51 protein-coding genes (1 of these 51 running past the window's edge) are annotated in these 57,387 nt (G+C 62.7%); 31 read left to right on the top strand and 20 right to left on the bottom strand.

Annotated elements, in window-relative coordinates:
- The first annotated feature begins 34 nt into the window (after nt 1-34).
- The 15 genes from J2X76_RS15960 (at nt 35) to J2X76_RS15890 (ending at nt 15,244) form a co-directional block, all read left to right on the top strand.
- Nucleotides 35-1,123 carry an ABC transporter substrate-binding protein gene (locus tag J2X76_RS15960; RefSeq protein ID WP_310217911.1) on the top strand — a complete coding sequence of 363 codons (1,089 nt, stop codon included), beginning with the start codon at nt 35-37 and terminating at the stop codon, nt 1,121-1,123.
- A 190-nt stretch (nt 1,124-1,313) separates the two neighbouring features.
- Complete coding sequence (locus tag J2X76_RS15955) at nt 1,314-2,351, top strand: ABC transporter ATP-binding protein (protein ID WP_310217909.1); 1,038 nt, start codon at nt 1,314-1,316, stop codon at nt 2,349-2,351.
- Nucleotides 2,348-3,202, top strand: coding sequence for an ABC transporter permease (locus J2X76_RS15950; RefSeq protein ID WP_113283209.1), 855 nt, complete (start codon nt 2,348-2,350; stop codon nt 3,200-3,202). The genes J2X76_RS15955 and J2X76_RS15950 overlap by 4 nt, the downstream gene beginning before the upstream one ends.
- Entirely contained in the window at nt 3,199-3,993 is a 795-nt protein-coding gene (locus J2X76_RS15945) for an ABC transporter permease (RefSeq protein ID WP_310217906.1), read from the top strand. Before J2X76_RS15950 ends, J2X76_RS15945 begins: the two co-directional genes overlap by 4 nt.
- A gap of 12 nt (nt 3,994-4,005) precedes the next feature.
- The gene (locus tag J2X76_RS15940; protein ID WP_310217904.1) at nt 4,006-4,776 is read left to right on the top strand and encodes a carbon-nitrogen hydrolase family protein; all 771 of its coding nucleotides are present in this window, start codon (nt 4,006-4,008) and stop codon (nt 4,774-4,776) included.
- Between the two features lie 108 nt (nt 4,777-4,884).
- A complete protein-coding gene (locus J2X76_RS15935) occupies nt 4,885-5,964 on the top strand; it encodes an iron-containing alcohol dehydrogenase (protein WP_310217902.1) in 1,080 nt (359 codons plus the stop codon).
- A 59-nt stretch (nt 5,965-6,023) separates the two neighbouring features.
- Nucleotides 6,024-6,926 (top strand): IclR family transcriptional regulator, encoded by a 903-nt coding sequence (locus tag J2X76_RS15930; RefSeq protein WP_310217900.1) that lies wholly within the window; start codon nt 6,024-6,026, stop codon nt 6,924-6,926.
- Between the two features lie 245 nt (nt 6,927-7,171).
- Complete coding sequence (gene gtdA / locus J2X76_RS15925; protein WP_310217896.1) at nt 7,172-8,221, top strand: gentisate 1,2-dioxygenase; 1,050 nt, start codon at nt 7,172-7,174, stop codon at nt 8,219-8,221.
- 28 nt (nt 8,222-8,249) lie between these two features.
- Nucleotides 8,250-9,119, top strand: a complete 870-nt coding sequence (locus J2X76_RS15920; RefSeq protein WP_310217893.1) for a fumarylacetoacetate hydrolase family protein — start codon at nt 8,250-8,252, stop codon at nt 9,117-9,119.
- Nucleotides 9,116-9,616 (top strand): MarR family winged helix-turn-helix transcriptional regulator, encoded by a 501-nt coding sequence (locus J2X76_RS15915; RefSeq protein WP_310217892.1) that lies wholly within the window; start codon nt 9,116-9,118, stop codon nt 9,614-9,616. Before J2X76_RS15920 ends, J2X76_RS15915 begins: the two co-directional genes overlap by 4 nt.
- Nucleotides 9,617-9,839: 223 nt before the next feature.
- Complete coding sequence (locus J2X76_RS15910; protein ID WP_310217890.1) at nt 9,840-10,994, top strand: IS4 family transposase; 1,155 nt, start codon at nt 9,840-9,842, stop codon at nt 10,992-10,994.
- A 246-nt stretch (nt 10,995-11,240) separates the two neighbouring features.
- Nucleotides 11,241-12,299 carry an alcohol dehydrogenase gene (locus tag J2X76_RS15905; protein ID WP_310217888.1) on the top strand — a complete coding sequence of 353 codons (1,059 nt, stop codon included), beginning with the start codon at nt 11,241-11,243 and terminating at the stop codon, nt 12,297-12,299.
- Nucleotides 12,296-13,258, top strand: coding sequence for an acyl-ACP thioesterase (locus J2X76_RS15900; RefSeq protein ID WP_310217886.1), 963 nt, complete (start codon nt 12,296-12,298; stop codon nt 13,256-13,258). The genes J2X76_RS15905 and J2X76_RS15900 overlap by 4 nt, the downstream gene beginning before the upstream one ends.
- A gap of 104 nt (nt 13,259-13,362) precedes the next feature.
- Nucleotides 13,363-14,178 (top strand): SDR family oxidoreductase, encoded by an 816-nt coding sequence (locus J2X76_RS15895; RefSeq protein WP_310217883.1) that lies wholly within the window; start codon nt 13,363-13,365, stop codon nt 14,176-14,178.
- 76 nt (nt 14,179-14,254) lie between these two features.
- Entirely contained in the window at nt 14,255-15,244 is a 990-nt protein-coding gene (locus J2X76_RS15890; RefSeq protein WP_310217880.1) for an AraC family transcriptional regulator ligand-binding domain-containing protein, read from the top strand.
- Nucleotides 15,245-15,294: 50 nt separating this feature from the next.
- Here the strand turns inward: J2X76_RS15890 and J2X76_RS15885 are convergent, their stop codons facing one another.
- The 5 genes from J2X76_RS15885 to J2X76_RS15865 form a co-directional block, all read right to left on the bottom strand.
- On the bottom strand, nt 15,295-16,017 hold the full coding sequence (locus J2X76_RS15885) for an enoyl-CoA hydratase/isomerase family protein (protein WP_310217877.1): 723 nt from the start codon (nt 16,015-16,017) through the stop codon (nt 15,295-15,297).
- Between the two features lie 10 nt (nt 16,018-16,027).
- Nucleotides 16,028-18,379 (bottom strand): xanthine dehydrogenase family protein molybdopterin-binding subunit, encoded by a 2,352-nt coding sequence (locus tag J2X76_RS15880; RefSeq protein WP_310217874.1) that lies wholly within the window; start codon nt 18,377-18,379, stop codon nt 16,028-16,030.
- A 275-nt stretch (nt 18,380-18,654) separates the two neighbouring features.
- Entirely contained in the window at nt 18,655-19,434 is a 780-nt protein-coding gene (locus J2X76_RS15875) for an alpha/beta hydrolase (RefSeq protein WP_310217873.1), read from the bottom strand.
- Between the two features lie 14 nt (nt 19,435-19,448).
- Nucleotides 19,449-20,573 carry an LLM class flavin-dependent oxidoreductase gene (locus tag J2X76_RS15870; protein WP_310217871.1) on the bottom strand — a complete coding sequence of 375 codons (1,125 nt, stop codon included), beginning with the start codon at nt 20,571-20,573 and terminating at the stop codon, nt 19,449-19,451.
- A gap of 69 nt (nt 20,574-20,642) precedes the next feature.
- The gene (locus J2X76_RS15865) at nt 20,643-21,254 is read right to left on the bottom strand and encodes an NAD(P)H-dependent oxidoreductase (RefSeq protein WP_310217869.1); all 612 of its coding nucleotides are present in this window, start codon (nt 21,252-21,254) and stop codon (nt 20,643-20,645) included.
- A gap of 203 nt (nt 21,255-21,457) precedes the next feature.
- Here J2X76_RS15865 and J2X76_RS15860 point away from each other — a divergent pair, with 203 nt between their 5' ends.
- On the top strand, nt 21,458-22,162 hold the full coding sequence (locus tag J2X76_RS15860) for a GntR family transcriptional regulator (RefSeq protein ID WP_310217867.1): 705 nt from the start codon (nt 21,458-21,460) through the stop codon (nt 22,160-22,162).
- 5 nt (nt 22,163-22,167) lie between these two features.
- On the opposite strand, the gene J2X76_RS15855 is transcribed toward J2X76_RS15860, so the two are convergent.
- The 4 genes from J2X76_RS15855 to J2X76_RS15840 all read right to left on the bottom strand — a co-directional run bounded on the left by J2X76_RS15855 (nt 22,168) and on the right by J2X76_RS15840 (nt 25,389).
- On the bottom strand, nt 22,168-22,839 hold the full coding sequence (locus tag J2X76_RS15855; RefSeq protein WP_310217865.1) for a hypothetical protein: 672 nt from the start codon (nt 22,837-22,839) through the stop codon (nt 22,168-22,170).
- A 9-nt stretch (nt 22,840-22,848) separates the two neighbouring features.
- Nucleotides 22,849-23,091 carry a hypothetical protein gene (locus tag J2X76_RS15850; protein WP_310217863.1) on the bottom strand — a complete coding sequence of 81 codons (243 nt, stop codon included), beginning with the start codon at nt 23,089-23,091 and terminating at the stop codon, nt 22,849-22,851.
- 406 nt (nt 23,092-23,497) lie between these two features.
- Complete coding sequence (locus tag J2X76_RS15845) at nt 23,498-24,658, bottom strand: LLM class flavin-dependent oxidoreductase (RefSeq protein WP_310217860.1); 1,161 nt, start codon at nt 24,656-24,658, stop codon at nt 23,498-23,500.
- Nucleotides 24,655-25,389: an alpha/beta hydrolase gene (locus J2X76_RS15840; protein ID WP_310218074.1), complete on the bottom strand. Its 735-nt coding sequence runs from the start codon at nt 25,387-25,389 to the stop codon at nt 24,655-24,657. The genes J2X76_RS15845 and J2X76_RS15840 overlap by 4 nt, the downstream gene beginning before the upstream one ends.
- A 288-nt stretch (nt 25,390-25,677) precedes the next feature.
- Here J2X76_RS15840 and J2X76_RS15835 point away from each other — a divergent pair, with 288 nt between their 5' ends.
- The 6 genes from J2X76_RS15835 to J2X76_RS15810 all read left to right on the top strand — a co-directional run bounded on the left by J2X76_RS15835 (nt 25,678) and on the right by J2X76_RS15810 (nt 34,142).
- A complete protein-coding gene (locus J2X76_RS15835; RefSeq protein WP_310217857.1) occupies nt 25,678-26,469 on the top strand; it encodes an SDR family NAD(P)-dependent oxidoreductase in 792 nt (263 codons plus the stop codon).
- 140 nt (nt 26,470-26,609) lie between these two features.
- Nucleotides 26,610-28,073, top strand: a complete 1,464-nt coding sequence (locus J2X76_RS15830) for an NAD-dependent succinate-semialdehyde dehydrogenase (RefSeq protein ID WP_310217854.1) — start codon at nt 26,610-26,612, stop codon at nt 28,071-28,073.
- Between the two features lie 68 nt (nt 28,074-28,141).
- On the top strand, nt 28,142-29,842 hold the full coding sequence (locus tag J2X76_RS15825) for a thiamine pyrophosphate-requiring protein (protein ID WP_310217852.1): 1,701 nt from the start codon (nt 28,142-28,144) through the stop codon (nt 29,840-29,842).
- A 78-nt stretch (nt 29,843-29,920) separates the two neighbouring features.
- Entirely contained in the window at nt 29,921-31,084 is a 1,164-nt protein-coding gene (locus J2X76_RS15820; protein ID WP_310217849.1) for an alpha-hydroxy acid oxidase, read from the top strand.
- Nucleotides 31,051-32,769: a thiamine pyrophosphate-requiring protein gene (locus J2X76_RS15815; protein WP_310218073.1), complete on the top strand. Its 1,719-nt coding sequence runs from the start codon at nt 31,051-31,053 to the stop codon at nt 32,767-32,769. Before J2X76_RS15820 ends, J2X76_RS15815 begins: the two co-directional genes overlap by 34 nt.
- Entirely contained in the window at nt 32,766-34,142 is a 1,377-nt protein-coding gene (locus J2X76_RS15810) for an FAD-linked oxidase C-terminal domain-containing protein (RefSeq protein ID WP_310217846.1), read from the top strand. The genes J2X76_RS15815 and J2X76_RS15810 overlap by 4 nt, the downstream gene beginning before the upstream one ends.
- 25 nt (nt 34,143-34,167) lie before the next feature.
- Here the strand turns inward: J2X76_RS15810 and J2X76_RS15805 are convergent, their stop codons facing one another.
- On the bottom strand, nt 34,168-34,671 hold the full coding sequence (locus J2X76_RS15805; RefSeq protein WP_310217843.1) for a hypothetical protein: 504 nt from the start codon (nt 34,669-34,671) through the stop codon (nt 34,168-34,170).
- 157 nt (nt 34,672-34,828) lie between these two features.
- Here J2X76_RS15805 and J2X76_RS15800 point away from each other — a divergent pair, with 157 nt between their 5' ends.
- From J2X76_RS15800 to J2X76_RS15780, 5 genes are all read left to right on the top strand, one after another.
- Nucleotides 34,829-35,203, top strand: a complete 375-nt coding sequence (locus tag J2X76_RS15800) for a GFA family protein (protein WP_310217840.1) — start codon at nt 34,829-34,831, stop codon at nt 35,201-35,203.
- A 59-nt stretch (nt 35,204-35,262) separates the two neighbouring features.
- Complete coding sequence (locus J2X76_RS15795) at nt 35,263-35,682, top strand: metal-dependent phosphohydrolase (RefSeq protein WP_310217837.1); 420 nt, start codon at nt 35,263-35,265, stop codon at nt 35,680-35,682.
- A 96-nt stretch (nt 35,683-35,778) separates the two neighbouring features.
- Nucleotides 35,779-36,561, top strand: coding sequence for an SDR family NAD(P)-dependent oxidoreductase (locus J2X76_RS15790; RefSeq protein WP_310217835.1), 783 nt, complete (start codon nt 35,779-35,781; stop codon nt 36,559-36,561).
- Between the two features lie 156 nt (nt 36,562-36,717).
- Nucleotides 36,718-36,948 (top strand): hypothetical protein, encoded by a 231-nt coding sequence (locus J2X76_RS15785; protein WP_113127757.1) that lies wholly within the window; start codon nt 36,718-36,720, stop codon nt 36,946-36,948.
- Between the two features lie 208 nt (nt 36,949-37,156).
- A complete protein-coding gene (locus J2X76_RS15780; RefSeq protein ID WP_310217833.1) occupies nt 37,157-37,795 on the top strand; it encodes an isochorismatase family protein in 639 nt (212 codons plus the stop codon).
- A gap of 6 nt (nt 37,796-37,801) precedes the next feature.
- Here J2X76_RS15780 and J2X76_RS15775 read toward each other — a convergent pair whose 3' ends face one another.
- Together J2X76_RS15775 and J2X76_RS15770 are read right to left on the bottom strand one after the other, a co-directional pair.
- Nucleotides 37,802-39,385, bottom strand: a complete 1,584-nt coding sequence (locus J2X76_RS15775) for an ABC-F family ATP-binding cassette domain-containing protein (protein WP_310217831.1) — start codon at nt 39,383-39,385, stop codon at nt 37,802-37,804.
- Between the two features lie 354 nt (nt 39,386-39,739).
- Nucleotides 39,740-40,222, bottom strand: coding sequence for an Lrp/AsnC family transcriptional regulator (locus tag J2X76_RS15770; RefSeq protein WP_113127754.1), 483 nt, complete (start codon nt 40,220-40,222; stop codon nt 39,740-39,742).
- 102 nt (nt 40,223-40,324) lie between these two features.
- Between J2X76_RS15770 and J2X76_RS15765 the strand changes: the two genes are divergently transcribed.
- Both J2X76_RS15765 and J2X76_RS15760 read left to right on the top strand, forming a co-directional pair.
- Nucleotides 40,325-41,830: an aminotransferase class V-fold PLP-dependent enzyme gene (locus J2X76_RS15765; RefSeq protein WP_310217829.1), complete on the top strand. Its 1,506-nt coding sequence runs from the start codon at nt 40,325-40,327 to the stop codon at nt 41,828-41,830.
- Nucleotides 41,817-42,692, top strand: coding sequence for an MBL fold metallo-hydrolase (locus J2X76_RS15760; protein ID WP_310217826.1), 876 nt, complete (start codon nt 41,817-41,819; stop codon nt 42,690-42,692). The genes J2X76_RS15765 and J2X76_RS15760 overlap by 14 nt, the downstream gene beginning before the upstream one ends.
- Before the next feature lie 100 nt (nt 42,693-42,792).
- Here J2X76_RS15760 and J2X76_RS15755 read toward each other — a convergent pair whose 3' ends face one another.
- The 3 genes from J2X76_RS15755 to J2X76_RS15745 form a co-directional block, all read right to left on the bottom strand.
- Nucleotides 42,793-44,913, bottom strand: a complete 2,121-nt coding sequence (locus J2X76_RS15755; protein WP_310217823.1) for a carboxy terminal-processing peptidase — start codon at nt 44,911-44,913, stop codon at nt 42,793-42,795.
- A gap of 263 nt (nt 44,914-45,176) precedes the next feature.
- Nucleotides 45,177-46,544 carry a sigma-54 dependent transcriptional regulator gene (locus J2X76_RS15750; protein WP_310217820.1) on the bottom strand — a complete coding sequence of 456 codons (1,368 nt, stop codon included), beginning with the start codon at nt 46,542-46,544 and terminating at the stop codon, nt 45,177-45,179.
- A complete protein-coding gene (locus J2X76_RS15745; RefSeq protein WP_405030045.1) occupies nt 46,541-48,409 on the bottom strand; it encodes an ATP-binding protein in 1,869 nt (622 codons plus the stop codon). The genes J2X76_RS15750 and J2X76_RS15745 overlap by 4 nt, the downstream gene beginning before the upstream one ends.
- A gap of 204 nt (nt 48,410-48,613) precedes the next feature.
- Here J2X76_RS15745 and J2X76_RS15740 point away from each other — a divergent pair, with 204 nt between their 5' ends.
- Nucleotides 48,614-49,960: a dicarboxylate/amino acid:cation symporter gene (locus J2X76_RS15740; protein WP_405030044.1), complete on the top strand. Its 1,347-nt coding sequence runs from the start codon at nt 48,614-48,616 to the stop codon at nt 49,958-49,960.
- 123 nt (nt 49,961-50,083) lie between these two features.
- Here the strand turns inward: J2X76_RS15740 and pepT are convergent, their stop codons facing one another.
- From pepT to J2X76_RS15715, 5 genes are all read right to left on the bottom strand, one after another.
- Nucleotides 50,084-51,319 (bottom strand): peptidase T, encoded by a 1,236-nt coding sequence (pepT, locus tag J2X76_RS15735; RefSeq protein WP_310217815.1) that lies wholly within the window; start codon nt 51,317-51,319, stop codon nt 50,084-50,086.
- Between the two features lie 247 nt (nt 51,320-51,566).
- The gene (locus J2X76_RS15730; protein WP_310217812.1) at nt 51,567-52,778 is read right to left on the bottom strand and encodes a c-type cytochrome; all 1,212 of its coding nucleotides are present in this window, start codon (nt 52,776-52,778) and stop codon (nt 51,567-51,569) included.
- On the bottom strand, nt 52,775-54,541 hold the full coding sequence (locus J2X76_RS15725; protein ID WP_310217809.1) for a GMC family oxidoreductase: 1,767 nt from the start codon (nt 54,539-54,541) through the stop codon (nt 52,775-52,777). The genes J2X76_RS15730 and J2X76_RS15725 overlap by 4 nt, the downstream gene beginning before the upstream one ends.
- 12 nt (nt 54,542-54,553) lie before the next feature.
- A complete protein-coding gene (locus J2X76_RS15720; protein WP_310217807.1) occupies nt 54,554-55,216 on the bottom strand; it encodes a gluconate 2-dehydrogenase subunit 3 family protein in 663 nt (220 codons plus the stop codon).
- Nucleotides 55,217-55,453: 237 nt separating this feature from the next.
- On the bottom strand, nt 55,454-56,245 hold the full coding sequence (locus J2X76_RS15715; RefSeq protein ID WP_310217805.1) for an IclR family transcriptional regulator: 792 nt from the start codon (nt 56,243-56,245) through the stop codon (nt 55,454-55,456).
- A 238-nt stretch (nt 56,246-56,483) separates the two neighbouring features.
- Here J2X76_RS15715 and J2X76_RS15710 point away from each other — a divergent pair, with 238 nt between their 5' ends.
- A protein-coding gene (locus J2X76_RS15710; RefSeq protein WP_310217803.1) for a DHA2 family efflux MFS transporter permease subunit crosses the window boundary here: on the top strand, nt 56,484-57,387 show its 5' portion. It continues 518 nt past the right edge of the window; only the first 904 of its 1,422 coding nucleotides appear in the window; the start codon lies at nt 56,484-56,486; the stop codon falls past the right edge of the window.

Here is a 57,387-nt window from a genome sequence, read left to right as displayed (position 1 = left end):
CACCGGCGGGCCCAAAAAAACAAAGGAGAAAATCATGCGTGACATTCTGAACGCCAAACTCGGCCGCCGGAGCGTGCTCGGCGCCGGCCTGGCGGGCGCTTCCATGCTGGCCATGCCCTCGGTGCTGCGCGCCCAGGACAAGTCGCTCAAGGTCGGCGTCTATGGCGGCTTCTTCAAGGATTCGTTCGATAAGAACATCTTCCCGGACTTCACCAAGGCGACGGGCATCGCCATCGAATCCGTCGCCGAGCCGACCGGCGAAGCCTGGCTGGTGCAGCTCGAACAGGCCGCCAAGGCGGGTGCCGCTCCGGCCGACATCTCGATGATGTCGCAGGTCGCGATGCTGAAGGGCCAGTCGACCAACCTCTGGGCGCCGCTCGATCTCGGCAAGATCCCGAACTCCAAGAACCTCATCGAGCGTTTCGTCAACAAGTATCCAGACGGCAAGGTCGCCGGCATCGGCGCCGTTTCCTGGTACATCACGCTGGTGACCAATACGCAGGTCTACAAGGAGGCCCCGACCTCCTGGGCCGCTCTTTGGGACAAGGCGAATGCCGACAAGCTCGGTCTTTTGGCGCTGGTCTCCAACTCCTTCCTGCTCGAAGTGACGGCGAAGACCTTCATGGGCGGCACCAAGGCGCTCGACACCGAGGAAGGCATCATCAAGGCGCTCGAAAAGCTCTCCGAAGTAAAGCCGAACGTCCGCCTCTGGTACCGTGACGAAGCACAGTTCGAACAGGCGCTGAAGTCCGGCGAAATCCCGATGGGCCAGTATTATCACGACGTCACCGGCCTTGCTGCCTCGCAGGGCAGCCCGGTGCGCTCGACCTTCCCGAAGGAAGGCGGCATCCAAGACTCCGGCTGCTGGGCGCTGTCGCGCGCTTCGAAGAAGACCGAGGAAGCGCATACGTTCATCAACTACATGTGCCAGCCGGCGATCCAGGCGACCCTGTCGCGCAAGGTCGGCACCTCGCCGACCGTCAAGCGTGACCTGCTCGACCTCACAGCGGAAGAATTCGCTTCGGTCTCCTCGGACATCGATCCGATCATTCCGCGCTACGATCTCTACCAGACCAAGTCCGACTTCCTGAACCAGAAGTGGACGGAGATGATCGCGGGTTGATCGTAGATTGGCGTTCAAAGGCTGCCCCTCACCCTAACCCTCTCCCCGCTCGCGGGGAAAGGGGACGTGCCCAACGCCAAGTTTGCGATAACCGAGACAGTGCGGCATATTCCTTCTCCCCGCGAGCGGGGAGAAGGTGGGGGCAGCCGGATGAGGGGCACTAGCCCCGCCAGAGAAGCGCGGAGACCGAATGTCCGGATTGAACCTCAGCCACGTGACGAAGCAGTTCGGCACCTTTACCGCCGTCAACGACGTGAGTCTGTCGGTGCCCGACGGCACATTCGTCTGCCTGCTCGGCCCTTCCGGCTGCGGCAAGACCACGCTGATGCGGATGATTGCCGGCCTCGACCTGCCGACCGGCGGTTCGATCGAGCTCGCCGGCGCCGATATCACGAAGGTGCCGACCCACAAGCGCGACCTCGGCATGGTCTTCCAGTCGCTGGCGCTTTTCCCGCATCTGACGGTCGGCGAGAACATCGCCTACTCGTTGCGCATCCGCGGTGTTGCGAAAGACGTGCAGAAGAAGCGTGTTGATGAACTGCTGGCGATGATCCACCTGCCGGGTTTCGCAGACCGCTCCGTGGCAAAGCTCTCCGGCGGCCAGCGGCAGCGCGTGGCGATCGCCCGCGCGCTTGCGATCTCGCCAAAGCTTTTCCTGCTCGACGAGCCGCTTTCGGCGCTCGACGCGAAACTGCGCGAGGCGATGCAGGTGGAACTGCGCCAATTGCAGCAGCGGCTCGGCATCACCACCATCGTCGTCACCCATGACCAGCGGGAGGCGATGACCATGGCCGATACGGTCGTCGTCATGAACGGCGGCGAAATCCGCCAGGCGGCCCCGCCGGTCGATATCTACCGTCGCCCGGCCGACAGTTTCGTCGCCGATTTCATCGGCCAGACCAACCTCCTGCCGGTCGTTCCCGACGGCGCCGGCCGCGCCAGCGTGCTCGGCGAAGTGGTCGAGGGTATCGCGCTCCCCGCTGGCGCTGCAAAAGGCACGCTGTCGGTGCGGCCGGAAGATGTGCAACTGACCGCCCCCGGCCATGGCGCGATTTCCGGCACCGTCACCTTCATCCGCGATCTGGGCGGCGCCATTGAAACCTTCGTGGAGGCGGGCGGCACTCAGGTGATCGCAGTGTGCTCCCCGCGCAATCGGCCGGATGTCTCGGTCGGCCAGAGTGTCGGCATCCGGCTTGATCCAGCCACCAGCGTGGTGCTCGCCAGATGAGACGCGAACCGCCGCAGCGTCTTGCCCATTACGGTCCGCTTTTCTTCCCGGCGGGCATGCTGACCGTGTTCTTCGTGGTGCCATTCGCCACGATGATCGCCGTATCCTTCTTTCAGCGGCAACAGGGCGGCTTTTATACGCCCGCCTTCGTCTTCGACAATTACGCCCGTTTCCTCAGCCTGTTCTTCGGCAAGGTTCTGGGCTTCTCGCTGTTTCTGGCCGTCGCGGTCGCCGTCGCCTGCGTGGTGATCGGCATTCCCTTCACCTACCTGCTCTCCCGCTCGGCGCGAAAGATCCAGATCGTCTGGCTGGTGGCATTGCTCTCCATCCTGTCGCTGTCGGAAGTGATGATCGGCTTTGCCTGGTCGACGCTGTTTTCCCGCACCGCCGGCATCACCAACCTGTTCGTCTGGCTGGGGTTGATGGCGCAGGCCCAGGCGCTGACCCCAAGTTTCGGCGCGGTCATGACCGCCATGACCTACCAGGCCTTCCCCTACACGGTGCTCGTCCTCTATCCGGCGCTGGTGCGCCTCGACCCGACGCTGACGGAAGCGGCGCGCACGCTCGGCGCTTCGCCGGTCAAGGCCTTCTTCACCGTCGTCGTGCCGGCCCTGCGCAACACCATCCTGGCGACGCTGATCATGGTGTTCATCTTCGCGCTCGGCTCCTACCTGCTGCCGCAGCTTCTCGGCAGGCCGCAGCACTGGACGCTCTCGGTGCTGATCACCGACCAGGCGATCTACCAGTCGAACATGCCGTTCGCAGCCGCCATGGCCGTTTTCCTCGTGCTGGTGTCGCTGGCGCTGGTGGGCCTGGCGCTTTATGCCGGACAGCAGAGGCAAGCAAAATGACCGCATTACGCCGCCTGTTCTTTGTCGTCGTTGGCCTGTTCCTGGCTTTGCCGCTGATCGTCGTCGCCGGCGTCTCGATCAATGCGCGCCAGACGCTCGCCTTCCCGCCGCAGGGTTTCTCGCTCTCCTGGTACGGCCAGATTTTCACCAATGCCGAATGGCGCAACGCGCTGATCGCCTCGCTGACGCTTGCCGCCTCCTCGGCCTTGCTGGCCCTGCTGATCGCCCTGCCGCTCGCCTGGTTTTTGTGGCGGCGCATCGCGCCCTGGGCGAACATTTTTCAGCTTCTCGGCGTGGCACCCTTCACCCTGCCGCCGGTGATCACGGCGCTCGGGCTTCTCACCTTCTGGGCGACGACCGGCTTCTACGGCCAGGCCTGGACGGCGGTGATCAGCCACGGCATCTTCTTCGTCACCCTGCCGCTGGTGACCCTGTCGCTCGGCTTTTCGGCGATCGACCGCTCACTGGTGGAAGCGGCCGCCACCATGGGCGCCGACGACCGGGTGGTGTTCCGCACCGTCGTGCTGCCGCTGATCCTGCCCTATCTCGTTTCCGGTTACGCCTTCGCCTTCGTTCTGTCGCTGAACGAATATATCGTTGCCTACATGACCGTCGGCTTCACCATGGAAACCCTGCCGATCAAGATCTTCAACGCGTTGCGCTACGGCTATACGCCGACCATGGCCGCGGTGACGGTACTGTTCCTGGTGATCGCGGCGGTCGTCTTCGGTCTCGTTGCTCGCTTCGGCGACCTGCCGAAATTGCTCGGAGCCATGTCGGACGAGCGTTAAGGGAATAAGCCCATGAAGATCGCCGGTTTCCAGATGCAGCCCGTCGTCGGTGACGTCGAGGCCAATCTCGCCAAGATCGAAGCGGCAGCCGAACAGGCCGTTGCCAAGGGCGCCGCTCTGTTGATCGCCCCGGAACTGGCGCTGACCGGTTATGGCGCGGCGGAAAAGTTTCCCGATCTCGCCACACCTGCGCACGGCCCGGTAACTGACCGACTGTCGGAGATCGCCGCGAAACATGGTCTGGCGATCGTCGCAGGTTTTGCCGAAAAGGCCTTCGAAAACACCTTCAACAGCGCCTTCTTCACCGACGGCAGGGGCCAGACGGCGGTCTACCGCAAATGCAATCTCTACGGTCCCTATGAGCGGAAATGGTTTCGTCAAGAGGACCGTCGCCAGGTTCTGGTGACGCTCGGCGGCATGAGGATCGGTTTCCTGATCTGCTACGATGTCGAGTTTCCGGAAAACGTCCGGCAGCTGGCGAAGGGCGGCGCCGATCTCGTGGTCGTGCCGACGGCGCTTCCGACCGGCTGGTCCGGGGCCTTCATCGCCGAGCACATGATCAAGGTCCGTGCTTTCGAGAATCAGGTTTTTGTCGCCTATATCAATCACAGCGGCGCCGACGGCCTGTTTTCCTATGCCGGCTTGTCCAGGATTGCGGCGCCGGACGGCAAGCTGGTTGCGGAAGCGCCCGCCGAGGGCGAGGCCCTGATCATCGCCGAGGTCGATCCCGCCGCCTACCTCCAGTCGCGGGCGGAAAACACCTATCTCTCCGATCTCGTCTGATTTCCAGGCCGTAAAGCCTCCCTCTTCCCTGTCCATACGACCTTAGCAAATCGCCATTTCTTTGATAATGTTGTACGGCATTCGGCGTATCGCGGTCCGGGGGGAGGCATGACACGTATATTCCGGGCGCCGGCCTTCTATATTCAAGGCCCGGGAGCCCTCAGCCAGCTTGGAGAAAAGGCAGCGACGCTCGGCCGTTCGGTCGTGGCGATCTGCGATTCGGCCGTGCTTCCCCTTGTCGAAAGGGATCTGGTCGAGACGCTGAGCCGGCAGGACATTTCACCGACCGTCATCCCCTTCGATGCGGACGTCACCCACAAGGAAATGGACCGATTGGCCGAACTGGCGCGCGCCAAGGGCGGTGAAGTGGTGGTCGGCATCGGCGGCGGTCGCACTCTGGATGTCGCCAAGGGTGTCTCGCGCCGCACCGGCCTGCCCTTCGTCAGCGTGCCGACGGTCGCCTCCACGGATGCGCCGTCGACCCGCGGCATCGTCATCTACGACGACCAGCACACGATGATCGCTGTCGAGCAGATGGACGAGAACCCCGCCTTCGTGATCGTCGATACGGCGATCATCGCAAAGGCCCCTGCCCGGCTGCTGCTCGGCGGCATCGGCGATGCGCTGACGGCGAAATTCGAGACGGAAGGCGCCTGGAAGGGCACCGGCCTCTCAAAGCAGGGCACGCGGCCATTGAAGACAGGTGTGATGCTCGGCGATATCTGCTACCGCATGCTGCTCGAACACGCGCCGGGCGCCATGCGGGTGGCTGGCACCGGGGACGTGACACCGGATCTCGAAGCCGTCGTCGAAGCGATCCTCTGGCTCAGCGCCGTCGCGTTCGAAAATACCGGTCTCTCCATCGCCCATGCCGTTGCGACCGAACTCGGTGCGATCGAGCCGGTTCGGAAACACTCCCTGCATGGCGAACATGCCGCCTATGGCACACTGGTGCAGGCCCTCGCCGAGGGCCGCTCGGAAGACGAACTCGAGACGCTGTTTTCCTTCTATGACGAGATCGGCATGCCGCGCCGGCTTTCTGCGCTCGGTCTGCCGGAAGCCGGCGAGGCGGCGATCGACAGGCTTGCCGCCCGATGCGCAAAAAGCCCCTTCCTGGTCAATCAGGAGCGGATGCTCGACGCGAACGACCTCGCCGCCGCCTTCCGGGCTGTGGAAAACTACGCTTAAAGTAGGCTCGACCTGCTGCAAATATAAATATAATTGTCTGGGAACACAGGGGATTTAGGATGCCGTCAGATAAGGCCAAGGCGCCGGAGGAGTGGACCCAGCGCCGCATTCAGTCGATCGAGGTCGGCTTCCAGGTCATCCGCGCGATGGAAGCGGCCAACGGCCCGCTGCCGCTGCGCGATATCGCCGCCGCAGCCGGCATGCCGCCCAGCAAGGCGCATCTCTATCTCGTCAGTTTCGTCAAGGAGGGCGTCGCCTTCCAGGATCCGGTCACAGGCCATTACGGGCTTGGCCGTTTCGCGATCCAACTCGGCCTGTCGGCTATCCGCCAGCTCGATGTGGTCGAATTCGCGCGTGAGGAACTCGCAGCACTGCAGCGCACCGCCGGTTTCGCCACCTATCTTTCCCTCTGGGGCGATCGCGGCCCGGGCATCGTCTCCAAGGTGGATGGCGAGCGGCAGGGCTCGCTTGCCGTGCGCCTCGGCTACGTGCTCCCGCTTCTGACCTCGGCGACCGGTCAGGTCTTCCTCAGCTATCTCGACGAGAGCGAGACCATGGCGGTGCGCCAGGACGAGATCGCCGCAGCCAAGCGAGATGCGGCGGACGACAAGGCCTCGCTTGCGCCACGCATCACAACCGCCAAGGACATCCAGACCATCATCGAGACCGTGCGCAAGCAGGGGCATGCGATGACCGTCAACAGCATCAACTCAAGTTTCGCGGCCATCGCCGCACCCGTCTTCGACTATAGTGGCCGGATCGTCGCGACCATGACCGTGCTCGGCTCGGACAAACAGCTCGCCGGCCCCCGCAAGAAACCGACTATCGAAGCTCTGCTGGCCGCCGCGCATCGGCTTTCCGAACGGCTCGGGGCGCCGGGCCGGGGGACGAAGAGAGAGGACGACGATACGCCGCCTGTGGCACCGAAGCCGACGCGGGCGAAGAGCGCCGCGGGGCGGTAATCAATTAAGGCGGGAAACTTCATTCTCTGCAAGAAAACCCCTCCCGCCTGCCGGTCCCGCTCCACAAGGGAGGAGATTTAAGATCACCTGTCCCTCTCCTTCCCCTGAAGACCCCAGGGTGGCTGCGTTGCTGACCTCCCGGAGGGAAAACCAGTTTCCTTCGACGCCTGCCAAACAATTGACGCCATCAAAATAATTAGTATACCTTACGATCTCCGGCTGGAGGAGCCAAGGAGGAGGATTTCATGCGCGAGGTCGATGCAGCCACCGTTGCGAAACGTGATGAGTTCTACGCCCGGATCAAGCCTCACAACATGGCACCTCTCTGGGAAGTGATGAAGGGCATGCTTCCGCCGGAGCCGACTTCCAAGGCGCAGCCGCATCGCTGGCGTTACGACGACATCCGCCCGCTGATCCTCGAATCCGGCAGCCTGCTGACCGCCGAAGAGGCCGAGCGCCGGGTGCTGATCCTCGAAAATCCGGCCTTCCCGGCCCAGTCGCGCGCCACATCCACGCTCTATGCCGGCATCCAGATCATCATGCCGGGCGAGGTGGCGCCCGCCCACCGCCATACGCCTTCTGCTCTGCGCTTCATGCTGGAAGGTTCGGGCGCCTATACGACTGTCGGAGGCGAGCGCACCCGCATGGCGTTTGGCGATTTCGTCATCACTCCCGTCTGGGCCTGGCATGACCACGGCAATGACGGCACCGACCCGGCCGCCTGGCTGGACGGTCTCGACGTGCCGATGATCGCTTTCTTCGAAGCCGTGTTCCGCGAGGATTCCAACGACACCGAACAGGAACTCCTTCGGCCGGAGGGTGACGCGCTTGCCCGTTTCGGCTCCGGCATGCTGCCGATCGGCGGCACGAACCCCTATGGCCAGACGACGCCGATCTTCAACTATCCCTATGAGCGCAGCCGCGAGGCGCTTTATCGAGCCTCGCGCGGCGAAGCGGTCGATGCCCATATTGGCACCACGCTGCGTTATGCCAATCCGCTCGACGGTGGCTGGACGATGCCGACCATGTCCGCCTGGCTCAGCCATTTCCCGAAGGGCATGGAAACGGCAAAGATCCGCTCCACGGACCATATCGTCATGTGCATTGCCGAAGGCACGGGCACCATCACCATAGGCGCGAAAACCTTCGACTTCGGACCGAAGGACGTGATCGTTGTGCCCGGCTGGTCGTGGCGCTCGTTCAAGGCGAATGAGGATGTCGTCGTATTCTGCTTCTCCGACCGCGTGGCCCAGGAGAAGCTCGGTTACTTCCGCGAAGACCGCACCCGCGTCTGAGCGAACACCAGGATCAGGGAGAGAACTCATGCGTTTTTGCCGCTACGACGATAATCGTCTCGGCGTGGTCGTCGGCGATCAGGTGAAGGATGTCACCGCCGTCCTCGATCGCCTGCCGAACTATCGTTACCCCTTCCCGCATGGCGACCAGTTCATGGCGCATTTCGCCGAGCTGCGGCCGGTGATGGAAGAGATGGCCAAGACCGCGCCGTCGAAGCCGCTGTCAGATGTCGCGCTTCTGAGCCCGATCGCCAATCCCGGCAAGATCGTCGGCGCGCCTGTCAACTACCGGCTCCATCTCGACGAAGTACTGGACAGCGACCAGCTGCATCACGGCATGAAGATCAAGCCGATCGCCGAGGCCGGTGTGTTCCTGAAGGCGGTAAGCTCGCTGATCGGCCCCTCGGAAGGCGTTGTCGTCGACTGGGCCGACCGCCGCACCGACCACGAGATCGAACTCGCCGTCATCATCGGCAAAAAGGCTTTTCGCGTCTCGGAGGCGGATGCGCTGGATTACGTCGCCGGTTATGCGATCTGCTATGACATCACCATCCGCGGCCCGGAAGAGCGCAGCTACCGCAAGTCGCTCGATACGTTCAGCGTGCTCGGCCCCTATGTGGTGACCGCGGACGAGATCCCGAATCCGAACAATCTCGACTTCGAACTGACGATCGGCGGCGAGAGCCGCCAGAAGTCGAACACCAACATGCTGATCTTCAACGTCCAGAAGCTGATCGAATTTGCCAGCAAGGCCTATACGCTCTATCCGGGCGACATCATCATGACCGGCACGCCGGAAGGCGTCGCCCCGATCGCCCCCGGTGACGTGTTGCATGGGACGTTCCAGGGCATCGGGTCGATGGACGTGAAGGTCTATGGCAACTGGGACAGGAAATGAGTTCGGAACCGAATACGCCTGAGGGGGAGGATGGCCGTACCGTCCTTCTCGACGGTGTTGTCGGCATCCGCATCCGCCGCCTGCAGTCGCTGTTCGGCAGCCATTGGCAGAACTGGTTCAGGGTCCGCTCGCTTGCGGTCACGCCTGTACAGGGTGGCGTGCTGCTGCTGATCCGCCGTTACCCCGGCATCAGCCAGATCGCGCTCGCCCGGCGGCTGCGCATCGAGCCGCCGACACTGGTCCAGACGCTCACCCCTCTCATCGCCCAGAAACTCGTCGAACGCGACCGCGCTGCCGATGACGGCCGCGTCTACGAACTGCGGCTTACCAGGGCCGGGCTCGAGGCTGCGGCGCTGGTGGAAAGCTCGATGCCGCAGCACGAGGCGGATCTGCTGCGGTTTCTCTCCGTGGAGGAACGGCAGACATTTCTGGAGCTGCTGGACAAGGCGATCGCCGGGGCAGAGGTCGCGATCGAGGGCCAGGAGAAGGCGGAGTAGCGGCCCCATGGCTGCGTAGGAACGAGGCGCCCTGCTGCCTCAGTTCTCCTATCCATAATGAGAGCTAGTCGAACCTCTCGGCGGTCATCCTACCTCTCCGTCGTCATCCTCGGGCTCGACCCACTGCTGTCCGGTTAAACTATCTGGACAGGTTGCATGACATTGATTCTATTCGCTTCCAGACGTTTCGCGGCGTTGTGGACACGAATAGGAGATCAATGTCATGCGGCATGAGAATAGCGTTTTTCACCAGCTTCAACAGCATATTCCCTGGGCGGTGTTCGACCGTCTTGTGGACAAGCATCAGGCTGACCGCCGGGTGCGGCGGCTGACGGCGAAGTCGCAGTTCCTGGCACTGCTTTTTGGCCAGCTGTCGGGCGCTGCCAGCCTGCGCGAGATCGAAGCCGGCTTGCTCAGCCACGAGGCGAAGCTTTATCATCTGGGCGCTCGCAGTGTGGCCCGTGCCACGCTGGCGGACGCCAATGCCAAGCGCCCGGCAGCCCTGTTTGCCGATCTGTTCTCCGTCATGGCTGCCCGTGCCAGTCGAAACATACGCCGTCATATCGGCGATACGATGCGCATATTGGACGCCACACGCGTCCAGGTCTCCTCGCTGTATGGCGGCTGGGCCGACATGGTTGGTGGCAAGCGGGCCATCAAACTGCATGTCTGCTACGATCCGCACGCCGACGCGCCACTCGCCATGACGATGACCGGTCAGAGGACGAACGACATCATCCCGGCCAGGGCGATCGACATTGCTGCGGGCGTCACCTATGTCTTTGATCTTGCCTATTACGATTTTGCCTGGTGGGCCGAGATCGATAGAAAGAGCGCCCGTTTCGTTACCAGGCTGAAGACCAATACGCTCGTCGCCACGATAGCCGAACAGCCAGCCGACGAGGCTGCGGGCATTGTCTTCGACAGGATCGGGCTCCTGCCGCAAAGGCTTGCCGGTTCCCGCCAAAACCCCTTTAAGGACCCGGTGCGCGAGATCGCCGTCCGCATCAGGACCGGCAAGGTCATCCGCCTCGTCACCAACGACCTCGACGCGCCGGCAGTCGAGATCGCCAACCTTTACAAGCAGCGCTGGCAGATCGAACTCTTCTTCAAATGGATCAAGCAGAACCTGAAGATCCGGCACTTTCTCGGGACGTCGGAGAATGCCGTACGCATCCAGGTCTTCGTCGCGCTCATCGCCTATCTGCTGCTGCGAATGGCCCAGGCAGCCCAGAAAGACATCGCTCAGCCGCTCGCATTCTCAAGGCTCGTGCGCCTTAACATCATGCATCGCAGGGCCATCGGGGCCCTGCGAAGACCGTCCGCAAGCACCAAAGCAGATCCCAGACAATTATCACTGCCAATCACCGCAGGTTAAACCGGACACCAGTGGGCTCGACCCGAGGATCCATCCACGCGAAGTCCTTCGCGCGAAAAGGGTCTCTTCGCCGCAGACGCGGCGGTGGATCCTCGGGTCAAGCCCGAGGAAGACGGCAGTGCCTGGGGCCGCCGCCCGCCAATTTCAGGTAACGGCCCACATCCCCCAACTCAACCACCATTTCCCCGATTGCCACATAACAGGCGACCTGATACGTCTTTCCATGCATCTGGGAGGAGCGGTATCATGCGGTCATGGAAGGTATTCGAGGCGTCGGAAGTGTTGCGGGAGGTCGAGGAGGCAAACCCGCAGCCAACGGGGAGCGAAGTCGTGGTTTCGGTGTCCCATTGCGGCCTCTGCCATTCGGACCTGACCCTGTGGAAGGGCGTTTTCGACATGGGCGACAAAAAGGTGTCGATCGACAGCATCGGCATGAAGCACCCGCTCACCCTTGGCCATGAAATCCTCGGCACCGTTACCGCCATCGGCCCGGACGTCACCGGCGTCGAGATCGGCGATGTCAGGCTCGTCTATCCTTGGCTTGGTTGCGGCGAATGCGAAGCCTGCCGCGCGGGCCAGGAAAATCTCTGCATGCAGGGCCGGCCGCTCGGCATGCGCAGGCCCGGCGGTTTCGGCAGCCATGTCGTGGTGCCGCACAGCCGCTATCTCATCGACATCGGCGATCTCGATCCGGCGCTTGCCGCGACCTATGCCTGTTCGGGCCTCACCGCCTATTCGGCGATCAGGAAAGCCATGCCGGTCGCGCCCGACGAGGCGATCGTCGTGGTGGGTGCCGGCGGGCTGGGCCTCAGCGGCATCGTCATCCTCAAGGCGCTCGGGCACCAAAACATCGTCGTCGCCGACGTCTCGGAAGAGAAGCTGAAGATCGCCACGGATGCCGGCGCCCACAAAACCGTGCTTGCGACCGGCGAGGACGTGACGAAAAACCTCGTCGATGCGGTGGGCCGGCCGGTGCGCACCATCATCGATTTCGTCAACAACAGCCAGACGGCGGCCTTTTCCTTCCCGGCGCTGGCGCGGGGCGGCCGCATCATCATGGTCGGCATGTTCGGCGGCCAGCTGACGGTCCCGACCATGCGCATGGCGCAGGGAGGCTTGAGCCTGATCGGCAGCATTACCGGCACGCTGCAGGAACTGCGCGATCTGGTGGAACTCGCAAAAAGCGGAAAACTCGACACCATCCCCTACGAGGCCGTGCCGAAATCATCGATCAATGACGCGATGAGCCGGCTGTCCAAGGGGGCCGTCAAGGGACGTATCGTTCTCAAGGAGGAGCCTGCGTGACAGAGCCACGGGCCGAAATGATCGAAACCCCGATGATCGAGGTCTGGCGCGGCAGCGTACGCCAGTGGGAAGTGGACGAGAACGCCCACTGGAACACCCAGTATTATGTCGCCCGTGCCAACGAGGGCCTGGCGGTACTCTTCGGCTTCAACGGCCTCCCCGGCCTGCTCTCGCCGACGTCGGCCACCACGATCGCCTATAACGAGCACCACATCCGCTTTCATCGCGAAGCCCATGCGGGCACGTCGCTGCATATGACCGCCGGCTTCCTCGATGTCGGCGAAACGACCGCGTTTGCAGTGCTGATGCTGTACAACAGCCATTCCGGCCAGCTGGCCGCCACCTTCCGGGTGCGGCTGACCCATTTGGAGACGGCCGACCTCAAGACGCCCTGTCCCTGGCCGGCAGCTTTCCGCGAAAAGGTTTCCGCTGCGCTGGTCGCGGCGCCCAAGGAAGCTCTCGCCCGCGGCGCCAGCGACGAACCGGTGACGATCAGCGCTTCCCGCGACCGGGCCATTTCGCTTGACCTGAAACGCACCGCGATGAGCCTGATCGAACGGGAGGCCTGCGACGCCTTCAACCGGCTCGGCCCGCAGAAATTCATCGGCGCCGTCGGCGGCGGGGTAAAGCAGCTCACCGGGCCGATCCGCGAACTCGTCAGCAAACATGCCGAAACACCGCCCGGCAAGGTCGGCGGAGCGGTGCTGGAATTCCGCATCCTCTATGGCGAAACCCCGCGCGTCGGCGACTGTTTCGAGATCTGGGGCGGGCTGCAGAAGACCGACCAGCGGGTCATGTCGCTGATCTTCTGGATGGTCGACCCGTTCAGCGGCCGGGTGTTCGGCACGATGCAGTCGGTCGCTGTCGTGTTCGATCTCGATGCGCGGGCAATCGTGCCGATCTCGCCGGCCGCCACGGAGGCGCTGGCTCCGTTGGTCACCGATGGGTTGGCGCTCTGACGCAGCGGCTTGGCGCGATCCGATAGTCGATTGGCATCTCTCGCCAGTGCGGGCAGCGCCGTCTGTCCATACCTTCGTGTTCATCAACACGAAGGAGAATACCTATGACCAAAACCATCCTCATCACCGGCACGTCCAGCGGCCTCGGGCGCGCCACCGCCAAGCTCTTCCATGAGAAGGGCTGGAATGTCATCGCGACGATGCGGGCGCCCGAGCGGGAGGCCGAACTCACGAAGCTCGATAACGTGCTGGTCACCCGTCTGGACGTTCAGGACATATCCTCGATCCGCTCGGCAATTGACGCGGGGATCGCCAGGTTCGGGCGCATCGACGCCCTGGTGAACAATGCGGGTTATGGCGCCTATGGTCCGCTCGAGGCGACGCCTCTGGAAAAAATCCGTCGCCAGTTCGATGTCAACGTCCTCGGCCTGCTGGCGACGACACAGGCCTTGCTGCCTCACTTCCGCGCCAATCGCAGCGGGACCATCGTCAACATCTCGTCGATCGGCGGCCGCATGGCCTTCCCGCTGGGCACGCTCTATCACGGCACGAAATTCGCCGTGGAAGGCCTGTCGGAGTCGATGCAATACGAACTCGCGCCGCTGGGCATCACCGTCAAGGTCATCGAACCGGGCGGCATCAGGACCGACTTCGGGGGCCGCTCTTTCGACATGAGCAATGATGAGAGTCTTGCCGAATACCAGCCGCTCGTACAGTCGCTGTTCGGCTTCTTCGGCCCGATGATGGAGAATGCCTCCGAGCCTGAACTCGTGGCCGAGGTGATCTACGGCGCCGCCACTGACGGAACCGACCACCTTCGTTATGCGGCCGGCGCGGACGCAGTTCAGATTCTCGGAAGCCGGGCGGCTTCCGACGATGCGACCTTCTTTGGGGGCATGAAGGCGCAATTCGGGCTTTGACAATCCTCCTATCGCTCCGCGCCATTCCGTGCGCGGGGCGATGGACAACCGGCGCGGCTGGATTCTAAGGTTCCTTATGCAGACGCTCACCTACGCCCTCGACACGACCTGGCGCACATTGCTCGCGGACCTCGGCGTCTTGCCGGCGAATGTGCTGCGCCGTGCCGACCTGCCGGACGATTTGCTGCACCAGCCTTCGGTGCGGCTTGAGCCGGCGGCCTATTATCGTCTCTGGGACAGTGCCGAGCAGGAAAAAGGTGACCCGCTTTTTCCCATTCGGGTCTGCGAAGCCGTGCGCGCCGAATCCTTCTCGCCGCCCCTGTTCGCGGCCCTCTGCAGCCCCAATCTGCTTGTGGCTGCCCAGCGCGTCGCCAAATACAAGAAGCTCATCGGCCCGATGCAGATGGACGTGCGCGACGAGCGAGACGTGCTGACCATCGAATTCGTCTGGCTCGACGGGCCGCTCCGCCCTCCGGTGTCGCTGGTGACAATGGAACTGCTCTTTTGCGTCACTCTTGCCCGAACCGGCACGCGCGCGTCGATCTCTCCGGTCGAGGTCACGACGACGGAACTGCCGCCGCAGCTCGGGCCCTATGAAGAATTCCTGGGCTCTCGTCTCCGCCGCGGCCCCCGTCATATGGTCCGGTTTACAAAATCCGATGCGGTTCGCCCGTTCCTGACGTCGAACGAGCCTCTCTGGGCGGCGTTCGAGCCGGACCTGCGCCAGCGACTGGCGGATCTCGACGCATCGGTGAGCGTCGCCAGACGGGTCCGGGCGGCGCTTCACGAAGCCATCCCGAGCGGCCTGACGACCATGGAGGCCGTCGCCAGCAAACTGGCGGTGAGCAAGCGCACGCTCCAGCGCCGGATCGAAGCCGAGGGGACGAGCTTCCAGCAGATCCTGAAGGAGACGCGGGAAGCACTGGCACGCCACTATCTGGAAAAGACGGCCCTGCCGGCCTCGGAGATTTCATTCCTCCTCGGCTTCGACGAGCCGAATTCCTTCTATCGGGCTTTCAGGAGCTGGACGGGGAAAACGCCCGACAGTATCCGGCAGCACGCCTGATTTCTTGTTGCCCACGGCGCGGCGGGCAGCGATTCCGCCCCAGATCCGTCTCACCGGAATTTCTCTGCCGTCGCCACGCAGTTGATCAGCGCCGCCAGCTCCTTGCGCGATGCGAAGGAGGTTTCGGGGCTCATCGAGAGGAAGGCCTTGATGCCGCGTATGGTGGCGACCGAGTTCTTTTCGAGCTGGCCGACAACACGCTCCACTTCCGCATCGATACCGGCGTCTGCAATCGTAATGCCGACGATGCCAAGCATTTTTGCTTCGATCGCGGGGATCACGTCGCGGGTGAAGACCATGCGGGCGAGCGTGGCGCGGGAAACCCGGTCGGCGAGCGCGTTCAAGACGAGGGTCGGCGCGATGTCGTGGTTCATCTCCGGCACCTGGAAGGTGGCGCTTTCGGCGGCGATCGCCACGTCCGCGAGAGCCGCGATGGCGCAGCCCACGCCGGCGGCCTTGCCGCGGATTGCGGAGATAAACGGAACCGGGATCTCGCGCAGCACCTCATAGAAATCGAGCACCGGATCGGAGATCGCGTTGCGCAGGTCGAGCGCGGTGACGCGCGAACCGGCGGCCGGCATCGCGGCGCTGCGGCCGGTGCAGAAATCGGCACCATTGGCCTGTATCAGCACGACGCGCGTTTCCGGCGACAAAGATTTCAGCGCGGCGGTGATCGCCTGCGCCATTTCGGGCGTCAGCGCATTGCCCTTGTCGGGACGGTTGAGAGTGATCTCGAGGACGTTCCCCCGCGTATTGATCAGGACTTCGGACAAGGCTTGTTCCTCACTCTTGTTGCTTGGCTTTTGCCGCCTGGATCGCTTCCCAGATGCGGGACGGCGTTGCCGGCATTTCGATATGGGTGACGCCGAGATCGGCGAGCGCATCGGTGATGGAGTTGATCGTCACGCCGAGCGACGGTGTCGTACCACCCTCGCCGCCCGGACGGAAACCGAGCGGATGGCTTTTGGCCGGCACCTCGCTGATATGGGTGTCGAAGCTCGGGAAATCGGACGCACGCGCCACCTGGTAGTCCATGAACGTGGCCGACAGGTTCTGGCCGGTCTGCCGGTCGTAATGCGACCATTCGAAAAGCGCCTGGCCAGCACCCTGGACGATGCCGCCATGCGTCTGGCCGTCGACGATCATCGGGTTCAGCGCCTTGCCGACGTCATCGACGGTCGAATAACGCGGGATGTGGAAGAAGCCGGTTTCCGGATCGATCTCGATCTCGCAGACCGCCGCACCATAAGGGTAGGCAAGTCCGTGTGTGGTCTCGTCGGAAATCGCCGCGAGCACGCCCTGCAGCTCGTCCGGCAGGCCGAGGTCGTTTTCGGCGGCCTGAGCCGCCTCGAACAGGCTGACGACGCCGTTCGACCCGCGGGCGCGAAAATGACCCTCGGTAAAGTCGATCTCTTCCGGCATCACATTCAGCATGAAGGCGGCGATCTTCCTGCCGCGCTCGATGATCTCGGCGGTCGCCTTGTGCATGACGATCGAGGAGAACCGCAGCGACCGTCCGGAATGGGAACCGCCGCCGGCCGAGACGAAATCCGTATCGCTGGCGCGGATCTGCACGACCTCGTGGGAAATGCCGAGGAAGGAGCCGACGAGCTGGGCAAATGCCGTCTCGTGCCCCTGTCCTGTATTCTGGGTGCCGATCACGACATCGACGATTCCGGCGGTCGGATCGATGGTGATCTCGGCGCGCTCGCGCGGCACGCCGCTGGTACCCTCGATATAGTTGGACAGGCCGATGCCGCGATACATGCCGCGTTTGCGGGCCTCGGCGCGGCGCGCCTCGAAGCTCTTCCAGTCGGCCATGTCGAGCACCTTGTCCATGGCCGCGATATATTCGCCGTTGTCGTAGGTGACGCCCATCGGGTTCGAATAGGGCGAAGCCTCATCGGGGATCATGTTGATGCGGCGCAGCTCCACCCTGTCGAAACCGAACTTGCGGGCGGCGAGATCGATCATCCGCTCGATGACGTACATGGCTTCCGGCCGGCCGGCGCTGCGATAGGGGATGGTCGGCACCGTGTTCGACATGGCGGCACGGAATTCCACATGCGCGACCGGCACCCGGTAGAGGCTGGTCATCAGCTGGATGCCCTTGTTGAGGGCCGTATAGGAAACGGTGTGGGCGCCGATATTGCTGGTATTGACCGAGTGGAAGGCAAGGAACCTGCCGTCTTCGTCGAGCGCAAGCTTGGCCTGAACATGCAGGTCGCGCCCCTGGAAGTCGGAAAGGAACGCCTCGATGCGCTCCGCCTGGTGCTTTACGGGCCGGCCGGTCAGCTTGGCGGCATAGGGGAGCAGCACGAATTCCGGATAGGTGGCGTTGCGGGTGCCGAAATTGCCGCCGACGTCACGAGGCGCCACGACACGCACATAAGCCATGTCTACGCCCAGCGATGCCGCGATCTGCTCGCGCATCATCACGACGCCATGGCCGCCGGAGGCATGAATGGTGAACTTGCCGGTCTCGGCGTCGTATTCTGCCGCGGAGGAGCGCGGTTCCATATGGACGCCGGTCACGCGCTGCGTCCAGCTGGTGAATTCGAGGACATGGGCGGCCTTGGCGAAGGCTGCCGCGGTGCCGTTCCTGTCGCCGACCTCGCCGTCCATCGCCTTGTTGCCGGGCACGTGATCCCACAGTTGCGGCGCGTCCTCTTCGAGAGCGTCGATGCCGCGCACGACGGAGGGCAGTTCCTCCCAGTCGATCTCGATCGCTTCCGCCGCATCCTTGGCAAGATTGGTGCTTTCGGCAACGACCATAGCAACCGCTTCGCCGACGAAACGGGCCCGGTCGGTCGGCAGCGCCTGATGGTGGGTGCGGGCGCGCTCGGAACCGTCCCGGTTCTTGATGCGGATGTCGGAGCCGAATTGCGAACTGCCGATCGCATGCGGGATGGGCGCGATGCCAGCCGCAACGAGATCCTCGCCGGTCAGGACGGCGAGCACGCCCGGCATGTCGCGGGCGGCCGACGTGTCGATGCTGCGGATGATGGCATGGGCATGCGGCGAACGGACGAAGGCGGCATAGGCCGTATTCTCGAACTTGAGGTCGTCGGCATACTGGCCCTTTCCGGTGATCAACCGGTTGTCTTCCTTGCGCCTGACGTCTTCGCCGATCATGCCATTCCTCCCTTGCGCGCCCTCGATGATACTCTTGAAGGGCGGCATTCCGCCCGGAGCTCTTGGGCCCTCGCGAAGCGAAACGCAAGCCAATTCATAATAGACACATACAATCCGTCAATGTTGAAAATTATGACTCACGGAAATTGATCTTCGGAGCCTCCCTTTTCGACGACCGATAAACCCTGCCGCCCTTGCGAGAAAAAGCGCAACGTCCCCAAGAAAAAAGGCCCGGACCGAGGTCCGGGCCAGGCTTCCCTGGGAAGGGATTGGCGTCAGGCGGCCTCAGGCCCCTGATTGAGTACGTAGCCGGGGCCGCGCTTCAAAAAGTCGGTCCAGAGGCGGAGCGTGCGTTCCGGCTGGTCGACCTCGATCGAATGGGCGGCGTCGAAGATGAAGGCGCGCTGCGAGGTCGGGATGTTGCGCTTCAAGTGCGCGCCTGCCTCCGCCGGCACGACCTTGTCTTCGGTACCGAGCAGGATCAGCGTGACCGCCTCGATCGACGGCAGGCGCGCACTGAGCGCCTCGTCAACCTGAACATCATTGGCGAGGCGCTCATAGGTCTTTCCGTTGGCGGCCATGACGTCAGGCGACTTCGGCACCGATTTGATCTTGTGCGGATGGGCGTAGAGGGCCTTGAAGCGCGCGTCCGGATCGGCAGGCAGACCACCCTTGCCATCGAAACGGAAACCGGCCGGCACGCCGAGGATCAGGTGGTCGACCATTTTCGGATGTTCGGCGGCGAGCCACAAAGCCGACCAGCTGCCGAAGGAAGAGCCGATCACGTCGAAACGCGGGCCAACCAGCTTTTCCGCGAACTCGGCGACCATGGCCACCCAATCCTGCACCGTCTTCAGACTTTCGTTGCCCTCGGTCCCGTCGAAGCCCGGGCAGATCGGAGCATAGACCGTGTGGCTGGCCTTCAGCGCCTTCAGCGGCTCGGTCAGCATCACCCCGCCGGCGGCATGCAGATAGACGACGGGGGTACCCGTGCCGCCGACATGGTAGGAGAGCCTGCCCCGCGAAAGCTCGATCGTCTTCAATTCAAAGCTCATGGATCAAACTCCTCTTACAGGCCGGCGACTTCGGGGGCGACGCGGTCGCGGAACAATTCCATGCCGCGACGGACGACGCTGCCGGGCATATTGCCAACCTTGATGGTCAGGTTCAGCAGGCCGCAATCGAGTTCCTGGCGCAGGCGCTTGATCTGCTTGATGACCGATTGCGGGCTGCCGCAGATGATCGAACCCGCTTCGATCTGTTCCTCGACGGTGCGGCCGCGCAGGGTGGCGAGGCGCTTCTGGAAGTTCTCGCCGGCATCGGCCTCGGTGTAATAACGGCTCTGGCCGAGCACGAGCTGCTGGGCGGAGCGTTGCGGGCGCATCAGCGTCTGGTGAAAATAGGTCTGGGCGGCTCCCATGTGGTGCCTGGCCTCCTCGTCCGTATCGGCGATGCAGATCTGCTGGCCGACCAGGATGTCGTCGGGCGTCGGCTCCCAGCCGTAGGAACGGGCGGTCTTCTTGAAATAGTCGACGGCGCCGGCGGCGATCTTCAGGTCCTGGATCAGCGTGATACCCATGATGGCACGCATCTTGGCGACGAACTCCGCCGATTCCGCGTTGCTAGCGGACATCAGGATGCGCGGATGCGGCTTCTGGATCGGCTTCGGCCAGATGGAGACGGCCGGGAACTGGTAATGCTCGCCTTCCCAGCCGAAGGGTTCGTCCTCGGTCCAGGCCTTGATGATCAGCTCGGTCGCCTCGCGCAGGCGGCTGCGGGATTCGCTCGGCGGGATGTTGTAGGCGATATATTCGTGCGGGATGCCGCGCAGGAAACCGGCGATCAGTCGGCCGCCCGACATGACGTCGATCATCGCATATTCTTCGGCGACGCGGATCGGGTTGAGCAGCGGCAGAAGGTTGCCGACGATGGCGATCTTGGCCTTGCTGGTCTGGCGGGCAAGCGCCCCGGCGATCAGGTTCGGGTTCGACATCAGGCCGTAGGGGCTGTAATGGTGCTCGTTGCAGCCCACCCAGTCGAAACCGTAGTTTTCCGCATCGACCATCTCGTCGATATATTCGTTGTACAGCGCCTGGATCCGGGTGCTGTCGATCCCGTGCGTGCTGACCGGCCATTCATGCGGCAGCTTGTCGTAATCGGGATAAGGCATCAGGTGAAAGAAGTTGAACTTCATGGAAAGCTCCGCTGGGACCGTCGCCGGATGAGGGAAAGACGGATCCGACGATGACGGTTGAAAACTGGATCAGTTGCTGGCGACGAGACGCGGCGCGCCGTCTTCGATGTGGCTTGCCATCGCCATTTCCGCGAATCTGACCACCTGCGAGGCCACGATTTCGAGCGGCTGTGCAACCTCGCGGCGCGCCGGCTTGCCATCGGCGAAAGGCTTTTCGTTGGACTTAATGGTCGCCGCATAAGGGGTCGGCCAGCCCCGCAACGCGTGCACGACCGAGCGCAGGCCGATCAGCGTCGCCCCGAGCGCCTGATCGCCGGCGGCGCAGACGATGCAGCCGACGGCGCGGCCGTCGAAATAGGAACGGGCGTCCTCTCGCATGTCTTCCGTGTAGTCGATTGCATTCTTGATCATGCCGGACATGCCGCCGTGATAGCTCGGCGTCGCGATCACGATGCCGTCGGCACGGCGAAGCGCCTGAAGGAGACGAAGTGCGGCCGGCGTGCGGTGGGCAACACCCGGGTCAAAGAGCGGCAGCTCAAGCGCCGGACCGCAGATGAGGTCGGTCTCCGCGCCGGCTTTTTCGGCCGCGGCGAGGCAATGGCGCAGGGCGAGTTCGGAGCTCGAGCCGGGGCGCTGGGTGCCGCCGATACCGACGATATAGGGCTTGTGGCTGTGCGTCATGAGGTCTCCTCCCTCGGCCGAGGCCGATTGCCTGTCAGGCATCCCGAAAGAAGATTTGTATACCTTTCGAACAAAAGTCAAGAAATATTCGTTATGATCAAACTCATTTCGTCAGACTGGTATACACTTTTGGGAGCTCTCCCTCTATGGACGATTGTCATATTTTCCCGCATCATCATGAAAGGTAAGGAGAAGGTGGCGATTTGACCAACGAGACAACTAGGGACGGCACCAAGGACGGGGCTACGCAGAGCGCCGTGGAAACCGCCTATCACCGCATCCGACATCTGATCCTCACCGGTGAGCTGCGCTCCGGCGCCAAGCTTCTGGAGAATCAGCTCGCCACGGCGATCGGTGTGTCCCGCACCCCGATCCGCGAGGCTTTGAACCGGCTGAACGCCGAGGGCCTCGTGGTGCTCGAACGTTATCGGCGGGGCATCGTCGCGGACTTTTCGCTGGACGACGCGGTGGAAATCTTTCGGCTGCGCGCCATTCTCGAAGGCCATGCGACCAGCCGCGCCGCTACCCGCATTTCGGAAGCCGACCTGCAACGCTTGCAGGAGCTGGAGCGGGTGATGGAGACCCAGTTCGAAGAACTGGGCTGGAACGAACATCTGGAAGGTTTCGACAAACTCAACGCCGAATTTCACGCGGTGATCGCCGCCGCCGCCGAAAGCCCGCGGCTCGAAAAGATCCTTGCCTCGTCGCTGGAACTGCCGGCCTCGATCTTCAACCGCTATTCCGAACCGGTCGAGGTGCGCACGCGACGCACCCACGCCCAGCACCGGGAAATCCTCGCGGCGCTGAAGGCCCGCAATCCGGAATGGGCTCAGGCCGCCATGAACGCCCACCTCTTCTCACTGCTGCCGACCGCTTCGGGTTCGCTGGAGCATGAAGACAGCCGATAGGCCGCTTACCGGTTGGTCGCCATCCAGATGACATGGCGGCCGCCGCGCTTGCCATTGGCCCGCACATAGATCTCTTCGGCGGCAAAGCCCACATCCCGCAATCTGCGCGTAAAGGCGGCGTCGGGTGCCGAAGACCAGACGGCCAATACGCCGCGCGCGCGCAGCGCAGCCTTGGCGGCGCGAAGCCCGGCATGGTCATAGAGGCTGTCGTTGGAAGCGCGGGTCAGCCCGTCGGGGCCGTTGTCGACATCGAGCAGGATAGCGTCGTAGGCGGCCTTCCGCGATCGGATCAATGCGCCGACATCTCCGACATGGATTTCGACACGCGCATCGTCAAGCGTCCCCTTATGAAGGTCCGCCATCGGTCCGCGCGCCCAATCGACCACGGCCGGCACGAGTTCCGCAACCGTCACCCCGGTATCGTCCGGCAGGGCCTGCAAGGCTGCCCGCAACGTGAAACCCATACCGAGTCCGCCGATTAGCATGCGGGCATTCCCGCGCCCGGCGATCCGCTCGCAAGAAAGCGTCGCAAGCGCCTCTTCCGAACCGCTGAGCCGGCTGTTCATCAGTTCCGTCGACCCCAGCATGATCGAGAATTCGGCCCCGCGCTGCTTCAGGCGCAGCTCGCCGCCCTCGCCGGGAATGGTTGCGCGGTCAAGCTGTATCCAGGGAAGCATCGGCATGTCTCATTGTCTTGTGTCGATGCCTCCTAACACAGACTGCGGAGGAAAAACACAAGCTCGGCCGCCGTCACGGCCGAATGCGTGACGCGACGGGACCGGTGGGTCTCCGGTCGCCTGCTGCGGAGGAAATGTCAGTGCCTCGATCAACACAGAGGCAAACTCTTCAAGTTCGCCATCGGTGAGTTCCGAACAATCCTCTTCATTTCGAAGATCATCCGAATGCGCGTCGTCGTTTTCTGGAATCATGTCTCGCCCCAACCCGTGGCGAACATGCACGGAATGAAGCAAAGCGCATCATGTTTTTTATTGCTGGGCTGGAAAATAAGAAGGCCCGCGCCTTATCCCCCTGCGCGGGCCTATCCTAAGACGTAACCTCTTCTACGCTCGACTTAGGATGACTTCATTGTACTCCTCAATGCGCAGTCCTCAATTCGTCCAAAAGGCCTAGCACAAGGGGTATAGCCCCGCAGGGGAGCGGCCGGCTTTTTTTGGGGCGCCGGCCGCTAAGACCGCGGCGACTGGGGGGTGCAATGGTGCGGTCCTGAGCAACAATGACGGCATTCGCGATCGCACATCAAGCTGAACCTTGGGTGGTCTGGCTACGCCCAAAGGCTTGAGAGGCTTATGGAGATCATCAAACCGCCATACCCGCTCAAGCCGCTTTGCCGGCTGCTACGCTGCGAAGATAGGGCATCACCTCTTTGGAATAGATCTCCATGTTCTTGCGGGTCAGCTCCGCCGGCAAGGTGCCGAACTGCAGGAGCGTGAGCAGATGACCGAAGCCGATCTGGCTTTGGTACTCCTCCAGTCTTTCGCGCACCGTCGCCGGGCTGCCGCAGATGAACTTGCCTTCCTCGATGACGCTGTCGATCGTCTGCTTCATCGCATGGCCGGCCTTGGCCGACATCGCCCCCACCATCGACTTGACCGAGGTGTAGCCGGGCGGCAGCAGCATTTCCATCGGCATGCGGAGGAACTTCTGCAGGAAGGCTTCGATATGCTCCTTGGCTTCGCGGCGGGCGATCTCGTCTGTCTCGGCCACATAGAGCGGGAGCGACCAGCCGAGCTGCTCCGGGGTCGCCTCGTAGCCGTAACTGGCGGCAACATCCTTATACATTTTCATGTAGCGGGCGACGGTCGAAACCGAGGCGAAGGTCTGCAGATAGGTATATTTGCGGTCCGGATGGGCGGCCCATTCGATCGTCTCGCTGGAACCCTGGCTTGGGATCCAGATCGGCGGATGCGGACTGTCCTGGTAGACTCGCGGCCAGACGTTCACGTAGTCGAAATTGTAGTGCTTGCCTTCGAACACGCTCGGACCAGGTTGCGTCCAGGCCTGCAGGATCAGGTCGTGGGCTTCCTGGAACCGCTCATGGCTGAAGGCCGGGTTGACGCCCCAGGAATGGTATTCGGCGCCGATGCCGCGCACCATGCCGGCGATCAGGCGGCCGCCGGTGATGTTGTCGACCATCGCGAATTCTTCCGCGACGGTAAGCGGATTGTTCAAGAGCGGCAGGGCGCGGCCGAGAATGGCGATCTTGACGTTCTTGGTGCGGCGGGCGAGCGCGCCCGCCATGACGCCGGGGATCGGCATCAACCCGTAGGCGTTCGAATGGTGCTCGTTGACGCAGATCCCGTCGAAACCTAGCTGGTCCGCATATTCGAGTTCGTCCAGATAACGGTTGTAGAGCTGGTGGCCCTTCTTCGGGTCGAAGTAGGTGTTCGGCAACGTGACCCAGGCGGAATTGTGCATCTCGTCATAGGAGAGATCGAGATCCGCATAGGGCATGAGGTGCATGAAGTAGAATTTCATCGCGTAACCTCCCCGATGAAGCCGTTGACCAGTTCGACGAAACGGTCCGTCTTTTCGATCTGCGGCGCATGCCCGCAATTCTCGATGATCTCCAGCCGCGAGTTCGCAATAAGGTCGCGCCACGCCGGAGCGTAACCGACCGGCATCGCCTTGTCGTCGTCGCCCCAGACGATCAGCGTCGGCACCGGAATGCGATGCAGCCACTTGTGCAGATCCGGGTTGAGGAACCGCGGTTCCCAGGCGAGCTTTGCGAAGGTCAGCTTGTTTCTCAGAAGGATTTCCATCGCTTCCTTGGAGGGCGGCGGAGCCGCCAGCATCGCTTCGGCAAAGGCCTGATCGTGGAAGAGGTTACGGGCGGTCTCCTCCGGGCTCCACATGAAGACATCGCCTTTGCGAACGCCCTTCACGCGGATGCCGGCCGGCGCCACGACGGTAAGGGAGGCGAGTTTCGTCGCATTGCGAATGGCGATCTCGGCCGCCAGCCAGCCGCCGATCGACGTGCCGACGAGGTTCACCCCGTCCAGGCCGAGATGGTCGAGGAAATCCAGATAGAAAAAGGCGAGATCCGAGATGTTGTCGAGCCATTCGGGATTGTCGGATACGCCAAATCCCGGGTGTTCCGGCACAATCACCGCATGGGTCTCGGAAAGTTGTTCCATGAATGGCAACCAGTGCGAAGCTCCGCTCGCACCGTGCAGGAAAAGAAGCGGCGAGCCCTTCCCTTTCCGCATGATCCGGATCTTCGTTCCGCTGATGGTTTCAAAGCTTTCGGCAAAGCTCATCGGTTTTCCCGCCCTCCCAAGCGCTGCTTCCCGCAGATGGCGAGCACTCCCCGGCACCCGCCCCAAAGACCTGAATGAGGGGCAATCTGTATAACCTTGGCAGGCGGGTCAATATGACTCTGTCAAATTTTGATTGATAATAGCAAATTTCTAACTTGCATCTTCGGCAATTGCATACAAAGTAGGCTCCGCTTGGGCGGGGAGGATCATGCTCGTCCGGGTCGCAGGGAGGCGGAAATGCGAGCCGAAAAACTGTTCGATCTCAAGGGCCAGGTGGCAATCGTCACCGGAGCGGCAAGCGGCCTCGGTCTGGCGATCACCAAGACGCTGGCAGCCAATGGCGCGCATGTCGCGCTGCTGGATCTCAACGCGGAAACGCTCGCCACCGCCTATCAATGGCTGAACGGCCAGGGTTTTTCTGCCGAGAGTCACCAGGTGGATGTCTCCGACAGCGCGAGCTTGCGCAATACGATCGATGGCATCGCCGAAAAACATGGCCATCTCGACATCCTCGTGGCCAACGCCGGCATCAGCGGCGGGCCGAATTCCCGCACCGAAGCCGGCGCCATCGAGAATGTCAGCGACGAGTTGTGGAACAAGGTGGTTGACGTCAACCTCACCGCCACCTTCGTCGCCATCCAGTCGGCCGCCAGGCATATGAAGAAGCAAAAAAGCGGCCGCATCGTTGCGATCGCTTCGATCGCCGGCATGCGCGGCGATCCGATGACCGGTTACGCCTATGCGTCCAGCAAGGGCGCCGTCGTCAATCTGGTCAGGCAGGCCTCCTGGGAGCTGGCGCCGTATAACGTGCTGGTCAACGGCATCGCCCCCGGTCCCTTCCGCACCAATATCGCCGGCGGCCGCATCCGCGAACCGGAGATAGAAAAGGCGTTTGCCGACACCGTGCCGCTCGGCCGTATCGCCGAGACCGACGAGATCATGGGGCTTGCACTTCTTTTGTCTTCGAAGGCTTCGAGTTTCATGACCGGCGCGGTGATCCCGATCGATGGCGGGACGGTTGCGATCTGAGCTGGTGTGAAATGTCGGAATTGACAATATCAGGGTCCCTGCTTTATCCCCTTTGATGAGGAATGGGGGACCCGGGTTTGAGAAAAGCCCGCAGCTGATGGATGCCGGTTGCATTCGGCTGACAATCTTGGAGGAAAGACATGAACATTGCGACCAATCCAGCCGCCTCGGCCGATGCCTACGTTTCCGCGCGGCTGCTGATCGACGGTGTCTGGCTGGAGAATGGCGACCGCAAGACTCAAGCCATCATCAATCCGGCCACCGAGAAGGCGATCGGCATCGTACCGCATGCGACGGCGCAGGATCTCGACGGGGCGCTGGAAGCCGCCAAGCGCGCCTTTCCGTTGTGGCGCGCCACCAGCCCTCGCGAACGTGGCCGTATCCTGAAACGTGCCGCCCAGCTGATGCACGATCGGCAGGAGGAAATCGCTACCCTTGCGACCCTCGAAATGGGCAAACCGATCGCCGAGGCGCGGCTGGAAACCCATTTCGCCACGGAGGAAATGGAGTGGTTCGCCGAGGAAGGCCGACGCACCTATGGCCGCGTCATCCCGGGCCGCATCGGCGAAACCCGCTTCCAGGTGGTCAAGGAACCGGTCGGCCCGACCGCAGGCTTTTCGGCCTGGAATTTCCCCATCGGCAATGCCGCCCGCAAGATGGGCTCGGCGCTCGCCGCCGGCTGCACGATGATCTACAAGCCCGGCGAAGAGGCCCCGGCATCGGCTGCAGCCGTCGCCCAATGCCTTCTCGATGCGGGTGTTCCCGCAGGCGTCATCGCGGTCGTCTACGGGGTGCCCGATTTTATCTCGCGCCACCTGCTTGCCTCGCCGGTCATCCGCAAGATCTCCTTCACCGGCTCCGTCGCGGTCGGCCAGCACCTCATCCGCTTGGCCTCCGAGGGCCTGAAGCGCACCACGATGGAGCTCGGCGGCCATGCGCCGGTGCTCGTCTTCGACGATGCCGACCAGGCGGCCGCGCTCGACATGTCGGTGCAGCGCAAATACCGCAACGGCGGCCAGGTCTGCGTCTCGCCGACACGCTTCTACGTGCAGGACAAGTCCTACGAGGCCTTCTGCGCCGGCTTCGCCGAGCGTGCCTCGAAGATCAAGGTCGGCGACGGGCTCGATCCGGCAAGCGGCATGGGTCCGCTGGTCCACGGCCGCCGCCGCGACGCGATCGAGGCGCTGGTACAGGACGCCACATCCAAGGGCGCGAAGCTTCTGACTGGCGGCCACCGCATCAACAACGAGGGTTTCTACTTCGCCCCGACCGTTCTCGCCGATGTGCCGAGCGATGCGCGGATCATGACCGAGGAGCCGTTCGGCCCGGTCGCCGTGCTCAACCGTTTCTCGGATTTCGACGATGCGGTCACCAAGGCGAACGAACTGCCCTACGGTCTCGCGGCCTATGCGTTTTCCAATTCGCACAAGACGATCGCAAAGCTATCCGACGCGCTTGAAGCGGGAATGGTCGGCATCAATTCCTTCAACATCTCCATGCCTGAAACGCCGTTCGGCGGGGTCAAATACAGCGGCCACGGTTGCGAAGTCGGGATCGAAGGCGTCGAGGCCTACATGGTCACCAAAACGGTCAGCGTAAGCTGATCCGCCCAGTCGCATCGCCTGAGGACGAGTTCCCAGCGGGTTTTCAAGAATTTCCACGAGGATACAGCATGAAATACGAAAAACCGACCGGAACATTTGCCGCCGAGGCTGTGCTGACCCACATGAAGGCCGCCGGCATCGATGTCCTCTTCGCCAATGGCGGCACCGACTTTCCGTCGATCATCGAGGCATTCGCACGCCAGTCCGAAACCGGCCTGAAAATGCCGGAAGCGCTCGTCATCCCGCATGAGGGCGTCGCGGTGGGCATGGCGCACGGCTATTACCTGATGACGGCGAAGCCCGCCGGCGTCATCGTCCACGTCAATGTCGGCCTTGCGAATTCGGTGATGGGCCTGATCAACGCCCGTTCCGAAAATGTGCCGGTCATGATGTTCTCCGGCCGTACGCCGATCACCGAACATGGCCGTTTCGGCTCGCGCTCCTCGCCGATCCATTGGGGCCAGGAAATGTTCGACCAGGGCGGCATGATCCGTGAAGTGGTCAAGTGGGATTACGAACTGCGCTATCCGGAACAGGCCGGCATCGTCATCGACCGCGCCGTAAGCATCGCCATGAGCGAGCCGCGCGGACCGGTCTATCTCAGCCTGCCGCGCGAGGCGCTGGCGGAAGGCGCCGAGATCGAGGCAGGCCAGCGGTCGACGGTCTCGCCGACCACCTATGGCCCGGCCGATCCGGCACTGGTCGCCGAGGCGGCCGAGCTGCTCGCCAAGGCGAAGAACCCGTTGATCATCAGCCAGAGCCCGGAACTCGGGACCGATTTCGAACCGCTCGCCGGCTTCGTCGAAAAATTCGCGCTGCCGACGGTGGAAATGTGGGCGACGCGCCTGGCACTGCCGAGCGACCATCCGATGATGATCGGCCGCGACTCGACGCAGGTCCTGAAGGAAGCCGACGTTGTCGTCGTCATCAATGCCGCCGTTCCGTGGATCTCCGACCATACGGAGCTTGCTGCCGGCGCCAAGGTCATCGCCATCGGCCCGGACCCGCAGCATAGCCGCGTGCCGATCCGCAGCTTCCCGATCGACGTCGCGCTTGCCGGCGGCATCAACAAGACGATCGCAGCTCTTGCCGCCGCGCTTGCCGAACGCGTGCCCGCAACCGAAACCTTCTCCGAACGCCGTGAAAAATGCGCCAAGGTGAAGGCCGCCCAGGCCGAAGCCGCCGCCAGGCGCGCTGCCGTGGGCAACGGCTCGCCGATGACACCGGCCTATGTCAGCCGCTGCATTTCCGACATCATGGACGAAAAGACGACGCTGGTGAACGAACTCGGCATCGACCCGTCGGTGATGGAGTTCAAGCATCCGAAATCCTTCTTCTCGACGCCGCTTTCGGGCGGTCTCGGCTTCGGCCTGACCGCGGCGCTCGGCGCCCAGCTCGGCGACCGCAGCCGCCAGGTGATCGCCACCGTCGGCGACGGTTCCTACATGTTCGCCAACCCGGTCGCCTGCCACCAGACGGCCACCGCCCTGAAGCTGCCGCTGCTCACCGTCGTCTTCAACAACGGCATCTGGAACGCCGTGCGCCGCTCGACGCTCTACATGTATCCGGACGGCAGCGCCGCGACCGCCAACACCATGCCGATTACCGCGCTCGACCCGGCTCCGGACTATGCCGCCGTCGCCCGTGCCCATGGCGCCCATGCCGAACGCGTCGAGACGGGTGCCGACCTGCCGGCGGCGCTGCAGCGGGCGCTTGCCGCGACCAGGAGCGGCCGGCAGGCCATGCTCGAAGTTATGGTTTCCTATTAAAGGGCGTCGGTCATGGGGGGAGCCGGGAGCGACGCAAGGACGATAGAAACGCTGGCGGAGCTCCGCCGGCGCTACCCTATGGTCGCAGACCTGGAGAAGCGGGCGAAGTGGCGGATTCCACGCTTTGCCTATGAGTTCCTCCAGGGCGGCGCGGGTGATGAAACCGGTCTCAATCGCAACCGGACGGCGCTGCAGGCGGTCGAAGTCGTACCGCGCTACGGGCTCGACGTGTCCAGGGTCGATACCTCGGTCGAGCTTTTCGGCCATCGTTACGCCGCCCCGATCGGCATTTCGCCGATCGGTTTCGACGGCATGATGTGGCCGGGTGCGACCGAGCGCTTCGCCAAGGCCGCCCAGGCCCACAACATCCCCTACATGGTCGGCACGCTCGCCTGCGCGGCGATCGAGAAAGTGGTGGAATGGGCACCTGACGTCACCTGGTTCCAGCTCTATCCGATGGCGCCGAACAACCATCAATATAGTATCGAAATGGCCGAGCGCGCCCGCGTGGCCGGCGCCAAGGTTCTGGTGGCGACGCTGGACGTGCCGGTTCGGGCAAAACGGCCACGCGATCTCAGGAATGGCCTCACCATGCCTTTCAAGCTCACGCCGAAGGCGATGATGGCGGCGGCGATCGCCCCCTTCTGGCTGGATGCGCTAAGACGCAAGGGCATGCCGACCTTCGCCAACATGGCGGGGTTTGCCGGCGCCCCGGACCGTGTCACCACCTCCACCTTTGTGCAGAAATATATAGGCGGCGGCTTCCCCTGGGAGCAGATCGTCCGCCTGCGCGACAAATGGCCAGGACCGATGCTGGTCAAGGGCGTCATGCATCCCGCCGACGCCGAAAAGGCGCTCGAACTCGGCTTGAACGGCGTGGTCGTCTCCAACCATGGCGGCCGCCAGTTCGATGCGGCGCCGGCAACGATCGACGTCCTGCCGGAAATCGCCCGCACGGTCGGCACGCGCGGCACTGTTCTGTTCGACAGCGGCGTCGTCTCCGGCGTTGACATGGTACGCGCGGTCGCCTGCGGAGCCCATTCGTCCTTTGCCGGCCGCGCCTTCATGCTCGGCCTTGCCGCTCTCGGTGACCATGGCGCCCCCCATATGGCGCAGGCCTTCATCGAGGAGTACCGCATCACGCTCGGCCAGAGCGGGCTGTTGAACACCGAACAGGCCCGCCGCGCGACCGTGCGCCATGCCGGCGCCTGGACGGCCAAGGATTTCCAACCTCACCCCTAATCGATCATGTCTCCTGGGAGGAGAAACCCATGAAAGTTGCCGACGCCATCGTGGAAATCCTGAAGCGCGAGGGGATCGAGATCATTTGCGGTTACCCCGTGAACCACGTTCTCGAACACGCGGCCATGGGCGATATCCGCCCGATCATCGTGCGCCAGGAACGCCACGGCCTGCATATGGCCGACGCCATGTCGCGGTTGAGCTCCGGCAAGACGATCGGCGTCTTCGCCATGCAGCTCGGACCGGGCACGGAAAACGCCTATGGCGGCATTGCCCAGGCCTATTCGGAATCCGTACCCCTGCTCGTCCTGCCGATGGGTTACGAGCGCCGCGTCGCGCATATCGACCCGAACTACAACGCGACCCGCTCGATGCGCGATATCACCAAGTCCGCCGAGCCGATCACCTCGGCGGCGGAAATCCCGAACATCTTCCGCCGCGCCTTCTCGAAACTGCGCAACGGCCGCGGCGGTCCGGTTCTGGTCGAGATCCCGAACGACATGTGGCAGGACGAAGTGCCGGAACCGCTGAACTACCGGCCGGTTCTCTCCACCCGCTACGGGCCGGATCCGGCCGCCGTGCGTGACGCCGTCGACCTGGTGCTCGCCGCCAGGCGCCCGATCCTCTATGCGGGCCAGGGCATCCATTATGCGCAGGCCTGGCCGCAGCTGAAACAGCTCGCGGAACTGCTGGCGATCCCGGTCTCGACCAGCCTCGAAGGCAAGAGCGCCTTTCCGGAAACCCATCCGTTGTCGGTCGGTGCCGGCGGTGCGGCGATCTCGAAGACGCTGCGTCACTTCCTCGACACGTCCGACCTGATCTTCGGCATCGGCTGCTCGTTCACCGAGACCGCTTTCGGCGTACAGATGCCGCTCGACAAGACTGTCATCCACGCGACGCTCGATCCCGATCACGTCAACAAGGATATCGAGGCGAAGGTAGCGCTCATCGGCGATGCGGCCCTGACGCTCGACGCCGTTCTCGCCGAACTTGAAGCCCGCAAGGTCTCACCGCGCGACCACACAGAAGTCGCCGCCGAGATCGCCAAGGTGCAGGAAGAGTGGCTGGCGGAATGGATGCCGAAGCTCACCGCGCCGGACGCGCCGCTCTCCCCCTACCGCGTGCTCTGGGACCTGCAGCACGCGGTCGATATCGAAAACACCATCATCACCCATGACGCCGGCAGCCCGCGCGACCAGCTCTCGCCTTTCTGGAAATCGGTGAAGCCGCTCACCTATATCGGCTGGGGCAAGTCGACTCAGCTCGGCTACGGCCTCGGCCTTGCCATGGGCGCCAAGCTGATGCATCCCGAAAAACTCTGCATCAATGTCTGGGGAGACGCGGCGATCGGGTTCACCGGCATGGATTTCGAAACCGCGGTGCGCGAGCGCATCCCGATCCTGTCGATCCTGCTCAACAATTTCTCGATGGCGATGGAACTGCCGATCATGAAGGTCTCGACGGAAAAATACCGCTCGACCGACATTTCCGGCGACTACGCCGCCTTCGCCCGCGCGCTCGGCGGTTATGGCGAACGCGTCACTGATCCCGCCGAGATCATCCCGGCGATCCACCGCGGCATCGAACAGACACGACAAGGCGTGCCCGTCCTCCTCGAATTCATCACGCGGCAGGAAATCGCCCGTTCGCGTTACCACCGCATGCTGACGGGTGAGAAGAAATGACCTCCCTGCAATCCACCATCGACGCCTTGAGGCTCCATTTCGGCGACCGGCTGTCGACCACCGAGGCGGTGCGGGAACACCACGGCCACGACATGTCCCGCCAGCCGACCCGGCTGCCGGATGCCGTCGTCTATGCGGAAAACGAGGACGAGGTGGCGCGCGTCGTTTCGGCGTGTTTCGAAGCTGGCATCCCGGTGACGCCGTTCGCCGCCGGCTCGTCGATGGAAGGACATACGATCCCACTGAAAGGCGGCATCTCGCTCGACCTCACCCGCATGAACCAGATCGTCCAGGTCAATCACGAGGATTTCGACTGCCAAGTGCAGGCGGGAGTGACCCGCAAGCAGCTGAACGCCCATATCCGCGACACTGGCCTGTTTTTCCCGATCGACCCCGGGGCTGACGCCTCTCTCGGCGGGATGGCCTCGACCCGCGCGTCTGGCACCACCGCCGTGCGCTACGGCACGATGCGGGAAAACGTGCTGGCGCTACGCGTCGTCACCCCCCAGGGCAAGATTATCACCACTGGCCGCCGCACCAAGAAGTCCTCGACCGGCTACGACCTTACCAAGCTGTTCGTCGGTGCCGAGGGCACGCTCGGTGTGATCACCGAGGTGACCGTCAAGCTGCACCCTATCCCGGAAACCATCGCATCTGCCGTCTGTGCCTTCGAGACGATGCGCGGCGCGGTGGAGGCGGTCGTCGCCACCATCCAGAGCGGCATCCCGGTCGCCCGCATCGAATTCCTCGACGAGGTCGCAGTCGAAGCCGCCAACCGGCACGCGGGCCTCACCCTCAAGCTCGCACCGACCCTGTTCCTGGAATTCCACGGCAGCCCGCGCTGGGTGGAGGAGCAGTCGAATACGGTGCGCGAAATCGCCGCCGATCTGGGCGGGTCTGATTTCCAGTGGTCGACCCGCACCGAGGACCGCGAGCGGTTGTGGAAGGCCCGCCACGAGACGATCTATTCCAACCAGACGCTGCGCCCTGGCTGCAAAGCCTTCACGACGGATGTCTGCGTGCCGATCTCGCGCCTGGCGGACGCAGTGCTCGCCGCTCGGGAGGACATCGACAATTCCTTCGTGATGGGCAAGATCATCGGCCATGTGGGAGACGGCAATTTCCATGTCGGCTATCTGATCAAGCCGGAAATTCCGGAGGAACTTGCAGAAGCCGAGCGGCTTGCCGAGCGCCTCTACCAGCGCGCCATCGACATGGGCGGCACCTTCAGCGGCGAACACGGCATCGGTATTTCGAAGCTGAAATACCTTCGCCGCGAACATGGCGACGCTGTCGATATGATGAACGCCATCAAGGCGGCGCTGGATCCGAAGGGTATCATGAACCCCGGCAAGCTCGGTCAGGTGGAGTAGAGACGGGCCCCCGGTGTCAGGCCAGTCAGCGGATGAGATCGATGCGGCTGGTCACCACGGATTTGCCGCTCGAAAGATCCTTGTCGACCGTCTGCAGCCTGAGGCGGTCGTTGCCGATCTTCTCGATCGTCATGTTGGCGACGCGATCTCCGTTGATCACCCTCGCCCAGCGGACGCCGAGATTGATCGCGTTGCCGCGTCTGCTTCCGGAAAGAACGGACGGCTGGCCCGAAGGGCCGATATAGGTGCCGCTGTACCCGCGACCCGAGGCTTCGAGATCGGCCGTTATGCTGCGCCGGATGACCAGCAGGCCACGGCAGGTCCCCTGCATGGACAGGGAGGCCGGTCCGGCCGTGGAGGCGAAGTCGCAGGTGACATTGATGGGGCTCGCCCCGATACGGGTCAGGACCATGCCCTTGCCGCTCCAGTTGCCGGCGAGCGTTTTCAGGAAATCTCCTTCGGCCGCCGACGCAAGGCCCGGCAGGAAGACGAGAGCGATGAATGAGAGCAAGGCGGGACGTGAGCGCATGGCGATGATCCGTCGGGATTTTGGCTTCGAACGCCGGTTGCGCCATTCTGTTCCACTCAGCCTGTCGAGCCGTCCGCGCCGGAACCCGCCTGATCTCTTCCCTTCATCTTCCCCTGCCCTAGTTGCCTTTTCCGGGCGAGGAGAAGGAGGAGAGAACATGATCATCCGTTCCGGAAGCTGCCTCTGCGGCAAGGTGCAGTATTCGGTAAGGGATGCGCCGGTCAGGATCGGGCTCTGCCACTGCGCCGACTGCCGCAAGGAAAGCGGGTCCAGCTTCGTCACGTTCGGCATCTGGCCCCGGCATGCGTTCGAAAGCACGGGCGAGGTCAAATATTTCCAGGGGCGCGGCTTCTGCCCCGAATGCGGTTCTCGCATCTTCAACGAAAGTGAAGGCGAGGAGATAGAGATCCGGATCGGTTCGCTCGACATGGCGCCGAGCGACCTCGAACCGATCTACGAGCTCTGGGTGAAACGGCGGGAGAACTGGCTGAACCCGCTTCCCGTCCCGCAGTTCGAGGAGGACCGAAATTGACGCATTGCCGTCGCGTGCCGACCCTATAGAGTGCCGCCGAACTGACGGGAGACATAACGATGTCGGAACTCATCGAAAAGGCGATCGCTATCGCAACAGAGGCCCATCGGGGCCAGTCGTCGAAAACCGGCGGGCCGTTCCTCGACCACGTCCGGCGCGTGGCTGACAACGTCGCCGGCGAAGACGAAAAACAGGTTGCCTGGTTGCATGACGTGGTCGAGAAAGGCCCCGGCTGGACATTCGAGCGGCTGCGCGGGGAAGGTTTTTCCGAAGCGGTGGTCGATGCCGTCGACGCGATGAGCAAACGCGACGGCGAGGAGTATTTCGCCTTCGTCCGCCGCTCGATCGAAAACCCGCTCGCCCGGCCGGTGAAGCGCGCCGACCTCACCGACAATCTTGCCCAGATGCGCCAGATGGGCGGCGACGGCTCGAAATTCGCCGAAGGCCTGCGCATCCTCAATGAGCAATATCCGGCCTGAGAGGTCCGAGCCCGCCTGATTGCGCGGAACCTTGGGCCATAGCTTGCCGTTCGTTGTCGCGCGGCAGAAGCCGCGATCCAGCGACAGGATGGGCTCATGGAATTCAAATCTCAGGTGGCTTTGGTAACTGGGGCAGGCTCGGGCATCGGCAAGGCCGTGGCACTGAAGCTCGCAGGCAAAGGCGCCAAGGTGGGCGTGCTGGGCCGCACGAAGAGCGAAATAGACGCGACGGTTCGGGAAATAGCGGCCGCGGGCGGAGAAGCCCTGCCCCTCGAGGCCGACGTTTCCCTTGAAAGCCAGATGCGTGCGGCGATCGACCTGCTCACGGAAAAATTCGGGCGGCTCGATATCGTCGTCGCCAATGCCGGGATCAACGGCGTCTGGGCGCCGATCGACGACCTGAAACCGGAGGAATTCGACAAGACGATCGCCGTCAATCTGCGCGGCACCTATCTGACGCTTCACCTCACCGTGCCGCATCTGAAGATGCAGGGCGCCGGCTCGATCGTGGTCGTCTCCTCGATCAACGGCAACCGAACCTTCACTACACCCGGCGCCACCGCCTATACCGCCACCAAGGCCGCACAGGTGGCGATGGTGCAGCAGCTGGCCCTGGAGCTCGGCAAGCACCACATCCGCGTCAACGCCGTCTGCCCCGGCGAGATCGAGACCAATATCGGCGAAAACACCAATCTCCGCCACGAGGAGGAAACTGCGATCCCCGTGGAATGGCCGGAAGGCCAGGTGCCGATCAGCGACGGCAAGCCGGGGAAAAGCGAGGACGTGGCCGAAGTGATCGCCTTCCTCGCCTCCGGGCGGTCTCGCCATGTCACCGGCACGCCGATCTATGTAGACGGCGGCCAAGGGTTGCTGAGGTAGGGGCGGTTCTCCTCCTGTCGCGCCATCGGGTTGTGTTCAGAATGGGAAAAACGTCCGATTGAAAGGCCGGGGCATAGGACTTCAGTCCCAACAGCCTGCGGGAACCCAGATCCTCGAACCGCGTTCATGTCTCGCAAAACATTGAGGAATCACCCCATGAAGAACCTGCTTATCGCATCGGCCCTGGCCATTTCTTCCATTCTGACCGTTGCCGGCCCGTCCAACGCCGCCAGCGTCACCGTCACCACCCATGAGCGGATCGCTCCGCGTCATACCGTGCGCGAAGTCTACCGGCCCTATCGTCCTCGCCACGACTGCATGGTCAAGAAGGTGAAGACCCGTTACCACGGCCGGGTCGTCGTCAAGACCACCCGCGTCTGCCGCTGAACCGCAGATTGCCTGCGAGAGGACGGCGGCGATCGCGCCGCCGCACTTTTCAGGAGCAGCGAAGCGAGGCTGCCGGCGCTGGAACCCGTCGGCTCTGCCGTTCAGCGATACGATCCCTTTTCCGTTTTCCTGGCCTCGAGCCGGATCGTGACCGGCACCGGAGCCTTTGAATTGCCTTTTCCGCGCTGACAGGATTGAGTATGCCATCGTGGATCTTGCGCAAGCGCGCGGATCCCCGTCACCGTTCGAAGTGAAACTCGGCAAGCCCTGTCTTCAATGGAGGTACGCCATGCCACACCCATCCACGGAAAAAGCACCGGTCATCATTGTCGATCTGCAAACCAACATGTTCGACGGCCGTGTTGAGCCGCCCCTCCATGAGGCAGGTCTGCTCGCTGATCGGGCCCGGAAAGTGATCGATTGGGCGCGGCGCGACGGCCGCAAGATTGCCTTTGTGCGCCACGACGGGCCGAAGGGAGATCCCTTGGCCCCCGGGGAGCCGGGCTGGCCCGTCTGGCCTGCGCTCGGCCAGCGGGACGACGAGCCCACCTTCTCGAAAACCGTCCGGGATTCCTTCAGCAATCCGGAACTCGGCGCATGGATCGAGAGCCAAGGCGCGCCGGAAGTGGTGATCCTCGGCGCTCAGACCGATTTCTGCATCGCCGGCACGGTGCAGGGCGCGATCTCCGCCGGGCTGAAGGTGACGGTTGTTTCCGACGCACACAGCACGCTCGATCAGCCCGGAGAGCCGGCCGACGCGATCATCCGGCGTTACAATGCGCAGTTTGCCGAAGCCGGCGTCGATCTTGTAACGACCGCAAATCTCACGGCTTCGCAAGCCGCCTGAGACAGGCTATGCGAAACCAAGGTCCAGCCGACGCGTGATACCGATCGCGTCCAAGAACACCTCGTCATGGCTGACCACGAGAAGCGCGCCGTCATAGGCGCGCAATCCGGCCTCGACCGCGGCGATGGAATCAATATCAAGATGGTTGGTCGGCTCGTCGAGAATGAGCAGCGGCGGTGGTTCGGGTCCGCCGAGCACGCAGGCAAGCCCTGCCCTGAGCATCTGCCCGCCCGACAGGGTACCAACCACCTGAAGGGCGGCATCGGCACGGAACATGAAGCGGGCAAGCGCCGCACGGCAGGCATTTTCATCTGCTTGCGGATTGAGGCGCCGGAAATTGTCGCGGATGGAAAGCGCAGCGTCGAGCAGGCTCACCCGCTGGTCGAGCATGGCTGATTTGACCGGCACCCGCACCGTACCCGAAAGCGGCAACAAGCTGCCTGAAATCAGCGACAGCAGCGTCGTCTTTCCCGAACCGTTCGGACCGGTGACGGCTATCCGTTCTGGCCCGGTGATCTCGAAGGAGATATTGCGCAGGACCGGCGATCCCGCCTTATAACCGGCTGTGACATCATCGACCCTGGCCACGGTCCGGCTCGCCGGCAGGCCGGTCGGCGGCAGCGCCACCGATAACGGCTGCAGGATCTCGATCCTTTCACGCGCCAGCGAAAGGTCCTCGCCAGCCTGGGTCCGCAGCCGTTCAGCCAGCCGGGCGTTGTTCCCGCTGGTATTTTCCGCCCGCCGCTTCATGCCACCGGCGACGATGCGCGGCATGTCGCCCTTCGCGGCCTTCTTCTTGCCGACACTATCCTTGCGCGCCTTGCGCTCGGTCATTTCCTGCGCGGTGCGGTTGATCTCCGCCATCCGTTTTTCAGCGCCGGCCAGATCGCGTTCGACGGCGGCCAGTTCAAGCGCCTTGCGCTCCCGGTAGCCGCTCCAGTTGCCGCCATAACGGGTCGCACCGAGCGAGGTCAGCTCGACGATCGCATCGACGGTTTCCAGAAGCTCGCGGTCGTGGCTGACGATGATCGCCCCGCCCCGCCAGCCGGCCACAAGATCGATAAGCGCCCGCCTTCCGTCGCGATCGAGATTGTTGGTGGGTTCGTCGAGGATCAGGAAATCCGGCTCGGCGAAGATCAGCGCCGCCAGCCCCGCACGGGTGCGCTGGCCGCCTGACAGCGTTTCAAGCGGCGTTGTCGCGTCCATATCGAGCCCGACCCGCGCAAGCGCCTCGGCCATACGCGCCTCCAGCGTCCAGTCGACGCCGGCCAGTTCGTCGCCGGACGCCTCGCCCGCTTCCGCGCGGGCCAGGACCGCCAGGGCATCGTGCGCACCGAAAAGGTCTGCGATCGCCACATGCGGTGTCACCTGCACATCCTGACGCAGCACTTCGAGGCTGCCGGAGACCGAGATAGAGCCGGATGACGGCAAAAACTCGCCGGCGATCAGCCTCAGCAGCGTGGTCTTGCCGATGCCGTTGCGGCCGACAAGGCCAGTGCGTTCAGGCCCGAAGCCAAGGTTGAGATTGGAAAAAAGCGGCCGACCGTCAGGCGTGGACCAGGAGAGATTTGCAAGCGTAATGGAAGGCATGGACGGATTCCCGAATGGCAAGGCAAAGCGGCGTTGCGTTTCGGCTGGAATCCATGGTCCACCATCCTGTTGGTGCTGCAGATGGCGGTTGTCTATGTGGAAAATGCGGCTCGTTCAAGACCGACAGGGAGAACCCTCGCGGGGTAGTGCGAGGGTTCCATGTCTGTTGACGGGAGGCAACAGGAGATGCCTCTCGAACTTTAAAGCATATCCCCCCGGCTATTGTCCTTGCCGGCTCCTGACCATTTTTGGGTGCTTTTCGGGGTCGCTAAAACAGCGGGCTATAGACCCGAGCGTTTCTGCGTCGCCGGTGCGAATGACGAGACGTTCAGGCGGTCCGAGCGGAGGTCCAGTTCAGCGAAGGCGATTCAGATCCACCGCGCGATTGTTGATGATCGCTTCCATCGAAAAGAAGCCCGTGACCGTTGCGAGATCGAAGTTGGTGATGAGCTTCTGGTAGAAGGCGTCATAGCCGGACATGCCTCTGGTGACCACCTTTATGAGATAGTCCCAATCCCCGCCGATACGATAGAAATCAATGACTTCTGGAAGGCGCTCGACGTGATCGCGGAAGCTGTCGATCCATTCCTTCGAATGATGACGGGTGCGGATCATGACAAAGACGGTGAGGTCCAATCCGAGTGCGCTGAGATCTATGTCGCTATGCGATCCACGGATCATCCCGATCGCATAAAGGCGCTGAAGACGCCGCCAGCAGGCATTTTGAGAAAGCCCGACCCTTTCCGCGAGATCGCGTTGCGACAGGGTTGAATCGTTCTGCAGCGCCGTCAGGATTTTTAGATCAAAGGCGTCGATCTTGCTGGTTGATCCGATCATTTGACCCATTCTGCGGGAATTTTGGCATAAAATAGGTGAATTTCCCGACCTTGGAGGAGAATATAATCGCTGTCAACATTCACGCCGGAGAGGACGCCAGAGATGACCGTGCAAGCCATTCGTCACGACCTGAATCAGGCCCTCACGCCGCTCGCCCGATTTCGTCTCGCCCTGAACCGTGGCGATCTGATCGCCAATCTCCGGGATGACCTCGTTGGCGCGACGGCGCAGATCGAAGGCCCCTATGGGCTCAGGAACCTCGTTTATGCGGATTATGTCGCCTCCGGCAGGGCACTTCGCACCATTGAGAACTTCGTCCTGGATGAAGTCCTGCCTTACTACGCCAACAGCCACACGGAAGCGTCCCATTGCGGTGGCTTCATGACCCGGATGCGGCGAGAGGCGCGTGCGCTGGTTGCCGAGTTCTGCGGTGCGACCGAAGACCACGCGGTCATCTTCACCGGGTCGGGTGCGACATCCGGGTTGAACCGCCTCGTCAAGCTGTTCGGCGTCACGGAAGCGGTCGCCGCGGGGAAAGCCGTCCGCATCATCATCGGTCCTTACGAACATCATTCCAACATCCTGCCTTGGCGCGAAAGCGGAGCCGAGATCATCGAATTGGCCGAAAGCCCCTCGGGCGGGCCGGATCTGCTCCATCTTCAGACAGCACTCGAGGATGCGGCGCCGGACCTGACGATATGCACCTTCTCGGCGGCGTCGAACATCACGGGAATTACCTGCGACGTCGCGACCATCACCAGGATGGTCAAGGCCGCCGGCGCGCGGATGATCTGGGATTATGCCGGCGCCGGACCCTATGTGCCAATCTCGATGTCGCCCGGCCCTGCCGCGGCAATCGACGCCATCGTCGTTTCGCCACACAAGTTCATCGGCGGTCCCGGCGCGTCCGGCATCCTGATCGTGCGGCGCGAAGGCCTGGCGACAAGCAAACCGTCCTGGCCGGGCGGCGGGACGGTAAAGTTCGTCTCGCCTCAGACGCATGATTACAGCACCAGCCTCGAAGCACGCGAAGAGGCCGGCACGCCCAACGTGGTCGGCGACATCCGCGCCGCTCTCGCCTTTGTCGTAAAGCACGCCATCGGCCTGAAGGAGATGGAAAGGCGCAACCGCGAGCTCACCCTGCAAGCTTTTTCCGCGTGGACGCAGGTGCCTCAACTGGAACTGCTCGGATTGCCCGGCCCCGACCGCCTGCCGATCTTTTCGTTTCGCGTCAGGAACGGCAAGGGCGGGTATGTGCATCAGCAACTCGTCACCCGCATGCTGAGCGACAGGTTCGGCATCCAGGCGCGCGGCGGCTGCGCTTGTGCGGGACCCTATGTCCATCGGCTGCTGGCAATCGATGCGCAACAATCCGAAGACATGCGGCAGGCTATTCTCGCTGGCGACGAAATCAGGAAGCCCGGCTTTACCCGGTTGAACTTCAGTGTCCTGCTTTCGGACGAGAAAGTGCAGTTCATCATCGATTCCGTCGCGCAACTGGCTGCCGAGGCCCCGAGCTTCGAAGCAGACTATGACTTCGACCCCGCCCGGGCGATCTTCTTTCCGCGCGCGACGGCCAGGGAGGGTTTGGCATATGCGCAAACCTGATGTGGCCGCCTTCTACGATGCGCGCACGGGAAGTGTCCAATATGTCGTTTCGGATCCGGCGACGCGACAATGTGCAATTGTCGATCCGGTCCTGGATTTCGACGAGAAATCCGGCTCTATCGCCACGACCAATGCCGATATCATCCTCGAGCACGTCGCTACCCGGGGCCTGACGGTCGAATGGATACTGGACACCCATCCCCATGCGGATCACTTCTCCGCAGCACGCTACCTGAGGGCGAAGACGGGCGCCCAGACCGCCATCGGCGATCATGTGGTCGCCGTGCAGCGGATCTGGAAACAGATCTACAACTGGCCGGATTTCCCCTGCGACGGCTCGCAATGGGACAGGCTCTTTCACGACGGCGAGATTTTCAACATCGGCGAGCAGGAAGCGCGTGTCCTGCACTCGCCCGGGCATACGCTGGCGTCGATCAGCTATGTCATCGGCGACGCCGCCTTCATTCACGACACCCTGTTCATGCCCGACAGTGGCTCCGCCCGCGCCGATTTTCCAGGTGGCAGCGCCTCCGCTCTCTGGACCTCGATCGAGGCGATCCTCCGCCTGCCGGACGAAACACGCCTGTTCACCGGTCACGACTACCGGCCGGGTGGCCGCCAGCCTTTGTGGGAGAGCTCGGTCGCAGAACAGAAAGCCGGCAATCCGCATGTTGCCGGGAAATCGCCGGAGGATTTCGTCGCGTTGCGGGAGGCGCGCGACAAGAGCCTGCCGATGCCCAAGCTGATCCTGCATGCGCTACAGGTGAATATTCGCGGCGGCGAGCTGCCGGTTGCCGAAGACAATGGCCGCCGCTATCTCAAGATCCCGCTCGACGCCCTCCCTGGGGCAAAATGGGACTAAGGACCGTTTAGGCGGGCAGTACCGGCTACATTTCCGGCAAAAATCCAGGTTCAATCAGGCTGGATTTTCGCCGACTTCACATGCTCGCCGTTCAGCAGAACTATTTTCCGCCGGTATCTCCCGGCTGCTGACTGCCGGCCTTTTGGATGTACTCCAGCAGATCCGCCTGATCGGCAACGATGGCGGCGGCTTCGTTCCTCAAGACATCCTTTGCATTCTTGCGGGCATTTTCAATCGCGATATCGGCAGTCAGGCTGCGCTCGTTTCCTTGCAGCCCGTCGTCTTCGCCGCGAACCAATCCGTCGTCCGCTTCGGCGCGCGCCTTGAGGCGGTTGGTAAGAGCCGTCATCTCATTACGGCGTTCGGTCTCATTGAGGGAGACGACACGTTTTTCGCGCTGTGCCTTCAGTTCGGCAGCGTCTTCTTCAAAACGCTGGAAATCCCGATCGTTCTGCACCCGAGCATCATGGCGGCGCTGCAATTGCGGCAGCAATGCACTCCTGTCGTTTGCAGCTCTATACTGCGCGGGCTTGATCTGGGCCCAAGGCAGGGCGTTGTCATAACTTGCCTCGCCAAGGGTCTTGGGATCCGAGAGACCCGGCAAGCTGATATCGGGCATCACGCCGCGCAGCTGCGTCGTTCCGCCATCGACGCGGAAGAACTGGGCGATCGTCAATTTCAGCTGGCCGAATTTCGGCTTGCCGTTATGCGCGATCTGATCGAGATCGACCACCGTCTGCACGGTGCCTTTGCCGAAGCTGGGCTCGCCGATAATGACCCCACGACCGTAATCCTGTATCGCCGCGGCAAAAATTTCCGAGGCCGACGCGGAACCGCGATTGATCAATACTCCAAGCGGGCCTGCCCAGGCAGGTGTGGGCAGATCATCGCTTTCGACCTTGATCTTGCCTTCGGCGTCGCGTTGCTGAACCACGGGGCCTTTCCCGACGAACAGGCCCGTCAAGTCGATCGCCTCGGCCAGCGAACCGCCGCCATTGCCGCGCAGGTCGATCAAAACGCCATCGACGTTTTCCTGCTTCAGTTCGCCAACCAGCTTGGCAACATCGCGGCTGGCGCTTCTATAGTCCTTCTCGCCTTTTCGCCGCGCATCGAAGTCCTCGTAAAACGCCGGCAGCGTGATCACGCCGATCCTGCGTTCGATGTCCCGTTCCTTCAGGGTAAGGACAGTCTTCTTTGCCGCCTGTTTTTCAAGGCTGATCTTGTCTCGCACTAGGCTGATGACGCGGTGGCCTCCACTCTCTCCGGTGTCTGCCGGCAGGATGTCCAGGCGCACAACCGAGTCTTTTTCCCCGCGTATCATTTGCACGACTTCATCAAGGCGGCTGCCCACCACTTCCTTGACCGCGCCATCATTGCCCTGGCCGACCCCGATGATGCGATCCCCGACCGCCAGCTTTCCGGATAATTGCGCCGGTCCGCCCGGCACGAGCTCGCGGATCGTCGTATATCCGTCTCGTTCCTGCAGCACCGCGCCGATACCAACCAGCGAAAGCTTCATCGAGATGTCGAAGTCCGCCGAAGCGGCGGCACCAAAATAGTCGGTATGCGGATCAACGGACGTGGTATAGGCGTCCATGAACGACTGGAACACGTCATCGCTTTTGTATTTGTAGGCGCGCTCCAGGATATTTTTATAGCGCTTGTCGAGCGTATCGCGAATTGCGGCGTCGGTCTGGCCTGCCAGTTTCAACCGCAGCCAGTCGCTTTTGACGCGTTTGCGCCACAGGTCGTTGCTTTGCTGGTCCGATTGCGGCCAGGGCTCCTTGTCGCGCAGAGGCGAATAGTCTTCCCGCACGCTGAAATCGAAGCCTTGCCTGAGCAGGTTGCGGGCATACGCCATGCGGTCGACGACCCGCTGCGAATAGACGTTGAAGATCGAAAAGGGAATCTTCAGGTCTTCGCGCAGGATGGCATCGTCGAGCTCGGTGTTGTCGGCCGCGAACTTGTCGATGTCGGCCTGCAGGAAAAAGCTGCGATCCGGATCGAGAGACTTGATGAACCGATCCATGATTTTGGCCGAGAGCGCATCGTTGAGCGGAACCGGCTTGTAGGCATATCGCGTCAGGAACTGCGCGCTCAGCTTGGCAGCTTGCGCCTGCTGCGGCAGCGGCGACAGAACCGGCGTCGGTCCCAGTTCCAGGGAATATGCCGTTAGCGGAACTGCGAGGAACAGGCCAAGGAAAACATATCGTATGCGCATTCAGCTTTGATCCCAATTGCAATGCCTAGTCTCTACTATGCGATGGTGGTGGAACAATGATACGGGGTGCCGCGCAAAATTTCGTGTCCATGATCAAAAACGCAAGAATCTTTGAAGAGCTTTTTGGAGCGCGGCACCTTGCCCATCATGAACGACTGGACATGCGAAATCCGGCCACCATCCTCGATAAGATTGTGACAGAAAACCGGCAGCTGGGAAGAGCGCCGAGTTGACTGAGAACCGCCGCAACCTGCCTGCGCCTCTCAAGCCTGTCCCGCCGGCTTGGTATCCCGGTCGAAAGAGGCGCGTTCTATCCCGTGGCGTTGGAGCTTGTCGTAAAACGTCTTTCGCGGAATTCCGAGCGCTTCGATCGTTCGGCGGACATCACCTCCATTGCTGGCCAGCGTCTCCCGAAGGATTTCCGCTTCGTGCCGGTTGAGACGCTGGGGCAGCGTAAGGGTGGCCGCCGCGTCCGGGACTTTTGCCCCCTCGTCATCGCCTGCAAGGCCGAGGACAAAACGCTCGGCGAAATGCGAGAGCTCGCGAACATTACCCGGCCAATGATGGGTTTCGAGGTGGTGGCGGGTGAAAGACGAAAGAGCAGGCGCTTGACGGTTGAACCGCCTCGCGGCCCGTTCGCAAAAGAAACTGAAGAGGAGGAAGATATCGTCGCGCCGCTCGCGCAGCGGCGGAATCGAAAGCGTGACGACATTCAGGCGATAGTAGAGGTCCTCGCGGAAGGCGCCGCGTTGAGCGGGATCGCCGAGATCGACCTTGGCCGCCGCCACGACCCTCAGATCGATCGGCCGTGTCTCATTGGTGCCGAGGGGTGCGACTTCGCGCGCTTCCAGAACGCGCAGCATATGGACCTGCGTGGCCGGCGGCATGCTTTCGATCTCGTCGAGGAAGAGGGTACCGCCACTGGAATACTCGATCCTGCCGACACGCTTCTTTTGCGCGCCGGTAAAAGCGCCCGGCTCGTGGCCGAACAATTCGCTTTCGATGATGGTTTCGGGAAGCGCGCCGCAATTGAGGGCGACGAAACTGCCCTTCGACCGTCGGCTCCATCGGTGGATCAGGTTGGCGACCACCTCCTTGCCGCTGCCTGTCTCTCCAGTCACCAAAACATCGACGTCGGTATCCGCAATCTGGCGAAGCGTTCGCCGCAACCGCTCCATGGCCGCTGTCTGGCCGATCAACGGCAGGTCGTCGCGCGCCTGTTCGGCCACATCCCGGAGTGATCTGTTCTCCAATATGAGCTGCCGTTTTTCTGCAGCGCGGCGAACGGCCTGCACCAGACGGTCGGCCGCAAACGGTTTGGTGATGAAATCGTAAGCCCCGTCCTGGATCGCCTTGACGGCCATCGGAATATCGCCGTGGCCGGTCATCAGGATAAGCGGAAGGTCCGGATCGAGCTTGCGGACACGGCCGAAAAGCTGCAGTCCGTCGATTTCGGGCATGCGGATGTCCGAGACCACGACCCCGGGGAAACTGCTATCGATCTGGACAAGCGCGTCCGACGCCCGGGAAAATCGAGAGACGGCAAAGCCCGCAAGCTCGATCGTCTGGGCGGTGGCCTTGAGAAGGTCGGCGTCGTCGTCGACGAGGATGACGGGGATCGGATTGTTCATGGTGCCGCCTTGCGCAGATAGACGATGAAAGTCGTGCCGGTCTCGTCGCTTTCGACTTCGATGCGACCGCCATAATCGGTGACGATATCCTTCGAAATGACCAGGCCGAGGCCGAGACCCTTTTCCTTGGACGTGTTGAAGGGCGAAAAGAGCGCGCTTCTGATCGATGGATCAATGCCCGGACCGTTGTCGGAGACGCGGATCGAGATCTCATCCGGCAGCGTCTCCACGGAGACGTTCACGATTGCGCCACGCCTACCCTCCAGCGCCTCCAGGGCGTTCTGAAAAAGGTTGATCAGCACCTGTTCCAGCCGGACGCGATTGCCGGTGACGGCAAGGCCGGGTGACGGCAACTCAATCGCGAGCATGTCGAGGCGGCCGGCAAAGCGGCTCCTCAAAAGGACGACGGCCCCTTCGATGGCGCCGCGGACATCAACGGCCTCGGGCGGTGCTCGTCCCTTTCTCCCGAAGGCCTTGAGTTCCTCGGTGATCATGCCGATCCGCTCGGTCAAGGCGGCGATCTCGCCGAGGTTTTCCTCCGCCGATTCTTTCCGGTCCCTTTGTAGGAAGACACGAGCGTTGTCGGCGTAGGCGCGGATTGTCGCGACCGGCTGGTTGATTTCATGCGCGACGCCGGCCGCAACCTGGCCAAGGATCGCCAGGCGGTTTGCCTGCACCAGCTCCTGCTGCACCACCTGCAGTTTCGACTCCGTACTGCGGTGGTCGGCAATCTCTTCCTGCAGAAGGTCCCTTGCCCGGCTCAAGTCCAGGGTTCGTTCCGCGACACGGCGCTCCAGCTCCTCGCGCAGGGTTTTCTCTGCGGCGATGCGGAGTGCGATCATCTGCCGCCGCCTCAAAAGGAATGCGATCAACGCCATGATAGGAACGAGTACGGCAAGCGCGAGCAGCCTCGCTTCGCGTACCGCAGCTGCGACGGACGGTTCGGTCGGCACAAGATATTCGAGTCGCCAGGATGTCGAAGGCACCGGCGTCAGAACGCGGAGATACTCATCCTCGCTTGTTCCCGGCAAAACCGCCGAGACGATCGAGGCGTCTTCGGACAGGGTTTCCTTCGCCAAGATCGGCAGCGGCGTTAAAGGTGCGTCGCCGAACTGCAGGCTCTGGCGGATGGCGCCAAGCCGCTCCGAGGCAAGCCGCGCAGTCGTCATGAAGCGCCAGGATGGGATGCTGGCAATCAGAACCACGCCATTGGCATCCGTAACGTAGACCGGACGGTTGGCCTCGCGCCAATCGCTCTCGAGCTGGTCGAACTCCATCTTCACAACGACGACGCCGAGCGCGTCGCCCTGGCTGTCGGCGCGGCGCGAGATGTAGAGGCCCGGGCGCTTGCTGACGCTCCCCAGGGCGAAATGTTCCGCGGTTCCAGCCTCCATCGCCCGTTGAAAATACTCCCGGAACGAATAGTCGTTGCCGACAAAGCTCAAGGGTTCGCGCCAGTTGCTGGATGCGACGGCAATGCCATTCCTGCCGGTGACATAGAGAACGGAGGCATGGGTGCCTGCCACAAGCCCCTCCAGCTTCCGGTCGAGCGCACCGACGGCGTCCGCATTTCTCGACGCCAGTGCGCCGATGACCTGTTGATCCTCGGCAAGCAGCAGGGGAAGCGCGCGGGGTCGTTCCAGCACCGCGCGCAACAGCGCAACCTTGAGATTGGCATCGGCCCGGCCCTGAGTCACGAGCGCGTCGAGTGCCGAACTGCGGCCATAGACGCCGGCTGCATAAAGAGCGGAGGTCAGTATCACGGCCGCTGCGAAGGCAAAGGCTGGCCAGGCTGTCCGCGCAAACGCGGGAACCCTGGTCGATTTCTCTGCACGGCGCTCCTCAAGCATCGCGGAAGTGTGCATAAATCCGCATAAAATGCAAAGGCAAGGGCGGAAATCCGCACGGAACGCCCCCGGAGCCGCGTGCTCGCTGCCAACCATAGCCTTTTAAAATCAATTGCTTGGATGCCGATCTCCTTCTTGGCACGCATGTTGCTCCAGCAAAACCAGCAGCACACCTGCAGCAACGGCAACGCCGCCCCGGGAGGCCTATTCGGTTGGGGCGCTATGGAGGATATGATGAACGCGACGATTTCCGACGTGCAGACGCACGGCAAGCTTCCCTTCTACCGCCATCTCTATTTCCAGGTTCTCGTGGCGATTGCCGCGGGTATCCTGCTCGGGCATTTCTACCCGGATATCGGCGCATCGCTGAAGCCGCTCGGCGATGCCTTCATCAAGCTGGTGAAGATGATTATCGCGCCGGTGATCTTCCTGACGGTCGCGACCGGTATCGCCGGCATGGCCGATCTTCATAAGGTCGGGCGCGTCGCAGGCAAGGCGATGATCTACTTCCTGGTTTTCTCGACCCTCGCCCTCGCCGTCGGTCTCCTGGTCTCGAATATCGTTCAGCCGGGCGCCGGCATGCACATCGATCCGGCCACGCTGGATGCCAAGGCGGTCGCCACCTACACGGCGAAGGCCCATGACGCCACCATCACCGGCTTTCTGATGAATATCATCCCGGATACGATCGTCGGCGCCTTCGCGCAGGGCGATATCCTGCAGGTGCTGTTCTTCTCGGTCCTCTTCGGCATCGCGCTCGGCATGGTCGGCGAACGCGGTCGTCCGGTTGTCGATTTCCTGCAGGCCTTGACCGCGCCGATCTTCCGTCTGGTGACCATCCTGATGAAGGCCGCCCCGATCGGTGCTTTCGGCGCCATGGCCTTTACCATCGGCAAATACGGCATCGGTTCGATCGCCAACCTCGCGATGCTGATCGGTACGTTCTATCTCACCTCGCTCCTCTTCGTGCTGATCGTCCTCGGCGCCGTCGCACGTTACAATGGCTTTTCCATCCTCTCGCTCATTCGCTACATCAAGGAAGAGCTGCTTCTTGTGCTCGGAACGTCCTCGTCGGAAGCGGCACTGCCGGGCCTGATGGCAAAGATGGAACGTGCAGGCTGCAAGCGGTCGGTGGTCGGCCTTGTCATTCCGACAGGCTATTCCTTCAACCTCGACGGCACCAACATCTATATGACGCTTGCCGCACTGTTCATCGCCCAGGCGACCGATACGCCGATCACGCTTGGCGACCAGATCCTGCTGCTGCTGGTCGCGATGCTGAGCTCGAAGGGAGCCGCAGGTATTACCGGCGCCGGCTTCATCACCCTGGCGGCCACGCTTTCGGTCGTTCCGTCCGTACCGGTCGCCGGCATGGCGTTGATCCTCGGCATCGATCGCTTCATGTCGGAATGCCGCGCGCTCACCAACCTGGTCGGCAATGCGGTCGCGACCGTCGTCGTCGCCCGCTGGGAAAACGAGCTGGACCCGACGCAGTTTGCAGCCGCCATGGCCGGGACCGCCGATTCCGAAAACGCGGCGCTGATGCCTTCGATACAGCCCGCGGAATAATCGCCCGTTTCCATCGCAACTCGCAAAGGCCGCCGTTTGCTCGGCGGCCTTTCGCAATTTTTTCGCGGGCGTGTCCTTGGGGTCGGTTCGGGCCCGTGCGAGGTGAAGCTCCAGGGATCGGCACTAGGCGCGCTCCTCCCAGAGCTTGGCGAGCTCTATTACCGTTTTCACCGCCAGTTCCATGTCCTGGCTGCTGACGAATTCGAGCGGCGAGTGGAAGGCGTGGCCGCCGGCGAAGAGGTTGGCGCAGGGCAGGCCCATGAAGGAAAGACGCGAACCATCCGTGCCGCCGCGGATGCTGCCGCGCACCGGGGTCATGCCCGCCCGGCCGATCGCCTCGACAGCGTAATCGACGATGCCGGGATGCTGGTCGAGCACCACCTTCATGTTGCGGTACTGTTCCTTGACAGTGAAGGTGTAGGAGGAGCCGGGATACTCGGCGATCACCTCCTGCGTGATCTTTTCCAGAAGGGCTTCCTTGGTTTTCAGGCCGCTTTCCGTGAAATCGCGGATGATGAAGGAGAGGTTCGCCTTTTCCATCACCCCGGACATGCCGGTCGGATGGATGAAGCCATCGCGGCCCTTGGTGGTCTCGGGGCTCATATCCTTCGGCAGCCTGGCGATGATGCCACCGGCGATCTTGATGGCGTTCTCCATCTTGCCGAAGGCAAAACCCGGATGCATGGCGACGCCCTTGATGGCGATCTCCACCGCGTCGGCCGAGAACGTCTCGTCCTCGATCGTGCCGGCGGTTTCGCCGTCCAGCGTATAACCGAAATCGGCGCCGAGCTTCTTCAGGTCGACCTTGTCGACGCCGCGGCCGATCTCCTCGTCCGTCGTGAACAGGATGCGGATCGCACCATGCTTGACGTCCGGATTGTTGATGAAGAATTCGGCCGCCGTCATGATCTCGGCAATGCCCGCCTTGTCGTCGGCTCCCAGAAGCGTGGTGCCGTCCGAGGTGACGATATCGTTGCCGATCTGGTCCTTGAGCACCGGATGTTCCGAGACGCGGATCACCTGGCTCCGGTCGCCGGGGAGCTGGATATCGCCGCCCCGGTAATTCCTGACGATCTGCGGCTTGACGTTGGTGCCCGTGAAATCGGGAGCGGTGTCCATATGAGCGCAGAGGCAGATCACCGGCACGTTGTTCTTCGAGGTGGTGGCCGGGATTGTCCCGTAAATATAGCCGTGCTCGTCGAGATGCGCGTCGGAAATGCCGATCGCCAGCATTTCCTCGACCAGCAGCCGGCCGAGATCCTTCTGTTTCATCGTCGAGGGCTGGGTCGGAGACTTGGCGTCGGACTGGGTGTCGATGACGACATAACGGAGGAAACGATCGGTAACGCTATCGGCCATGGCTCAAATCCAGAATTGTGAATGGAATAATGGAGTTGTAGCGGGCGGATGGGCTGGGGTGAAGGTGGTAAATGAAAGGTTTGCGGCTTGCCCCTCATCCCGCTGTCGCCACCTTCCCGCGCGCGGGGAAAGGACGCAAGCTACAGCGGCCTGCCCCAATCACCAACAGAGAGCGGGGCAAGTCCCCTCGCCCCCGTTTACGGGGAGAGGGTTAGGGTGAGGGGCATACTTCGCAAAGCTAAAACCCCTACCTCTGCGCCCCGATATCCGACGCCCCAACTGAAGGCGCGGCGTTGCCCCAGCTGTTGCGGACATAGGTGAGCACCGCTGCTACCTGTTCGTCCGAGAGCTTCCAGCCGAGCGAGGGCATGGCGGGCGTGGTCCTGGCTTCCGGCGTATGCACCGCCTGGCTGCCCTGCAGGACCAGGCGTGCCAGCGTTTCGGCGCTCGGCTGCTGCACGATCGTGCTGCCGGCGAGTGCGGGGAAGAGCTGGTTCGCGCCCTTGCCATCGCCGCCATGGCAGGCGGAACAGGTGTCGTGGTAGATCGCCGCCCCGACCTTCATGCGCGCATCGCTCGCAGGGATCGGCTGCGGTTTCTGCGCCGGGCCGCCCTGCGTGCTCTTGAGATAGGTGGCGATCGCGTGCACGTCCTCGTCGGTCATCAGGGAGGTCGAGGCCTGGATCGCTTCCGCCATCGGGCCGGATGCGATCGTATGCCCGTTGGTGCCGGTCTTCAGATACTGGACGATCTGATCCTCGCTCCAGCTGCCAACGCCGATGTAGGAATTGCCGGTGATGTTGGGCGCATACCATCCCTGCAGCGAGGCGCCTTCGAGAGCCTCGCTGGTCTTGTCCGCGCCGAGCACCGTCTTCGGCGAATGGCAGGTGCCGCAATGGCCCGGCCCCTGGACGATATAGGCGCCGCGGTTCCATTCCGGCGATTTCGACGGATCGGGCCGGAATTCGCCGGGCGTGAAATTCAAGATGTTCCAGCCCATCATCGAAAGCCGGATGTTGAAGGGGAACGGCAGCTGGTTGGATTCGACCGGGTTGAACACCGGATCGACGGTCCTGAGATAGGACCAGAGGTTGCCGATGTCCCTGTCGGTCATCTTCGTATAGGCCGGATAGGGCATGGCGGGATAGAGCCGCTTGCCGTCATGGCCGATACCGTTCTTCAGCGCATTGCGGAAATCCGCCTCCGTCCAGTTGCCGATCCCGGATGCCTTGTCGGGCGTGATGTTCGGCGGAATGATCTGTCCGAAGGGCGTTTCGAGCGGCAGCCCGCCGGAAAGCGGTTTTGCCCCCGGCGCGGTGTGACAGGCGGCGCAATCGCCAAGGATCGCCTGGTAGCGGCCGCGGATGATCTCGTCCGCCTGGTCGGGAGCCTGGGCGAATGCGAGACCGGCGGAGAGCGCGGTTGCGGCAAGTGTGAGGGAAAAAAGGATCCTGCTCATGCCGACACCAGAGGCTGGCCCGGGTTGCGGAGATATTGCTGACGGATGGCATCCGCCGCATGGTAGGCGAGCGCCCCCACCGTGCCGGTTGGGTTCTTGCCGGCATTGTGGGCGAAGGCGGAAGCGCCGACCACGAAGACGTTGGCGACGTCCCAGCTCTGCAGGTATTTGTTGACGGCGCTGGTCTTCGGATCGGTGCCCATGATCGCGCCCCCGGTATTGTGGGTGCTCTGGTAAGGTACCGAATCCCAGCCCTTCTTGCGGCGGGTATTGGTATATTGCCGGCCGCCGAAAGCCTTGGCGATCTCCTCCATCCGGTCCGAAACCCAGTTCGACATGCGGATGTCGTTGTCCGGGAAATCGAAGGTGAAGCGCAGGAGCGGGCGCCCGAACCGGTCCGTATAGGTCGGGTCGAGATCGAGATAATTGCCGCGGGTCGGGTAGCTCGAGCCTTGGGACGAGAAGCCGAGCGTCGACTTGTAGGCCTTGACCGTCTCCTTTTTCCAGTCGCTGCCCCAGCGCGGCGTGCCGGGCGGGGTCGGACGGGTCTGGATCGGCCGTCCGTTGGAGGGGATGCAATTGATGCCGGCGCCGCCGACGAAATCGAGCGGCCCGTGGTCGAAGGCATCGCCGTTGTAATCATCCACGGTCTGGCCGAGCGCGCCGGCCGCGACGAACGGATTGAAATTCTTGTCGTCGAAGAAAACCTGCGCGCCGGCATTGGTCTGGTAACAGTAGTTACGCCCGACCGTGCCCTCGCCGGTGTTCGGATCGTAGATCTGGCCGATCCCCGACAGCATCATCAGCCGGACATTGTGGAGCCCGTAGGCGCAGAGCAGCACGATATCGGCCGGCTGGAAGAATTCTTCGCCCGACGTATTCACATAGGTGACGCCGCGGGCGTGTTTTTTGGAGACGTCCAGATCCACATGCAGGACTTCGGATTCTGTGCGGACCTCGAAATTCTTCTTCTTCATCAGCACCGGCAGGATGGTCGTCTGGGCCGAGGATTTCGAATAGTTGGCGCAGCCGAACCGTTCGCAGAAACCGCACATGGTGCATTGGCCCATGGCGATGCCGAGCGGGTTGATATAATCCTTGGAAAGGTTGGCCGCAGGCGTCGGAAACGGGTGCAGGTTCAGAGACTTTGTCACCTCCGCAAACAGCGTCGGCGCATAGGTCATCTGCAAGGGCGGCAGCGGATAGTCGCGCGAGCGCGGATCCTCGAACGGATTGCCGCCCTCCTGGATCTGGCCGTTGATATTGCCCGCCTTGCCGGAAATGCCGGCGAGATATTCGAACCGGTCGAAGGATTTTTCCATCTCGGCGCCGGTCACGCCCCAGTTCTGCAGTTGCAGGTCCTGGATGCGGGCCGCGCCGTAGCGGTCTCTCAGGTGGTCGGCGATCTGGAAGTCGCTGTCCCAGAACCGCCAGGTATGGCCGTTCCAGTGAACACCGGCACCGCCCACCCCGTTGCCGGGCAGGAAGGAGCCATAGTCGCGCATCGGCAGCGCCGTCTGCGACGTGTTATTGCGCATCGTCATCGCTTCGACTGTCGGCTGCAGGAAGAGATCGCGGCGGATGCCGTAACGAAGCTCGTCCTGGACGTAACCGATATTGAAATCGGTTGCCGTATCGCGCCAGGGGCCGCGTTCGATCGCGACGACATCGAGACCGTCCTCGGTCAGTTCATGGGCGAGAATCGCGCCCGTCCAGCCAAGGCCGACGATCACGACGTCCTTGCGGGGTAGAATAGTGGTCATGTCTGTCAGTCCCTACCTGGTCATCCATTCCATCGAGCCCGCGATCGAAACCGGAGGCAGGGGATAGGGTTGGTTGTGTTTGGAAACGTGGTCGCGGTAATCGTATCGCGCGCCGGGGAAACCCAGCATCTTCCACGAGGCCATGTCCTTGTTGCCGCCATAGATCGGATCGGCGAAAAAGCCTTCCATCACGTTGGCGAGCATCAGGTTGAAGAAGGACTTGGCATCCACCTTGTTAGGCAGGCTGATCTTGCCGGCTTCGAGATCCTTGAGGACCGCATCCTGATCGGCGGGCGCAAGCTCGGCAAAGCGCTTGCCGCTCTTGTTGTCGCGGGTAAACGCATTCAGCGCCGCAATGCCGGTGCGATAACGCTGGGCGGGCGTGTCCGCCGCCTGATACCCTTGCGTCGCCAGGCCCGGCATGAATGGGCCCTTGGTATAGAGCCGGCTCGACGTGCCATAGGATCCCACCAGCTGCCTGTCGAGATAGAGGACGCACCCCGCATCCTTGCCGCCGAGCGAGAGTTCGTCCGCCGGTATCAGCCGATCGGCGACCGCCTCCATGGTCTGTGCCTCTTCCGGCGTGAAGAACAGCCAGCCGCCGGGCTTGACCTGTACCGGCGGATCGGCGGAGCGCGCCTCCCAGGGCAGGCTGCCGGAAATGCTGCGTGCCATCACGGGCGCGGCGCTACCCGCGAGAATGGTAAAAGCGACGGAAGAAAGGAATTGGCGCCGCGTCGGGCGCTTAAGACAGTGGCTTTCCATAGGAAGACCTCCCCGGAGAGAAAAGGTCGGTGACGCGCCGGAACGACGTGCGCCGATGGGATCGAACCGAACGGTTCAACAATTCACCTAGAGCAGGCCGGACCTGCGGCAACCCTTCTGGAACATTAAATCGTTGCGGCAGTCGCGTCAGGAATCCGAGCCGCGATGCCCGAGGCGAGCGGAGATGGCGCGTGCCGCGACCAGCAGCGGTTCGGCAAAGCCGTTGAGATTTTTCAGCGACAGGCGCTGGACGGGACCGGCGACCGCGACCGCGCCGACCACCTCAGACTGGGCGTCGCGGATGGGTGCCGCAATGGCGCGCATCCCGAGTTCGTTCTCCTCATCCTCCACCGCATATCCAAGACGGCGGATGTTGCCGAGCAGTTTGTGCAGCTTGTCGGGATCAGTTACAGTCTTCGCGGTTCTCGGCGACAAGGTTCCCCCGATGAGCGCGGCAATGCGGCTTTCCGGCTGGAAGGCCAGCATGGCCCGGCCCGCGGCCGTCGAGTGATAAGGTGCTCGCATGCCGATCTCGGAGCTGATGCGCACGGCCTGCCGGGAAGGCTGGACGCGGATATACATGATCTCCGGCCCGGCCGGGACGGCGAGCAGCACCGTCTCGTCCGTCTCGTTGCGCAGGTCGATGAGCAGCGTGCGCGCTTCGGTGGAAAGGTCCATGCGGTTGCGCACCAGCGAGCCGAGGCCGAAAAGCCCGAGCCCGAGGCGGTAGCGGCCGGTCTCGCGGTTCTGCTCGAGGAAATCCTCCGCCATCAGCGTTACCACCAGCCGGTGGACGGTGCTCTTGGCAATGCCGAGACGGCGGGCAAGCTCGGTGATGCCGATCTCCGCATCGTCGCCCTCGAAGGCCTTGAGAATGCGGATCGCCAGGGAAACCGACGAAAGCCGGCCCTTCTGGTCCTCGTCCTGCAGGCCCGCCATTCCCATTTCCCCCAAAGCCGACATGCCATTGGCCCTCCCGTGGCAGCTGTCGATACGCGATCGCAACAGCGTCGTTGACAGTCCGACGTTCACGGGAATATTCTATTAATGGACCATCGTTCCACATAGAAGAACACATGTCGGCCGCCTGGGCAAGCGGAAACACGGTCGGTGAACGCGCGGCCTGCACCCGGAAAACCGGCTGACGAACCAGGACTTGAACTGAAAGACCACCCGATTGGACACCCGCAAGACCGTGCCGCTGATCGTCGCGTCGGCCCTCATCATGCAGCAGATCGATTCGACGGCGATCGCCACGGCCCTGCCGACGATTGCCGATGCGCTCGGCGAACCGGCGCTCGCGCTGCATTCAACGATCACCGTCTATATATTGTCGCTCGGTGTGTTCCTTCCCCTGAGCGGCTGGCTCGCCGACCGGTTCGGCGCCCGGCGGGTATTCTGTTCGGCAATCGCGCTGTTCACCTTCGCGTCGCTGCTCTGCGCCGCCTCGACCACACTCACCATGCTGATCGCGGCGCGTACCCTCCAGGGCTTCGGGGGTGCTTTGATGTTGCCGACGGCGCGGCTGATCCTGGTGCGATCCGTGCCCCGCGAGGAACTGGTCTCCGCCATGGTGCTGATGAGCATGCCGGCCGTCGTCGGCCCGGCGATCGGGCCGCTGCTTGGCGGTTTCATCACGGGCATCAGTTCGTGGCACTGGATCTTCTGGATCAATCTGCCGGTCGGCATCGTCGCGATCATCCTGACGCTCGCGCTGATCCGCAAGATCCCGCCGGCCGAGCGCACCTCCTTCGATTTTCCGGGCTTCATCCTCACCGGCTTCGGCATCGGCGCCGTCATCTTCGGCTTGGATTCCTTTGCTCGCGGCGCGAATTTCAGTGCCTTGGTCCTGGCACTGGCCGGTTTTGCGCTGCTCGGGCTTTATATTCGCCATGCGCGCAGGACGCCCAATGCCATCCTCGACCTGAAGCTCTTCCGCTATCCGACCTTCCGTACGAGCGTCACGGGCGGTTCGCTGTTCAGGATCAGCATGGGCGCCCTGCCCTTCATGCTGCCGCTGCTGATGCAGGAAATCTTCCACTACACGCCGCTGCAATCCGGCGCGATCACCTTCGTCTCGA

Source organism: Neorhizobium sp. 2083, assembly GCF_031455615.1.
Classification (GTDB): Bacteria; Pseudomonadota; Alphaproteobacteria; order Rhizobiales; family Rhizobiaceae; genus Neorhizobium.
Note: the sequence above shows the minus strand (reverse complement) of the source record. Positions and strands in the feature narration are given on the sequence as shown.

Excerpts from the sequence above, each read along its gene's own strand:
- J2X76_RS15805 (WP_310217843.1), bottom strand. The coding sequence starts at position 34,671 with ATGCGCTCACGTCCCGCCTTGCTCTCATTCATCGCTCTCGTCTTCCTG.
- J2X76_RS15880 (WP_310217874.1), bottom strand. The coding sequence starts at position 18,379 with ATGATCGGCGAAGACGTCAGGCGCAAGGAAGACAACCGGTTGATCACC.
- J2X76_RS15760 (WP_310217826.1), top strand. The coding sequence starts at position 41,817 with ATGCGCAAACCTGATGTGGCCGCCTTCTACGATGCGCGCACGGGAAGT.
- J2X76_RS15845 (WP_310217860.1), bottom strand. The coding sequence starts at position 24,658 with ATGAAATTCTACTTCATGCACCTCATGCCCTATGCGGATCTCGATCTC.
- J2X76_RS15820 (WP_310217849.1), top strand. The coding sequence starts at position 29,921 with ATGGTCGCAGACCTGGAGAAGCGGGCGAAGTGGCGGATTCCACGCTTT.
- pepT (WP_310217815.1), bottom strand. The coding sequence starts at position 51,319 with ATGGCCGATAGCGTTACCGATCGTTTCCTCCGTTATGTCGTCATCGAC.
- J2X76_RS15875 (WP_310217873.1), bottom strand. The coding sequence starts at position 19,434 with ATGAGCTTTGAATTGAAGACGATCGAGCTTTCGCGGGGCAGGCTCTCC.
- J2X76_RS15955 (WP_310217909.1), top strand. The coding sequence starts at position 1,314 with ATGTCCGGATTGAACCTCAGCCACGTGACGAAGCAGTTCGGCACCTTT.
- J2X76_RS15835 (WP_310217857.1), top strand. The coding sequence starts at position 25,678 with ATGCGAGCCGAAAAACTGTTCGATCTCAAGGGCCAGGTGGCAATCGTC.
- J2X76_RS15930 (WP_310217900.1), top strand. The coding sequence starts at position 6,024 with ATGCCGTCAGATAAGGCCAAGGCGCCGGAGGAGTGGACCCAGCGCCGC.
- J2X76_RS15950 (WP_113283209.1), top strand. The coding sequence starts at position 2,348 with ATGAGACGCGAACCGCCGCAGCGTCTTGCCCATTACGGTCCGCTTTTC.
- J2X76_RS15850 (WP_310217863.1), bottom strand. The coding sequence starts at position 23,091 with ATGATTCCAGAAAACGACGACGCGCATTCGGATGATCTTCGAAATGAA.
- J2X76_RS15750 (WP_310217820.1), bottom strand. The coding sequence starts at position 46,544 with ATGAACAATCCGATCCCCGTCATCCTCGTCGACGACGACGCCGACCTT.
- J2X76_RS15770 (WP_113127754.1), bottom strand. The coding sequence starts at position 40,222 with ATGATCGGATCAACCAGCAAGATCGACGCCTTTGATCTAAAAATCCTG.
- J2X76_RS15740 (WP_405030044.1), top strand. The coding sequence starts at position 48,614 with ATGGAGGATATGATGAACGCGACGATTTCCGACGTGCAGACGCACGGC.
- J2X76_RS15910 (WP_310217890.1), top strand. The coding sequence starts at position 9,840 with ATGCGGCATGAGAATAGCGTTTTTCACCAGCTTCAACAGCATATTCCC.
- J2X76_RS15855 (WP_310217865.1), bottom strand. The coding sequence starts at position 22,839 with ATGCTTCCCTGGATACAGCTTGACCGCGCAACCATTCCCGGCGAGGGC.
- J2X76_RS15865 (WP_310217869.1), bottom strand. The coding sequence starts at position 21,254 with ATGACGCACAGCCACAAGCCCTATATCGTCGGTATCGGCGGCACCCAG.
- J2X76_RS15765 (WP_310217829.1), top strand. The coding sequence starts at position 40,325 with ATGACCGTGCAAGCCATTCGTCACGACCTGAATCAGGCCCTCACGCCG.
- J2X76_RS15775 (WP_310217831.1), bottom strand. The coding sequence starts at position 39,385 with ATGCCTTCCATTACGCTTGCAAATCTCTCCTGGTCCACGCCTGACGGT.
- J2X76_RS15795 (WP_310217837.1), top strand. The coding sequence starts at position 35,263 with ATGTCGGAACTCATCGAAAAGGCGATCGCTATCGCAACAGAGGCCCAT.
- J2X76_RS15940 (WP_310217904.1), top strand. The coding sequence starts at position 4,006 with ATGAAGATCGCCGGTTTCCAGATGCAGCCCGTCGTCGGTGACGTCGAG.
- J2X76_RS15825 (WP_310217852.1), top strand. The coding sequence starts at position 28,142 with ATGAAATACGAAAAACCGACCGGAACATTTGCCGCCGAGGCTGTGCTG.
- J2X76_RS15870 (WP_310217871.1), bottom strand. The coding sequence starts at position 20,573 with ATGAAGTTCAACTTCTTTCACCTGATGCCTTATCCCGATTACGACAAG.
- J2X76_RS15725 (WP_310217809.1), bottom strand. The coding sequence starts at position 54,541 with ATGACCACTATTCTACCCCGCAAGGACGTCGTGATCGTCGGCCTTGGC.
- J2X76_RS15905 (WP_310217888.1), top strand. The coding sequence starts at position 11,241 with ATGCGGTCATGGAAGGTATTCGAGGCGTCGGAAGTGTTGCGGGAGGTC.
- gtdA (WP_310217896.1), top strand. The coding sequence starts at position 7,172 with ATGCGCGAGGTCGATGCAGCCACCGTTGCGAAACGTGATGAGTTCTAC.
- J2X76_RS15895 (WP_310217883.1), top strand. The coding sequence starts at position 13,363 with ATGACCAAAACCATCCTCATCACCGGCACGTCCAGCGGCCTCGGGCGC.
- J2X76_RS15945 (WP_310217906.1), top strand. The coding sequence starts at position 3,199 with ATGACCGCATTACGCCGCCTGTTCTTTGTCGTCGTTGGCCTGTTCCTG.
- J2X76_RS15890 (WP_310217880.1), top strand. The coding sequence starts at position 14,255 with ATGCAGACGCTCACCTACGCCCTCGACACGACCTGGCGCACATTGCTC.
- J2X76_RS15755 (WP_310217823.1), bottom strand. The coding sequence starts at position 44,913 with ATGCGCATACGATATGTTTTCCTTGGCCTGTTCCTCGCAGTTCCGCTA.
- J2X76_RS15920 (WP_310217893.1), top strand. The coding sequence starts at position 8,250 with ATGCGTTTTTGCCGCTACGACGATAATCGTCTCGGCGTGGTCGTCGGC.
- J2X76_RS15790 (WP_310217835.1), top strand. The coding sequence starts at position 35,779 with ATGGAATTCAAATCTCAGGTGGCTTTGGTAACTGGGGCAGGCTCGGGC.
- J2X76_RS15935 (WP_310217902.1), top strand. The coding sequence starts at position 4,885 with ATGACACGTATATTCCGGGCGCCGGCCTTCTATATTCAAGGCCCGGGA.
- J2X76_RS15715 (WP_310217805.1), bottom strand. The coding sequence starts at position 56,245 with ATGGCGGGCCTGCAGGACGAGGACCAGAAGGGCCGGCTTTCGTCGGTT.
- J2X76_RS15720 (WP_310217807.1), bottom strand. The coding sequence starts at position 55,216 with ATGGCACGCAGCATTTCCGGCAGCCTGCCCTGGGAGGCGCGCTCCGCC.
- J2X76_RS15960 (WP_310217911.1), top strand. The coding sequence starts at position 35 with ATGCGTGACATTCTGAACGCCAAACTCGGCCGCCGGAGCGTGCTCGGC.
- J2X76_RS15810 (WP_310217846.1), top strand. The coding sequence starts at position 32,766 with ATGACCTCCCTGCAATCCACCATCGACGCCTTGAGGCTCCATTTCGGC.
- J2X76_RS15800 (WP_310217840.1), top strand. The coding sequence starts at position 34,829 with ATGATCATCCGTTCCGGAAGCTGCCTCTGCGGCAAGGTGCAGTATTCG.
- J2X76_RS15915 (WP_310217892.1), top strand. The coding sequence starts at position 9,116 with ATGAGTTCGGAACCGAATACGCCTGAGGGGGAGGATGGCCGTACCGTC.
- J2X76_RS15730 (WP_310217812.1), bottom strand. The coding sequence starts at position 52,778 with ATGAGCAGGATCCTTTTTTCCCTCACACTTGCCGCAACCGCGCTCTCC.
- J2X76_RS15785 (WP_113127757.1), top strand. The coding sequence starts at position 36,718 with ATGAAGAACCTGCTTATCGCATCGGCCCTGGCCATTTCTTCCATTCTG.
- J2X76_RS15830 (WP_310217854.1), top strand. The coding sequence starts at position 26,610 with ATGAACATTGCGACCAATCCAGCCGCCTCGGCCGATGCCTACGTTTCC.
- J2X76_RS15745 (WP_405030045.1), bottom strand. The coding sequence starts at position 48,409 with ATGCACACTTCCGCGATGCTTGAGGAGCGCCGTGCAGAGAAATCGACC.
- J2X76_RS15840 (WP_310218074.1), bottom strand. The coding sequence starts at position 25,389 with ATGCGGAAAGGGAAGGGCTCGCCGCTTCTTTTCCTGCACGGTGCGAGC.